Here is a 57,671-nt window from a genome sequence, read left to right on the forward strand (position 1 = left end):
AGCTATCTCGGGCGGTACGACGACGTTCCGCTCGGGGGTGGTCTATTCACCGCAGTCGGAAACACGAGTATCGGTCTCCTGGCGGTATTCGCAACGTTCCCCGTCGTCTTCGCGTTCGGACTCGAACCAAGCGCAGGGTCTAACTTGTTGTTCATCTCGCTGGCCGAGGTGTTCCCGGAACTGCCCGGTGGAGCGGCGTGGGCCATCGTGTTCTTCGTTTCGTTCTTCTTTGCAACGTTTACATCCGGTCTCGGTATCACCGAGGTCGGCGTAACGACCGTCTCCGAAGAAACGACTCTCTCGCGAACCGGCTCGGTGCTCGCGGTCTGTGGAGTCATCTGGCTGCTCGGACTCCCGAGCGCCTACTCGTCGTCGTTCCTCGATCGAATGGACTTCATGTTCGGCACCTTCGGCCTCCCGCTGGCGACGCTCTCGATCATCGTGCTCGTCGCGTGGAAAATCGGCCCTGAATGTGCCCGCGTTATCGACCTCAATCGCAATACCGGCATCTACGTCGGTCGATGGTGGAACCCGGTCGTCAAGTACGTCATCCCGGCCGTGATGATATTCATCCTTGGATACGGAGTCATCTCGAGTATCGGCACCGAGAATCAGACCTTGATGATACTGGGCGTCGCATTCATGATTGTACTCACCGTCGTGAGTACGGCTATGATGAGTATCATCGGAGAGGCGTCTACTGGATCTGTAGAACTCGCCTCGGAGGGGGGTGACTGAGATGGCGCTCTCGACTGTCGCATGGGTGACGATGCTCCTCGCAATACTCGCACTCCCCGGCGTCGCGAGCGTCGTCCTCGTCAGGTCACTCCGCACCGAAGGACGAAAACTGACGATGCTCAGAGAGCAGGGAAATCTCGATAGCTACTCGCCGCAAGCGCTGAAAGAACTCCGCGAATGGATTCAGACGAACCCGAACAACCCGTACGTGTCTGATGCTCGGCAGCGATACAACGAGTGCGTGCGAACGCTCAGGGAGATCGACGACCCGTACTACGACTGGTCCGACGAACAGATCGAGGAACTGGAGGTAATCGACGAATGACGTCCGACAACGATTTCAACGACATGCATGTGGACGCGTCGTTCACGACGATCGATACACACACAGCGGGCGAACCGACGCGCATCCTCCTCGATGGCCTCGACCGATCACCGCTTGACGGCGAGAGCGTTCGAGCGAAGCGCAAATCGTTCGCCGAGGAGTACGACTGGGTTCGCAAACTACTGATGAAAGAACCACGGGGCCACGACGATATGTTCGGTGCGGTCATCGTCAACCCGTGCGATGATACCGCGGACCTCGGCGTAATCTTCATGGACAGCGAGGGGTACCTGGACATGTGCGGCCACGGGACGATCGGCGTCGTCTCTGCGCTTATCGAACAAGGACACCTGTCCGCCGAACCAACGATCCGCGTGGAGACGCCGGCAGGCGTCGTCGAAGCGACGCCCCGGTACGCCGAGGGAGGCGTCGAACGAGTCACGATCCAGAACGTCACGTCGTTCGTCTACGATGCGACGACAGTCCCCGTCTCGTTTCTGGATTCGCCGCTCCGGGTTGACATCGTCTACGCCGGGAACTTCTTCGCGCTCGTCGACGGTGAACAACTCGGCGTCTCGGTCGATACCACCCGAACCGACGACTTCGTCGACTGGGGCCTCGAAATCCGGGCCGCCGTCAACGATGAACTCGATATCGTGCATCCGTTCTCCGGCGAACCCGATAGCGTTTCCATTACCGAGATCTACGAGTCTTCCGACGGTGCCGACCGCAGCATCGTTATCTTTGGCGGCGGCCAGGTGGATCGCTCTCCGTGCGGGACCGGGACGTGTGCGAAGATGACGCTCTTGCACGAGAGCGGACGACTCGCTGTTGACGAACCGTACATCCATGAGAGTGTCATCGGAACGCGGTTCGAGGGCCGAATCATCGAAACGAAAGAACGGGAAGGAATTACCCTGACGGTCCCGACGATAACCGGAACCGCTCGAATCACGGGCAAGCACACGTTCATAAAAGACCACAGAGACTCGATAACCAGCCTGAGTATCGATTCGGACGAGGGGTAAAGAGCAGGTACCGTTCGTCCCGCTGCTCGTTGAAGAGCACTGTTGCAGTTTGCCCGCTATTCATCAAGATCAAGATACTCCATCTCGTCGATCACCGCCCAATACGTGCCGATCCGTCGCCTCGGGGACGGTTAACAGTCTCCGATTCATCGGCGAAGCGTTCGCACCGATTACGGCCGGGTATCTCGGCCAGCAGTACGGCGCGACAGTCCCGTACCTGCTCGGAACGCTCGTCGTCGCCAACGGATTCATCGCCCTCCTGATTCGATTCGGGTTCGGAGGACTCCAGTTCACCGAATCGGCACACCAAACAAGTCACTGATTTTATTCGATCTCGAATGGATTTGGCCGCCGTCAGAAACACGTTCGCCTACGGGGGATATCTCCCTATTCGGATAGGAACTTTTGGATACCGCTACGCATAAAGCTCAAATCTGCCCCGAGCAGGAAGAACCGAAAACCCTGCTCTGTTCGTTCAGCTTGCATGGCTGGTGTTCGGCCTGCAATGCCAGGAAATACATCGTTTTCAATTGCCGCATTGAGAACACGTGTGACAGCATTCGTTACCTCTGGATGGTCAGTCTCTCCGGGGAAGCCAAGTGCCGATGAGAGATCGTTCTCACCAATAAATGCGACATCAATTCCATCCGTCGCGAGAATCTCTTCAATCGCTTCAACAGCGGGAGGTGATTCGATCTGTATCGCGACGAGTGTTTCCGTATCAGCGTCATTAACGTAGTCCTCGAAGTTTTCACCGTAGGCATTCGCCCGTGTAGTACCAGCGACTCCACGCTCTCCAATCGGCGGAAAATAGGTCGATCTTACAACTTCTTGCGCATGTGTGGGGGTTTGGACGCTTGGTACGATCACTCCCTGTGCCCCAGAATCAAGAGCATGCTTCGCCGCTCCCGAAATGGCTTCTTCAACGGATGGCAGCCGTACTATGGGTGTAGCATTGGGTTCAATCGCTCGAACCAATCTCTCTACGTGCTCTGGTGAATACGGGGCATGCTCCGTATCAATTCCAACCCAATCAATATCCGTCCGCGAAAGTACTTCTGCCGTACGAGCACTTTGAGACAAAAGCCATGCGCCAACAACACTATTGCCCCGCTCGAGTTCAGCTAAAGCGTGATTTTCGTTGACCATGCTCACCGATTTGAGGCCCCTGTAAATAGAGAGCTGTGTAGCGGCGAAACCACATTGCTCAAACTGGCACGGTCTAGTTACTCTCCCGAGTTGGTTCGACGATTACGCAATTGATTCAGTCGCTGGAACGTTTTGTATTCTCCACAAATCCACCTCCGCCTTAGATGAAGCGTGTGGTGTCAGTAATCTATGGGTTCGTGGGAATCTGAACGCGGAATCTGTGGCCTCACAATAGCGAACTCTGTATCGCCCCATGGAGTTTATCGCCGAGTTCATCAGCGGGGTTGAGATCAGCGTTCTTACTGGACACCCTCATACGGAAACCCGCAAGACATGGAGTCGGTACCGGTAGTACACCTGCAAAACCACACTAGAAACTGATGGCAATTGGGTAGCCAGATAATCGCTCGAACTCGGCTGTTTCCGGCTCAGTTTTGGGCCCATCAGAACGAATTCAAAATCGATAATTTTTGTAAATTATTATAGACTGTGAGTATTTGGCCGGAACAATCGGAGAGTAAGAGAGCTATTGCTCAGCAGGCGCGACCACGAAGAGAAATCAGTGTCAGTCGGGCGGGTCGAGACCGTAGTACTGCTTCGCTATCGTTACGAACTGGTTGGCGTTAACCCGCGGCGAGTAATCGGGATTCATCTCTAGTGAGAGCTTGACGAGCAGATCGACCAGCCGCCACACATTGTACAGGACGCACGCGAACATGAAATTGAAAAACCGATAGCGCGGGCACGTCGATGTCGTCCGCACCATGAACGTCTTGATTTTCTTGTAGCCGTTCTCGATACCCCATCGGTGGCGGTACCAGCGAATTACGCGCGCTATCATGTGGATTTGCTCGCGTTCGTCGTAGGGGCTGCCGTCTTCGTCACGGGCCGAGACGAACGGGTGGTTAGTCTGGAACACCACAAAGCCCGTGCCGTCGCCGTTGGCATCCTCCGTCTCCAGTGGTTCATCGCCACGGATTTCCCCGAGAAGGCGTCCCAGTGGAGAGGCATCCCCGTCGATGTCGTCTTCGGCCAGCCCGAGTTCACCGCGCATCTCTTGCCGGTGATTCGGCCTTTCATCGGGGTCGTCGTCTCCCTCCTCGTTTTTCGTCTCCTCGTCTTCTGGCGTCTCCCTCGTTGAGGGCAGAAACAGGTTCTTCCGGTTCGGGTGGTCCTCACGTGGCTGCTCGACGATGCGGACGGTCTCCTCGTTCCGCTTCATCTCCTCGATGGTGTCGTTCTGGTCGGTGAACTTCCGCTTCGGGTTCAGAAAGTATACGCCGTGCTCCTCGCAGGAATCCTTGACCGGATCACTATCGAATTCCCGGTCCATCATCACGAGGTCGATGTCGTCAACCATCTCGGTCGCGTGGTCAAGCAGTTCAGCAACGATCTCGTCCTTTGCCATGCCGCGCTTTCTCGGGAGCGCGTCAAGCACGAGCGGAATGTCGTGGCCGACGATCTGGATGCTCGCCCACTGGTGGTAGTAGTTCCCGTCTCGGTGACCGAGGATGTACGGCTCGATAACGTTTCCCCCGTCGTCGGTGTCCATCTCGCCAGTGAACGGCGCACCCTTCGTCACGTCGATGGCCGTCCACAGCTCCCCGACGAGTTCGCCGTCACGTCGCGCGCGTTCGATGAGGCGCTTCGTGGTTCGGCGGTGCTGGCGGCGCATTTCCTCGATGGTCAACTTGCGAATCTGCCACCGATGGGTCGATCCAGAGAGCGTTCTATCGCGGGTCGAGTCGACGTAGAAGCTGTCCGCACCGCTCTCGGCGAACATGTTCTTCCGGACGCCCATGAACGCGTGTTGCTCCCAGAAGGCATTCTCGTGGATTTGGGCGTTACTGCCGCGTTTCAGGAAAAATTCCTCGGTGACGAACGGTTTGGTCTGCTGCCACACCTCCTTGGTCGTATCGGTGATGAGACGGGTTTCCGATCTCTTCGAGGTGTTCCCTTTGCCGCCGGGCTGAAAAACATCGTCCGGAGCGGGAATACCCTCCTCACGTGCCAGTTCGACGAGTTCGGACGCAACCGTACGACAGATGGTTCGGAGGTTATCGTCGAACCCCTCGTGCCACATCTCCCAAAGCCGAGATTGTGCCGGTAGATTGGGACGCACCGTTTCCGACTGTGTTGTCGGATCATCACTGACGAACCCGTATGCCACTGCCAACTCCGGATGCTCTTTGAAGTGGTCGGCGAGTTGTGTCTCGCCGTTCCACCCCATCGCCTGTTTGAGGACGTGTGCTCTGATCCACGGCGCGAGCGGGGTGTAATTCCGGTGCCACGTGGCGCGTGCGTCGGGAATGTCCGGATCAACCGAAAGGTCGCCGATTAGGTTTTTGACGGTCGGATCGTCCGTAGCCGCCCCAACATAGCGGAGCGAAAATCGGAATCGGCCGTCAGCAGAATGATTAGAGAGGTCGTAGGACGAATCCCATCGAAGATCGAACACCGGTTCTGAGCCTCCTACTGTTGACTGTGATACCATTGCTGATGGATCGGTTGCCGACATCTAGCACATCCCTGTACTGCTCACAGCCCTTTCTCGAAGTCGACATGACTGTGGATGGTGACATCCTCGCCGGTGATCTCCACGAAGAAGACGCCGTTGCCGCTGCCGGTATCATAGTATGTCTCATAGCACTACCGGGCTGGTTGGTCGGCAGGTTTGGGTTCAACCTCGGGTTCGGACTCGGTTGATGGCGTGATATACACCGCCGCGAGCGCGAACGCAACCGCTCCCACCACCAGGACCACGCCGACGCCGAGAAACGTCGCGCCGAGACCGACGACCTCGCTTACCGGGCGCACGACAATTGGGGACAGGAACTGTCCGAGGAACAACGCGCTTGTCAGTCCACTGAGTGCCCGTCCGCGAACGGTTTCCGGAGTGACCGCCGTGATCCATGTGTTGAGGTTCGGCAGGATGAGCCCAATGCCAGCACCGACGAAAGCCAGTCCAGCGACGATGCCGAGGAACGTCCCGCTCACTCCGATGACGACGTACCCGACGCTCATGAAGGCGAACGTGAGCGCGACGATTGCGATCACGCTCATAGAGGATCGGATGCGCCCGTAGAGCAGCGACACGGCCCCACCGGTGCCTGTCGCCGCTGCCAACACACCGCCGACCAGTGTCGCGCTCGCTCCCGTCTGTGTTTCGAGATAGAACGGTATCTGAACCGGGATCATGTAGAAGATGATCTGGCTGACGAGCCCGAGCGCGGAGATGAGTGCGAGCGTTCCGAGTGGGAATCCAGCGAGCGTGCGGCGGAGGTCGTCGACGCTCGTCAGGCGGTCCTCAGACGATTTTTGTCGGTCGGATTCCGGCAACGCGAACGCCATTGCTGGCAGGAGAACCAACGCCACCGTATAGACGAGAAACGGAACCCGCCAGCCGATATCGGCGAGCACGCCCGCGAGCGGCAACAACACGACACCCCCAAACGACATGAAGGCTCCCTGTCTCCCGAGGACCGTTTCCCGGCGATTCTCCTCGTAGTAGTCGGTGATCAGTGCCGTCACCGTCACCATCACGCCCGCGACTGCCAGCCCCAGCACAGCCCGCCCGGCGAGAATCGCCACCAATGAATCGAGCACGAACCCCGAGCCACCCGCGAGCGCGTAGACCACTGTCGAGACGAGCAACAACCACCGGCGACCGTATCGGTCAGCGAGTGCGCCGATGACGGGCGAGCCGACCGCGATGAACAATCCATGTGTGGTGAGCACGAGCCCGACGAGGACCGCCGCGTTCGGTGCCGTTGCGAACTCCCGCTGGATGGCGGGCAACGCCGGGGCGATTGTCGCCCCCGCCATGATGGTCAGCATACTCGCCAGCAACAGCGTCGCCTGAGCGAGCCGCGGGCGCGGAAGCGCCGTCTCGTGGCTCACTCGACGGTCCTCCGTTCGCTGAACACGTGCTCCAACGCGTCGCTCAGATCCAGCTCGGCGAGTACCGCGTCAATATTCACTGCGTCTTCCGCAGAATGATCTTTCTCGCGCTTCCGCATTGCGATCAAGTGGTAGAGGTACGAGATGCGCAGGAGCCAGAGTGCTCCATCAATGTCTTCGTCCGAGCGGACGCAGTAAGAGACCCACCCAGAGTCGGGATAGACGTGATGCTTTTCGGCTCGCTCCTCTTCGATGAGGATGTCACGGATGCGCTTGGCGAATGGGATGTCGATGAGACGGCCGCGGTGGACGTGGCCGACCTCCCGCCCGTCGAGAGTGAATTCGCGCCCACCACGGTCGTGCGACTCGACTTCGACACCGGGCCACTCACTGGTGTCGGATTCGATTGGATTCGTGGGAGTGTCTCTGGTGCGACTCCTTTCAGTCTGTTCGTGGGATTCACCGTTTCGATGTGGCTTTGGTGGTACCATGAGATAGTTGAGGAAGGGAAGCACCGTGGAATTTCGCGTGAATATATTCACGGTCAGGGTAACAAGCCAACAGGGAGATGAAGAGTTATGCCCAGAGTATGGCTGAAGATCAAACTACCAAATGATACGTTAGTGGAATTTTCGACCGATCATCCAGACGATGAGTTTCGGATGTTCACCGCCCATCGCACGGAGGATGGTATGCGCGTGATCGTCGAAGCAGAGACGGCCGATACGGAGGCTCTGTTCAAGCAATTTGATGAAGCACCTGAGGTGAGCTCATATGAGATATTACGCGCTGATCAGAGGTCGGTGTTGTTCCAGCTTGAGGCCTTGGAACAGGCACCGCGTATCGCAGCACATACGGCGGGAATCCTGCCGCAATATCCTATGATTTTGCGCAACGGGTGGCAAACCATTGAAGCGATCACGTCGTGGGAACGATTGTCACAGCTCAAGGAGGAGTTCGAGAGAGCCGATGTCTCATTTGAGGTCCTCTCGGTCACCCAGCCAATCGAAACGACCCACCTCTTGACGGACCGTCAGTGGGAAGTCCTCACTGAAGCCACCACGCGTGGGTACTACGATAGCCCACGTGGCTGTTCACTCACCGAGCTCGCGGCCGCGCTGGATGTCAACCCGTCGGCGGTGAGTGGCGTGCTCCACCGTGCCGAAGAGCAAATCATCAAAGCGTTCGTTGCCGAGACGAAGCAGGTCGACGGCCTTGACCGACCTGGCTGACACCTGATCACACTGTGGTCGCAAGCTTGTCGTCGGAGCTGTTTTATTGTGCTCATCACAGCGTCAGTCGTGGAACATCGCCAATTCCTTATTTTACCGGAATCGCTGGAAGAACTCTCTCACGTCGGTAACGAGCACGTCGGGCACTTCCATCGCAGCAAAGTGGCCGCCACGGTCGAATTCGCTCCAGTGCACGACCGTATACTGGAGCTCAGCGAGGCGGCGCACCGGCAGGACGAGGTCGTGTGGGAAGACGGCCACCCCAAGCGGTACGGGGCACCGCTTCGGCTGGCCTCGGGACTTAGCGGACTCGTAGTAGAGTCGGGCTGACGAGCCTGCGGTGCCCGTGAGCCAGTAGAGCATCACGTTGGTGAGCAGGCGATCGACCTCAATCGGACGTGCGGGATCGGCCCATTCGGTAAACTTCTCCGCAATCCAGGCTAGCTGCCCGACCGGCGAGTCAGTGAGCCCGTATGCTAGGGTCTGAGGCCGGGTGGACTGGATCCGCATGTAGCCGGCAGGCTCGGATTTGTAGCGCTTCAGCTGTGCGAGCCTAGCCTCATCTTCTTCGGAGAGGTTGCTCAGATCGCCGGACGGGACGGTCACCAGGTAATTCAGGTGTACGCCAACGACGTGCTCGGGGTCCACCGTGCCCAACTCGCGAGAGATCGCTGACCCCCAATCACCGCCCTGCGCACCGTACCGGTTATAGTCCAACCGGCGCATCAGCTTGGCAAAGGTGCTAGCGATCCGGCGTACGTCCCAGCCAGTTTCGGAGGTGGGACCGGAGAAGCCGTAGCCGGGAATCGACGGGATCACGAGATCGAACGCATCACCGTGATCTCCACCGCGGACCCGAGGATCCGTAAGTGGGCCAATAACGTCCAGGAACTCCACCACCGATCCCGGCCAGCCGTGGGTCATGATTAGGGGAATGGAATCGGGTTCGGGTGAGCGCACGTGCAGGAAGTGGATTTCCAATCCATCGATGTCGGTGGTGTATTGAGGAAATTCGTTGAGTGTTTCCTCGTGCTCACGCCAATCGTAGTCGGTGCGCCAGTAGTTGACCAGCTCCTGGAGGTAGTCGAGGGGCACGCCGTAGTCCCAGCCGACGTCGGGCAGCTCGTCGGGCCACCGAGTGCGATCCAAGCGTTCGTGCAGGTCGTTTAGGTCGCTCTCGGGAATGTCGATGCTGAAGGGATGGATGTCGGTGTTGCTCATTTGTATCATCTCACTATTATCAGTCTTCGTCCGGTTTCAGTCCTGTTTGGATAGGTGGCACTGGGATCTTGAGATTCGAGCGCGGTTGAAGCGCGTTCGGTCTGGTCAACAAGTCTACCATGTGTGTTCGTTGGTATTACACCCACAAGGTCTACTAAGAGGAGAAATCGCATAGCGATTCGTGTGAATATATTCACGAACTCACCGTCAGGATATTATATTAAGATGTAATTCAGTTAAACCCATATACCTACATGGATAATCAATCTCCCGATTTCAGGCCCTGAGATGCGAGGATTCCTCCGATCTGAAGTTGACGAAGTAGATTTGTCATGCACGGCGTCCTGTGAAATGTGAGCCCGGATGTAGATTCAGTATATGCTATGCATGATAAAACCATTTGCTGTCTTCAGACTGAACCGCTTGTAACTGGAACAGAGCCCAAAAGCATGGCACAGCGGTAGAGGTTGACTTACTCTCCGGGAAATCTGAATGGGAGGGGACTGCCAATCCAAGCGATTATATCTGACCTAGTTGCCTACTGTCACCTAGAAGTGCCCTCATAGCGTCTCAGTCGAAAACGGAGCGGCTCAACAGCACCGACCAGAGTATCCAATCGAAGATGAGAGACAACCGAGAACGAACTCTCGACAGACGACTGTGGTTGGGAAGGATAGAACTTTTGCTACGTTCACTCCTCAAATCGACGGAAATCCGATTCGGGGATGAGCCGTCTCGAATCTCAATTCACTTGCGGAGATCCGCGGAACTGAGCGGAGCTGCGTTCTGCCAGTACTGGGCGTGCTTCTCGCGAGCCCACGAGACCACGGCCTCGTTGTCGGTATCTATCGCCCCCTGAAGAACGCCCGCCTCGTCGCGCAGCATGAAGTGAACGACATCGTCGGCGATCGTCACGGCATACGGAATTCGGTCTTCGTGAAGGCGAATCTCGGCCCCATCAGCCGCGACTAATTCCTGAAGCGGTTGTCGGAGCATGGAATCCTGCGCGATGGCATCCACTGCCGTCGGGGAGAACACGCCGGTGAAGTGCTGGTCTCCGCCAATCACGTGCTCTCGGATGATATCGAGACTCTGTTCGTTAAACGCATACGAGAAGATCGAGACCTGTTCTGATCCGGACAGTAACGAAAGAATCCGCTGAACCGGCGCGTTCGGTCGCATTTGGCTGGGTGTCGTGATAGTGGCGTCAGTAAGGCAGCGAAAATCGAACTCCATCTCCTCCGTCGGCAACCACTCGATTATCTCGCGTAGGTCGGCTTCCGCGTCGAGTGTGTCCCAGAGATTCGTGAACGCTTCGGCGACGAGTTCACCGGTGGCCGTTGCAGTGTACGTGTCCCCGTCGTACGAGACCCATCGCCGCGTTTGCAGATCGTTGAGAACGCGACTGAGCGTTGGCTGGGAGGCATCGATCTCCGCCTGGAGCTCGCGGCGAGTGTACGCGTCGTGACTGAGCACTCGAAGGGTCTCGACCCGGTTAGCAGACAGCGCGAGGAATTCGATCTCGTCGAGTGCCGAATCCATGGCGGCGTTTGGTCCCGGTCACGGTTAACTGTTTTCACGGCGTGAATAGTAATCAAAGAGCGAATACGAGGCAAACCTGTTCACTCTTTCAATAATTGCATGTAATTCTAAATAGATATAAAGTCCCGGTCGGCGTACTCTGAGATAGATGACTGACTCTATCGCATTGCAAACGGATTCCCCCGCTTCTCTAGAATCGCTGATAGTCTGGGGGGAAGCATAGGATGACGCGGTCGACGAAGCAAACGCTCGTCTTCTTCGTCATTGCAAGCCTCTGTTTCGGCGGAACATACGTCGCTGCAAAAGCAGGACTTAGCTACTTTCCACCGCTTCTCTTCGTCGCGTTCCGGTTCGACATCGGGGCGCTGCTGCTGTCCAGCTACGTGCTGTATCGCTTTCCTCGAAGCGAACTGCTACCGAGAACGCGGGCCGATATCGTATCGATCCTCGCTGCTGGCGTATTTGCGATCGGACTCGCGAACGCGTTCATCTTCATCGGACAACAGTTCACGACCAGTGCAGTGAGCTCGATTATGTACAGTCTGAACCCCATCCTGACACCGGTATTTGCAACCGTGATGTTAGCAGATGAAGACATTTCGAAATACGGGGTCGGCGGACTGCTGCTCGGTCTCGTTGGCGTTGCACTCGTTGTCAATCTCGACCCAACGAACATATTCAGTGGTGCAGTCGTCGGCAAGGCGATCGTGCTCACCGGCGCAATCAGCGGCGCACTTGGAAGTATCTTCATCCGCGGAGCGGATGCATCCCTTCCGAGCACGGTACGCACTGCATGGGCCGTCCCGGTTGGCGCAGTGCTGTGTCACAGTCTCAGCCTGGCAACGGGAGAAAAAGCTGCAATGGTCGCATGGACCCCGACAGCACTCGTCGCACTTGGATACCTTGGCGTGTTCTCCGGTGCAATCGCCTTCATCGCGTATTTCAGCCTCTTAGACGATATCGGCGCGATTCGAGGGAACCTGATCTTCTACGTCGTACCAGTCGTGGCAACACTTGGCGGCTGGATTCTCCTTGGTGAGACCATCTCCGCCTGGACGTTTGCTGGTTTCCTCGTGATCTTCGCCGGATTCGCGCTCATCGGTCGCGGTCCGTTACTGACTGAACTCGCGAAAGTTCACCAGAGCCTCACCGAAAGCACTCCGGACGACACCCAAGAGACGGGTAACCGCGGGGTGGAAGCAGCGAGCAACGACTGAGTCTTTCGTCCGTCCGAGAAGAGAACCCAATCCGTTCGACTGAAAGTTCCATTGCACTGCGAACCAGCACGGGTCGGATACCGCGTCTAACGTCGGTCGTCGCTGTGTTCGCGGAGACGTTTCCGTTATCGGACAGCATCCCTTGAGGGCCAAACGAACTGGAAGCGACGCTCGATCGAATTTACCATAACGACCCGATTTGTTGGTTATATCTAATTTTTAATCCAACCAATATGCTTGAATATAAATACAGTCGACCGGAAGTGAAGACGAGAGCATGCGCGTCTCCTATCAACACACAAATATTCGGAGCGGCAACGAATCTACCCTCCTCCGATTCACGGCTGCCGATGGGACACGCGCCTGCGTTCTCGTCGATGCTGGTGGCGCTGTCGATCTCGATTCGGCGCTCGGCGACGACGAGTATCTGAACGCGATTTTACTCACACACGCACATATCGACCACTATCGGTCGATCGCGAGAAACGTCCGACATAACGCACCGATCTACACCTCGCCGGCAACAGCGACTCTCCTCGAACGGACACTCCCGGAGGCGCAGAAAGACAACGATCTCGGTGAGATCTCGAAGGCGCTGGACGCGCTCGAACCGATCGACGACTGGACGGCGGTTCTGGCCACTCTCGAAGTTCGACCCGTTGCCGCAGGCCATACACCCGGTGCAGCCGGGTTCATCATCCGCTTTCGAGACCGGACCACCACTGATGAACTCTTGAACGGCGAACAGCACATACTCGCGACGGGAGATTTTACGATGCGACCCTGTGCCGGCTTTCCGGAACTCCAGACGGCCTATCCGTTCGATATTGATGCTGTCCTTCTGAACGCCTCGACCGAAGACTCCTATCAGACTGCGCTCAATGAGTCGTTACAGACGGTTCTCGAACGAGCGTACGCCGGTTCGCAGGTCGTCATTGCGACGAGTTCACTGACGGGACTCCACTACGCAATACTGTTGAGACACACCGCGGCGGAACTCGATCGCGAACTCCCGATCACGATGGTCGGACAGGCCGCCAAACTGTACAACGCGATCGAATTGGACGTTCCCGGGATCGAGACACGGGAAGTGTTCGAGCGGACTGCGACAGTGCTCGAACAGGGACGGGTGACGATCGCCGGACCGGAGTCACCGCAGAAAGGAAGCGCATCTCGACTCCTGAACGCGATTAAAGACGACCCAACCGGCGTCTTCGTCCAGCTCGCAACGGGCGACGCCGCGCCGGTTGCGAACGTGAGCTGTACGACACGGTATATCGAACTCCGGAACCATCCATCGATCGAGACGATCGACCATGTCGTTCGCGAGTTGGCACCCAAACAGGTCGTTGTCAAACACGCGATGGGAGACGCGCTCAAGCGGTTTCAGCGCCGCTTCGATCACTGTTTCACGTGGGGAACGAACGATCAAGAGGTCCATCGACTCTACGAAGCAGGGGAGTGGCAGGCCCCAGAATGGATCACAGAAACGGCTGCAACGCAAATTCGGACGCGACAGTGGGAAAGTGCACAGAACCAGCCGTTCGATCCCGATGGAACTCGCGCACCCGTTCGAAGGGATGCAGTCGATCTCGAGGCGGAGGGCGTTGATCTCGACGCACTCGAGACCACGTTTGGACACCCGTCGACTGATCCGTATTCGACATCGGCTTCCGACGACGGTGTGACCGCTGTCGATACCGAGGAGAATCGTCCGCAACGAGGGGGAGATGATTCGGTCGAGGCCGAGCTCCTTGCGCGTCTCGAGGCGATCGAAACCAAACTCGATCGATCCAGGGAGACGATACGGGCGCGCGTACTCTCCGATGGAAACGGTGAACAGTTCCTCTATCTTCTCGAACAAGCTGATATCGAGCCAGGAGACACCGTCGAAATCAGCGTTTCCGGGACGGATTCCGAAGAGGGATCAGGATAATAGCGCCTATAGTAGCGATGATGCTACTTCGAACGTCCCCCACTGTTTGATAAGGCCGTCACTGTCGCTGCCCCGACACGGCGGCTTCATCTTGCCAAAGAACGAACGCCGATCCTACGACTGGTTACTAGAGATGGGATACGCACACTCTCGTTCGATCGTCGTCTCCGCCTCGGCGGGATCGAATCCCGGTCCGGTCTGATCCCAGGTTGGCGAACACACGGTTTGTCCGTCGTGTTCCGGCTCCGTATCCCCAACTGTCGGAACACCGCCGCTCGAGACGACTCCCCCCGGCATCACGACGATTACCTCGGTCGTACTCTCGAACTCGATCGGCTCGTTCGTGCCGAGTTCGAGTTCAGTGCCGTCGTGGAGTTCGACCGTGATCGGTCGGTGCTCGCGAACGTAGGTCAATCGCCCCGTCTCGCCGGGATCGCTGATGGTGGCTCCGACTTCGAAGCGAGCGTATTCGCCCCGGATCGTCGTATTCCAGGTGTTGACCTGCAACAACCACATCGAGGGCGGCAGAGGCGTCACCGGAAGCCCCGGCCACGGGTTTCGATTCGTGCTTTGAATCGTCAGTGGCGCGTGTTCGGTTTCGGCATCGACATCGGTGATCGTCGCATTCGCCGGCCGAACGGCCGGGTCCTGCGTTCCGGAGATGCTCTCGTGGGTCAGATACGTCGGCGATCCGGCGACTTCGTACTGGGCCTCATCGAGCACCGGCGAGCCCTCGATCGATTCGGGATTGTACTCGACATCGGCGTTCAGTACGTCCTGTACGAACCCGAGCAGATCATCGCCAACGTCGACCGCCGGCTCACCCATCTCGTCGACTTCGTCCTCGATGTCGCCGATCCGCCCCTCGTACTGGACGGCAACTGCATCGAGATACGAGTAGAGCCTGTCGAAGTACGCCTTCCGCACCTGCGCCGTAAGGAATTCCTCCGGCGTCTCGAACGAGTCGTTTGGCCCCGACGCGGAGAGATTCCGGTAGACGAACTCGTCTTCGACCGCTTTGACGTGATCAATTGCGCCCGACACCGGATCGGCGTCCGCGTTTAACAACTCGGTTCGGTTGACGGTATACGCGTTCTTCTCATCCTCGATCCACGTACTGAACTCGGCGTGTGTGCGGTTGAGTTCGTCGTAGAGATCAGTCTCTAGCCCAGATTGGTCGGTCACAGCGACCAACTCGTCGAGTTCGTAAGTCTCGTCGAACTCGTCGTCGATAACGGCCTCCTCGAATGCGGACTCGATCGCGCTGGCCCTCGTCGTCCCGGAATTACTGCCAAAATCGGTAGTCCGAGACTGAAGTGCATCGACGTTTTGCTCGAGATCGCGCTCGACTGAGCCATAGTAGCTGACACCGTCCGTCACGTCGAGAACGGAATCGGTGAGCGCCGCGTTGAACGTCGTCTCATTGCCGAGCGAACTCGTCGACTGGACAGCGCTAGCGACACCAGCCGTGCCGGTCCCGTTTTCGGACTGAGACTGGATCGAACTCGTATTGGATTCGCGTACAGGCGGCTGAAAGTGCAGGTAATCGCTCTCGAGAGCCGGGGCTTCCTGAATAACGAACGTGTCGTCGTAGAGCCCCTCCTCTCGGAAGTCGTACTGGCCCTCGATCGAAAGCCCGAGACGGGCCGAAACGTTCGCCGTTTCGGATCTCGTTATCGTCCGTCGTTCGCCGTACTCGCTCGCGTTAGCTGGATCATCGTGCATCCACATCTCGATGGCGTCGAGTTCGAGTTCGGCGTCGACGTCGAGTTCGTGAATCGTCCGGTCACTCGAGGCCGACGTCCCATCGGGGTGTGGAAACGCCTCGTGGGTCGCATCGCTGTCGTGTACGTCGGAAATGTCGACGGAGAACGTTTCGAGCGAGTGGTTGGTCGTCGGTGGCGAACCTGCTGACGGCGTGGACCCGAAGAGCCTCGCATTGCCATCGCTCGTGTCGATATCGATCTCGTAGAGTTCTTCCATGAGCCGTCGAATGCTTCGACCATCGTTCTCGATGGCAGGTGTGCCCGCCTGATCGACGGTCTCTTCGACATCGTCTCGGTATTCGTCCGGAACCTGATCGACTACGTCCTCCGTTCGATCTTCGAAGAACTCGGAAACGTCGAGGACTTTGTCGTTTACCACCTGATACTCGTAGTACCGATAGGATGCCTCCGACAGGTCGGCAATCGGAATCTCCTCGGCCTCGTTCATCACGTCCATCTCGCCGAGTCCCTCCTGAATTAGTTCCGAGAGCGGCGGCATGTCGGGGAGTTCACCGGTTGCCTGATCCCCAAAGAGCCACTGCTGGGCCGCACCGCCATCACAGAGTTGGGTTTCGATATCGATGCTCTCGTTGTTCTGGGTCTCGTTCGTAACCTCGCCCATTCCGAACTCGTCGGTATCGATGATGCTACTGCCCCCACTCTCACCCGAATCGTCACTGCCCCCGCTCATCGACTCGCCCATCTGGTATGCCATACAGACGTATCCCGGTCGTAACGTCCGTTGTGCGTATGGGTCTCGGGTTCCGAACACATCCTCCTGAATGGCGAAAATCGCGTGATTCGTGAGAACTTCCGTATGTCCCGGCTCGAGTACCCGCCCGAAATCGTGGCTCTCCGGTGATGTCGTCTTGTGCATCCGATCCCAGCCTGACTTGAAATAGGCGAACGGGTACAGACGAGCAGCCATGTGCTGGCCGAGACTCTCGAGTTCAGTATCGATCCCGGCATCGAGAAAGCCCTCGTTGAGTCGGCTCTCGTACGTCGATGTTCGCTCGTTCAGTTGCATGACCGGTGAGCCGACGGTTACCGAAAGATCTCTGGTTTCGACTGGAAGGTTCCGTCCGCCGGTTTCGGCGTCGATCACCACATCGTGAAGCGTCACTTCAAGCAGGCCGGCCTCGAGCGCAGTAGCGTCGTCATCGCCGATCGTCAAGTCGACGGCATCGATCGCTTCGTCCGGCGAGACGCCGTCGTCGCCGTCCGCGGTGACCGGTGGAATCGACACCGTCGAGACGGTCTCGGAACCGACTCGCTGCCCCGCGGCGGGAAGTCGATCGTGCGCTTCGAGGTAGACGCGGAGTTTGAGGTAGTTCTCAAGATTGACCGGCTGGTCGTTGTTCGGGTGGATAGCCGTAATATCACCGTCCTTACTTGCGTTGATCAGCGGCGCGCTCACCACGTCGTGGCTGGCGTCGATCGCCGCCGATCGAATCTCGGACTGGGCCGCCGTCTCGCTTCGATCCATTACGACCCCGACGTCCTGCTCAATTACCGGGTCCGAACGTTGTTCGAGAGTGGCGACGATGGCGATACTCGAGACGAGCAACAGGACTGCGATCATGGCGAAGGGAATCCGTGCCCGGTCGTCGTCTGCGATCGATACGGTTCGTCGATTACGGGATCGGTTGGTCATTGATCAGTAACATAAACGGTCAGGTCGACTGTTTCGATCGAGACGTACTCCTCGAGATGCGGTACTGCTGCGGTTGTGAACGCGTCTTTGTCGGAGTGAGCCGCAAAGAGCCGATCGAGTTCATCGTGAATTGGATCGTCGCGCATGTCCTCGGTAATCTGGTCGGCCAAGCCGGCCGCAAGCTGCTCGTTTGCAGCGTTAGCGTCGGGGTTGACGCCGGTGATTTCCTCGTCGACAGCCGCCTTGAGATCGTCTCCGCCGAACGCAAGTGCCAGTTGTCGATAATCGTATACCGTCACCGCGTTCTCGGTCCGCGTCGATTCGAGTGCATACTGCGTCTCCGCAACCGGAAACATCGCCTCGACGATCAGTTCCGCGAGCGTGCCGGCCGTGCCGTCGACCCCCGCCGATCCCGCTGCTCGCGCGTCGTAAAATGAACTCGCGAGTGCCTCGTAGTCCTCTTCGTCGGCACCGGCCATCCTCGTCGACACCGTGACGGACGTACTCGAGATATCCGCCGTCCGTGGCGGGCGGTCTCCGGCAGTCGCAGTGCCGCTGATCGAACTGTTCGCGTAGGGTTCCCACGTCGCCACGGCGTAGATCGAGTCGTCGCTCCCGACCAGTTGGCCGCGGATGGCCGCATCGACCGACGATTCGACATCGTCTGCGTACGCGAGTGGCCGTTGTCCGTCGTATTCGACGCCGACGAGCGCCGACTCAGCTACCAGCGCACTGGCCGAGTCGTAGGTCGTCACCCGATACAGTTCCGGACTCTCGTCAGGGTCGAGTCCGTCTGGGACCTCGAAGTTGTCACTGTCGACCGGCGCGTGACCCGACTCGTTCTCGGCCGTCATATCGTAGGTGATCGTGATCGTCGACCCAGAGAGCGTCTGGTAGGCTCGATCGGCGCGCGTCCCGTCGACGGACTCGTCGTCACTGTGGAGATAGACCCCGATCATCACCACGCAGGCGCTGATGATCAACAGCGCCAACGCAACGTCCATGACCGTCGAAATAGCCCGGTCGCGGCTCCGGCCGCCCGCGAGTTCAGCGGGAGGATCCCGAGTTCGGCTCACCAGACGCTCACCCGAAGCGTGCCGGCTCGAACGTCGGCCTCGTTTTCGACGGCGACCGGGATCGACTGGGTCGCGACGGATGCCTCGTCGGGGACTCCGTGCGCTTCGACGGAGCGGTCGAGTGCAGCGACATCCGCACGATTGGTCTCGTCGGGAAAGCCGGTCGGAAACGCACCCGTCGCGACCGCCCGTTCACGGCCCTCATCGACCGCAGTCACCTCGACCGCAACCGTTGCGCCGGCCGGAAGCGCCGCGGACGTAACGCGATCCGAAAGCGGGGTGGCATCGTCGTGAGCGTAGAACACGCCGCCCGTTTCGATGTCGTCCCACACGCGGTCGATCGTCCGATCGGCCGTCGCCGACTGGCTGGTTCCGGGGAGCACGGTCTGCATGGAAATCGCGTAGAGGCCGATCCCGACGACGACAACCGAGACCGCAACGATCGCGGCGATCGGTTCGGTCTGGGCTCTCCCCTTAGACCGCGACGAGCGTAACATAGTAGTTCCCTCCGTCGTTGCGGCCGATCGCCGGATGCTCGTGGTCGAACTCCATGTCGCGTTCGACCTCGTTCGTCCACTCGACCGATCCGTCCGCGTACTCGAGTTCGCCGGATCCCGTCGCCGACGGCAGATCGCCGCTCGGATCGGTCGCCTCTACGGTGAACTCGAGAGGGTCACGAGCCGGTTGGGACGACCTGAGACGGCCGGAATCACCCGGGAGGGAGATATTAATCTGACCGTCCGATCGTGGCCTGATAACGGAACTAGCGCTGCCGTGGCCGGTGGCAGCTAGCTCTACCGTTTCGTCGAGCGGCTCCGGGTCGGGAACCGCCGGATTGGGAACGATATCGGGGAGGGTATCGGAAAGGCGATACTCCCCGTCCATGTGGACGGTCGCCCGTCTGTCTTCGGGTCCGGTATACGTGACCCGCATCGCGCCGATGTAGGGTTCGGGGTCCCAGATCCGATCGGGAACGGTGCTGAGTATCGGCTCCCAGTCATCCGTTACCTCGATCGTCAGTCGCTCCTCGACGGGGTCGAGTTCATCGACGGCAGCGTCGACCGTGACCTGGCGGGCGCGAAGATCGCCGTTGGCTCGGATCGGTCGCCCGGAGTTCTCGTCGAACGCCGATTCGACATCCTGCTGAAATTCGTCGAAAGCGTGTCTGTCTCCGTCTTCGAGCGCCTCAGCGTACTCGTCTTTGAACGCGGCCCCGGCGGTCAGATTCTCCAGGCGTTCGTTGCCGCGGACGGGGACGGCGACGCCGTAGTCGACGCTCGCGTGGGAAGTACCGTGGTCGTTTCCCATCGTGATCGTCCTGCGGTCGATCGTGACGGTCTCGGCGTCGTGCTCGACGGTGGCACGTGCGGGATACTCGCTGGTTGTTGCGCCCTCGATCGTGGTCGCCGCTCGCTCGGCATCGGGCGGTGGGCCGGTTGAAACGCCCAGTGCAAGCCCCGCGAGCGCGACGCTGACGATTGCGACTGCGACGTAGACGTACCACGCGTCAGCCGGCGCGTCCAGATCCATACCGCGTCTGTTTCGGCTTCGTATTTAAACTCCAGTCGCGGAGAGATGAGAGCGGAGACGCGAATTACAGGTCGAGGTCCGTCACTTGCTACATCGGGCTGACGAGGACGACATCGATCAGGGCGACAGTCAGCGCGAACAACAGCATCGACGAGAGCAGCGTTCGACCGATGTGATAGCCAAACAGCGACCGGTCCATGCCGTACCGGAGAGCGTACGAAAGCGGCGTCATGATGAACGCGAGTAAGATTAAGTAGACGGCGACGACGACGCCGAGTTGTTCGATCGGCAGCGTACTCGCATCGGCGAAGCCATCGACGGCATCGAAGTTCTGGACGGTGAGCATATCCGCCATCCCGACCGTCGCCCCGCCGACCATCGGGCCGAAGTACGCCGCGGTGTTATCGAGCGTGCTCGTTACGCGTACGAGTTCACGTTTCGTCTCGGCTTCGACCGTCTCGAGTTCTTCGAGGTGATCGGCCATCGAGACGATGGCACGGCCGGCGGGTTTGCCCTCGTCGCCGGCGATGGCGAGAAGGGCGGCCATGCTGTGAGCGCGCTGGCTCGGAATATCGCGAAGTGCGCCGTAGGGGCCGAGAAACGCCTCCTCGACGCTGGTGTGGAGGCGGCGCTGGACGCCGGCGGCGTGATCGAACACCGCGCCGGTCTCGGCGGGAACGCGGTCGGCCGCGAGGTCGATCGCGGACTCGACGGACTCGCCCTCGGCGACCTGGCGGCCGACGATGTACAGGGCGTCGGTCAGGTGTTCTTCGACCGCTCGGACGTGGTTTCGAAGCGCGAGAACGGGGCTGTATACGGCGAGCAGCGCCGTTCCAAGACCGGTCCCGAGACCGACGATTTCGGCGAGATACGCCGGGCCGAACGCTCCGACGAGCGCGTAGCTGATCCCGCCAACGGCCACCCCCCAACCGGTGCGCAACCAGAGCCGGTCCGGAAGTTCGGGATGGTCCCGGTCGATCGTCGGCGGCGGAAACGCGACCGGCCGCCGGACGAGCAGCCACAGCGACGCGCCGAGCAACCCGAGCGGCAGCACGATCGTATAGAGGAGCACGAATATCCAGATGTTGAGGTTGATGCCGGCCATCGGTGCGACCGGAACGAGGGCGATCAGCGCTAGCGGAAGCAGGATGCCGAACGCAAAGAGCATCGTCGTCGGCGCTCGAATCGCCGAGGTGAACTCGGCCATCCGGTTTCGCGTACCGTCGAGAATCGCGGATAACGCACGGTCGAGCGTGCGACCGCGTTCGCCCTCGGGGGCGTCCTGTGCCGTCGCCAGGAGCGTCGACGACCGGCGGAGCGCAGGGAAGTGCGCCGACCATTCCTCGGCAAACGAGAGCAGGCCGGCGTGGGGCGTCCCCTTCGAGCGATTGAAGTGCGCCTCGAGACTCCTGGCGAGCGGCCCGGTCCCCGTGTCGGCGGCGAATCGGATCGAGTTCTCGAGCGACGGCTGGATCTGCATGCGCAAGACGGCCCGACCGATGAGGTTCGGCGTATCGCCGAGCGCTTCCGTTCGACGGAACGCCGCCACCAGATGCGGCCAGGAGTGGACGCCGTGGATCGCCGCGAGCGCGGCGGTAATGACGAACACCGCGATGAAGGGGAGCGGAACGTCGGCGAGCACCAGCGGGAGCGGCACCATCGCCCCGAGCAGTCCCGCGCCGTAGCCGGCTCGGACGATCGTCGCGGCGTCGTAGGGGGCGTCGATGAACCGGACCGAATCGACGAGTGCGGCACTTGCGTCGACATCGTAGGGGTACAGCCGGGCGAGGCCGCGAATGGCGAGTGCCGGAAAGCGGGTCCGGTTCGAGCGTGCCACGACTGTCACCTCCGGTCGGCGTACGCCGCTGCGACTTCGGCCGGCGAGACGCGCCCGTCCGTGGCGAGCGTCGAGAGTAACTCCGTCCGGTCGGCGATAGCCCCGCGCACGTCGGCGTAGGCCTCCGTCGGGCCGGCGATCGCATTGACGAACCGGCTCTCGCCGCGATCGATGCGGCCGGTCGGTGCTGCTGTGTCCCCGTCGAGTTCGTAGAGCGGCTCGAACCAGAGGTCCTCCCCGGTACCGCAGACCTCCTCGATGCGGGCGACGCGACGACTGCGTCCGGTCGACGTGGGATAGGCGTCGACCGTAACGACCAGGTCGGTCGAGCTGAACGACGAGGGTTCGACCTTCAGGTCGGAGACGACGCGTTCGTAGACCTCGCTCGCGCCGCCGCCGTGGATCGTTCCCAGAACGGCGTTTGCGTTCGCACCGACGCGCATGGCCTCGTAGAGAACCTGCGCCTCCTCGCCGCGGATCTCGCCGACGACCAGCGCACCGTCGCCGAGCCGGAGTGCCGTGTGTAACGCGTCGGACGGCGTGATCTCTGGCCCGTCGCCGGTCCCAGTCCGAAGCGCCTGCACATCTCGGCCGACCGTCTGTAGCGGGCTAACCGGGAGTTCCGGCGTATCTTCGATAATCACCGTCCGGGTATCCGGCGTCACCTCGTAGAGCAGCGTTCCGAGCAGCGTCGTCTTGCCCGACCCGCGGGTGCCGGCGATCAGCGCCGCCGCGTTCCGCTCGATCGCGGTCGAGAGAAAGCCCGCGACCGAGGCCGGCATCGTCCCGTTAGCCACGAGACCCGGCAGCGTGAACCGATCGTCGGACCGCTCGCGAAAGGCGAAGCCGATCCCGTCCGCAACCGGCTCCGTCACTCCCGCAATTCGCAGTCCACGATCGTTCGAAAGCGACGCCGTCGCATCGATCGTCGGCTTCGCACGCGAGAACGCACGGCCGCTCGTCCGTCTGACCCGCGAGGCGAGCGCCTTCGCCCCCGTTTCGGTGAGGTGCACATTCGTCTCCATCGCAACTCCATCGAACTCGATCCGAAGCGGGTTCGCCGTGACCGGCGACGTGACGTAGACGTCCGTCACCGCCGGGTCGGCGAACAAATCCTCAAGCACGCCGTAGCCGTCGGTATGCTTCTCCAACACCGCCGTCAGCGTCGGATCGACCGGGTCGTCGGAGACGAACTCGATCGCCCGCGACGCGGCACGGTCCCCTTCGACCCACCCCTCCGCAATCGCCTCGTACCCGTTGACGACCAGCTCGCGTTCCCCCGGCGACAACGAGAGATCCAACGCGTCGAGCGAATATAGCGGCACCCGCTCCGCACGGTCGTAGACACGCGCCCTACTCCCCGTCTCGAGTTCGCGAACATCGTCGAGACGAGCGGTCCCCGGAATCGATTGATCGACGTAATAGTACGCGACCGCCAGTCCGAGACGCGGCGAGAACACGTCGGTATAGTCGGAAGCGTCGGCGACGGCACCCAGTAGACCGGATTCGATCGCCACGTCGCCGATCTCGTCGACCCGCGTCTCGAGACCCGCCGCTCCTTCGATCGGATCCCGGGCAACCGCCCGCGCGAGTTCGCCGTCGCGATCGCCGAGCAGTTCGACGAAACGGCCTGCGGCACCGAGAAACGCAGTCCCTTCCCGATCGTACCGGTGTTTCAATCCATCCGTGTGGACGACGATCGAAGACGCTTCGCGGGTCGCCAGACGCTCGACGACGGAGTGCCGGCAGGCGGGCGACGCCGCGAGATCGCCGCTGCAGTCCGAGGCCTCGACCACCAGCGTTCTGTCGTCGAACTCGAGGTCACAGCCACAGTGGCTCTCGGTCGACTCGCCGCCGTACAGTCCGTCGAGACCGAGCCCCGCGAGCAGGGTCTCGACCGAACCGCCGGACGAATCAGATGACATACCCCACGCTGGACTCGGCTTCCGATTTAAACCCGCTCCGTGACGACGAGTGGATCACCCTGCTCGTCGGAAACGAGACGGAGACGTAACCGGTGGGTTCCGGCCGCCTCGAGTGTCGTTCGCGACGCCGTCCGATTCCGAACAACGAGCCGCACGTCGAGAACCTCCCGATTTGCCGTCCCATCGTCCAGCACGTACCGGGCCATACTCGCGTCGACGTCCTCCTCGACCGGTTCGATTTCGACGTGTGAGACGCCCGTCGTCAGCAGTGACCGCTCGGGAATCAACACCTCGACGACCCGCTGCGGATCGGGATGGTCGGCAGGCGAAACCTCCTCGTTCGCAGCGAGATCGATCGCCGCAGCCTCGATATCCGAAATCGCCGTTCGTACCTCCCGTTCGGTCGCGGCAGTTGAACTCTCGGCGAGCGCCAGGCCGCCAAGCGCGAGCAGCGATACGGCGAGCAAGACGGCGAGCACGTACCGGATCATGAGAGCCGAGACCGGATCGAGTCGACCAACCCGGTAGTATCGTCTCCGTTGGGATCGTCATCGGGGGAGTCATCGGTCTCGGAATTCGCGCGAGCAGCAGTAGCAGTATCAGTAGCCGTAGCCGTAGCCGTAGCAGTACCAGACCCAGCAGTCGTCTCAACGGTCGCGGTATCGGGAGCAGTACCGGTGGCACCATCATCAGTCCCCGTAGGAGCGTCCCCGCCGTTCTCACGCCGATCGTTCTCCTCACCAACTGCCAGTTCGATCGCGGTCTGGTTTGCAGACGACGCCGGTCGATCAATACCGTCGTCGACGAGCGACCGCTTTCCGTCGCCGAGAACCGCCGCTACCGATTGTTCTGGCGACCCGGGAGGCGATTCTCCGGCAGGTCGGTTCCCACTTCCGCCATCATCGTCACCATCGCCACCATCACCACCATCGACAGCGGTACCGAACTGCCGGCCCTCGCCATCTCCCGCTCGACTCTCGGGCCCTGTCTCGCCACTGGTTTCTGTCTCACCGCCAGTCACGGACCCCGCCGTATCGACAGCCGGGTCCTCGCCCGCAAGAAGCCCGCCCTCGAGATCGTCGAGTTCAACTTCCAGCGCCTCGACGCGGCGTTCGAGCCGATCGACCGTCGCAACCGCGGTCGCCGACTGTCGCTCGACCTCGTCGTTGACCGCCTCGACGTTGCCGACGTACCCCTCGATCGACTGAACGGCCCCCTCGAGTTCTGCAAGTCGTCGTTCGTGCTCCGAAAGCCGCGTTTCTATGGTCGAGACGGCGTCGGCCACCGAAGCCAGTTCCGCCAGCTCATCGAGTGCAACGTCGCCGTCGACGACGACGCGTTCGACTGCCGCCAGTCGCTGTTCGAGTCGATCCCGGTCGGTCATCGTTGCACCTCACCGGAATTGGCCGATCGAAACCGTCTCTGAGACCCGCGCTGCCTCGCCGCCTGCAGCCACAATCGCAGCCAGAGACTCACGCCCAACCCCAACCGCGACAACGACAACGGCCACGACCTCGACGACACCCACAACTGTCCCTGCATAGCGATCACTCACGCTCACCCGCAGCAGCGACGACGTCTCGCGCCCGCGGACTCCCGCCACCGTGTGGCGTGTCCCGAAGCCGAACCTGCGCCGCATGGATCGTCTCCGTCGCATCATCGATGACGACAACCTGTCCGGGATCGGTCGGGAGCCGATTACCAAGTGATTCGTTCATATACGTCGGCTGGGCCGCGTTCAAGGCGTCCAGATCCGCCTCGGCCGTCAGCCGATGGGAGAGCAGGATGTCGGACTGGGAAATCGCAGTCTCCGTCACTGAACTCGGGCGCTGCGTTGCGAGGACGAGGCTGACACCGGGGGCGCGCCCACGGGTAAGAATCGTGTGCAACGCCGGCTCCGCGACGCCGTCGAAGAACGTGTGCGCCTCGTCGATCATGAGCCACGGCAACCGGTCGATCGTTTCGTCGATCCGAGCACGATAGAGCGCCTCGGCAACGCCGCGGCAGATCGCGTTCATCGGGGCCGAATCCAGCCCGGAAACATCGAGAACGGTAACCGCAGCGCTTGCGAGTTCAGCCGTGCCGAGCCCGTCGGGGTCGAACACGTCCCACGAGTCCGCGAGCGCGAGGTGATTCGTCGCCGCCCGTCTGTCGGTCTTCGGTGCGTCAGCCGTCTCGATGTGGTGTTGCATAGCCGCCAGTGATGCCTTCGCCTGGGCCGCCTGCCAGACGAGCCCCCCGGCTCCGCTTTCGGGGGACAGCCCGAGCAGCGAACACCACGACCGCGGATCGAGAACATCCGCTGTCACCGCCGGCTTTGCAACGGTGTCCACGGGGACTGCCTCACCAGCGGCGGATTCGGCGAGCGTCGAAAATACGCCCATCGGATCGACGATAACAGGTGCAACGCCCTGCACCCGGGCGAGTTCCTCCGCAACGACGCCTAGCGTGAACGACTTCCCGTAGCCGCGTTTCCCGACGATCAACATTGCGTGTGGCCCGTCGAGATCGACGTGCAGTGTCGCCCCCTCGCTTCCATCGAGCGCTCGATACCGCCCAAGATGGCCCGTCTGTTCGGTCTCAGCGTTTGCACCGCGACCGATAACGAAACTCATAGCGAGCGTTCGCTCGCTCTCGTACTTGAAGTTTTACCCGATCATATAAGTTGCATCATTTGCATAGTAAAACTTTAAGACAGATTACGAGCCAACAGGGGTATGGGCTCGAAACGCCGCCCACAACTGAACTCGGTCTCTCCGGGCGATCGTCGTTCATTTGCAGACGATGATCGTGCGATTGAGGGGTTACCGATTCGGCTCGTGATCGCACTCGTTATCGGTGTTGTATCATTAGGGATAATGCTACAGATATTAGGAGGTATTGATACGTTTGAAGGGGATACAGAGGTGGATGTAGAGTTTGAGGATGATGTTATAAATATTGATGATGATGAGCATTTGAGTGAGTTCACTATCTCAGTCGTTGATGAAGACGGGAATGACGTTACAGACACAACTGTAATTGCGACTGCAGGTGATGCACAAATGGATGGCACGATGGTCGGTAGTACAGGTGAAGATTCTAATAAAGTAAAATTTATATTCGATAATAAGAATCTTCGTCTTCCACCAGATCAAGATACTGGAACAGTTGAATTTAAGCTGCAGCCGCCATCTGGGACTAATTGGGCCGATGAAAATCCTAATAATGAACTCTTGGTAGTTGGATAATAGTACGGGTTGTCAAATCACATTGATTATAATATATTTTATAATTAGGCATTGTATTTTTATAATATTAGTATGAGTTAGTCCCACCACATATAGAAATATTATAGTGATAGTAGAAAAGACATTCGGTGTGAAAGATTTAACAATAAAAGTGACAAGGAGTGTCCTGATGGTCTCTCTCGCGATGTTTATCATTAGTTGTGGTATTGCTGGAATAGCAGGTGCAAATGAGGGAATGGATCTTAGAGAATTAGATGGAAGTGGAACAGAAGATGATCCATATATCATTACCACTATAGAGGAATTGCAATTAATAAACCAAAATCTCGAGGCACATTATGTACTTGGCAATAATATCGATGCTAGTAATACGAGTTCTTGGAACAGCGGGGCTGGGTTCGAGCCAATAGGCGACGGAGATATTGGCGATCGATCACAGACTCCCTTTAGTGGATCATTCAACGGACAAGGTCACACAATTTCTGGACTCATTATTGATCGGCCGGGGGAACACTTTATTGCACCATTTGGAGTTGTTACAGGAACCGTAGAAGATGTGTACTTGAAAGATATTGAAGTCTATGGTACTGAACGCCGAATTGCAGGTTTAGCAGGAGATAATCTCGGTACAATTCAAGATGTGTCTGTTACTGGAACAGTCGAAGGAGAGGATCTTTGGGTTGGTGGACTCGTTGCACGTGGCGACGAAAGAGCAACAATCAAACGTTCAATGGCAAATGTTGGCGTTAAGGGCGAAGAGTATGTCGGTGGTTTAGTAGGTGATAATAATGAGCAACAGATAGTCGAATCATATGCAACCGGTAATGTCGAAGGGGTTGACGGTGTTGGTGGTCTTGTTGGATGGAAAAAGAACGGAGAGAATATCGCTCAGTCGTATGCTACTGGGGATGTTTCTGGAGAGGAACGGACTGGTGGAGTAATTGGAGCGCTCGCCGGACCGATCAGTGATGGCTATGTGGTAAATACTATCGATGGAAATCCTAGTAAAACAGGGGCGATATATGGTCTAGAATCCGGCGGATATCAACGGTTGGATGCTGTTGTATCCGATTTCTATTACGAAAAACCTACGAATTACGACGGAACTGGTGAGGGAGATGATGTCGGAACAGGACTATCTAAAGAAGAAATGACCGGTGCAGATGCCAAGACGAATATGGATCTCGACTTCGAGAACTTCTGGGCTGCGACAGACGAGTATCCGATCCTCCAGTGGCAGGTCCAAGATGTCGATCTGAGCGTCTCACAACCCGCTATCGGCGAGGGAGAAACGACCAGCGTTACGGTTGAACTCACACTGGACGATGGCTCGACTGTCACCGCATCCGAAGTTGCTAACTACGATTCCGAAACAGCCGTCGCTTCTGTCTCTGATGGAACGCTTCAGGCGAACTCCGTCGGCCAGACAGAACTCACGGCAACTGTCGCCGGTGAGAGCGATAGCGTGACCGTAGAAGTCCTTGAGCCGCCGAACATCGAGTTCAGTGACGCTGAATTCGGCACGGAAGCGGCTGTCGACGGAACCACAGTCGAGGCGGCTGTCACCTACGAGAACACCGGCGGACCTGGTTCAGAAACGGCGGCAGTCACGGTCGACGGTGAAACGGTAGCAACAAAAACCGTACACGTCGATGCCGATAGTGAGACGACCGAATCGATCCAGTGGACTGCACAGCGAAACGGAACGGTTGCGGTGGATGGTGAACCGGTCGGAGAGCTCTCCATCGTCGCTCCCGAAGCAATAACGCTCGAGTCGATTTCCCTTCCAGATGAAGCAGCACAGGGCAGCGACTACGATATCGAACTCGAGTTCAATAACACGGCGTCGCACCCGGTTGTGGACACGGTCGAACTCCGCGTGAACGGAACTGTCGAAACGACGGAAACGGTTGAAATCGGTGCAGGTGAATCAACGGAGACGGTCACGTACGCCTACGACGAGCAGGGGATCGCGACCCACGTCGTCGACCATCACAGCAACGATGCGACGGGGACGGTACGCATCATCGCGCCCGCAGCGTTCACACTCGACGGACTCGATGCGCCCGAGACGGTGACGAACGGAGAGGACGGTTCGGTATCCGTGACGGTGACGAATACCGGTGGGGCGTCGGAGACGCAGGAACTCGACTTGCTCGTCGACGGTGAACTCGTCGATACGCAGTCGGTGACACTCGACAGCGGCGGCTCGGAGACGATCGAGTTCACGCCAGCGTTCGACCAGCAGGGGGAGATCGCGGTCACGATCGCATCGGCCGACGACGAACTCGAGACGGTGGTTGAGAGTACGGCGGCGGCAGACGACGGCTCGCCCGGCTTTGGTGGGGCTGTCGCGCTGGCTGCGATTGTCCTTGCGACGGTCGTGATGCGGCGGCACTGAGCGAAGAAATAAACAGTTTTTAGACAGTTGTGGCTCGGCCGGAGAGTCGGTCTGCAGTCCGTTCGAGTCGGTCGGCAATCGAGTGATAGGCGTCGACGGCCTGTGCGTCGGCGGCGTGATCGCGGACCGGCAGCCAGCGCGCCTGTGCGTCGGCGACGGCCTGTTGGGAGGCAATAATCGTGACCTCGACACCGAGCATTCGGCTGATTTTATCGGCGATCTCGCCGTGGGAATCCCGATCGGCCTTGTTGAGGACGAGTGCAGCAATCGGCGTCTGGAGGGCATCGGCGAGGGATGCCGTTCGAAACGCGTCGACCAGTGCTGATTTGGCCGGTGTCGTAACGAGGATCGTCAGATCGGCACTCCGAAGTTCGATCCCGACATCGCGAGCGAGGCCGGCCGGACAGTCGACGACGACCGTTCCCCACTCCCGTTCGATGCGTTGGAGGATCGCATCTAGATTGTCGAGTTCACGCGCGGCGGCGCGAGCGCCGGCGAGGGTGCGCCCACAGGGGAGGAGCGTAACGGGTCCGATCGTCTCGACCGCCGCAGTCGGGTCGACGCGACCGGCGAGAACGTCGTGGAGATCGGGGCCGGTCCCTGGCGGGAGGTCGGCAGTCGTGAGATCGGCGTCGACGGCGACGGCATCGAGTTCGCGGGCGAGGTTTAACGCGGTCGTGGATTTGCCGACGCCACCTTTGCCGCCGGCGACGGCGACGATCATGGGTCGAGAGCGGGAGTGCGTTCGAGAATCTTGCTCGGCGGACACCACGTATCGAGTCCTGCGAGGACTGTTTCGGGTGACCGGATGCGATCGTCTGTAGAGCGAGTGCTCGAGACGACGGTTACGAGTGGGTCGGTTGGAACGGCGGGACTCGCAAAGCCGAGTCCCTCGCTTCGGTCGGGTCGGATCGTCGTTTCCCAGCAGTTGCCGGTCCAGCGAGGGTCGGCGACGCCGTTGGGCCGGGCCGGCCAGATCGGCCCGTCGAGGCGGTGTTCGAGTCTGACTGTTTGTGGCGTCGAATGCGTGTTCGTGAGGACGACTCGGACTGTCGTCACCCCGTTCGTTCTGTCGGCGCTCGCTTCGACCGTAACCATGGCGATGCTATTTCGCGTTCCGATTTAAACGCTCGACCGTGGAGGGGGACCGTCATCAGTTGGTGCTGGATCGAACGCAGTCAGGTCCGTCGGTGAGGCAAGCACCCAGAGTTCATCTTCGGATTCGAGCGTCTCGTTGTCCGCCGGGAGCGGCAAGTGGTCGTTGCCGCGCTCGATGACGAGAACGCGTCCGGGAAGCCAGCCGGTGAACTCGCCGACGAGCGGGCCGTCGGAGTCGATCGAGAGCGTCGTGACGGTTTCCTCGACGGTTCGTAGCGTCGAGGCGAACTCGTAGCCGTCGGTCGGTTCGTCCGGGTAGGTAAGCAGCCGGTAGCGGTCGTCGGCTGGAAGTTCGTCGGAGAGGGTCGCGTCGACGATGACGGTCGCGATAGAGCGAGTCATCGTTCGAAGCGTGCCGGTCGCGATGAGTTCAGGTTCAGTGTGGTCGTCTGTCGACCAGATTGCGACGGGATCGCCGAGGCTGGCATCCGGAGATGGATCGGCTCGAATCGCGATGGCGACGGCTCCGCGGGGGACCGTCGATCCGAGTCCGGTGGACTGCTGGCCGACGAGAACGCGGTCGACGGTGCCATCGTCGGCGAGCGTCACGGCGGCATAGCCGACGTCGTAGTCGCGTTCGATGTGTCGTTCGAGGCGCTCACGGCGTGCTGTCGTCGTCAGTCCGTGCGGGAGCCTGATCGTCGCGCCTGAAAGTGCTCTGTGGACGGCCGGATCGACTGCCTGGTATCCGGATGCCGTTGCAATCGGTTCCGGCAGTGAGATTTCGACGGCGAGCCGAGCGGATCGGACGGCAGCCGCGGCCTCGCCGTTCGCATCGATCCGCTCGATGTCGGCGACCTGACAGGCGATCCGATCGCCGAGGCGACCGCCGGCCGTCGCAGCGATACCCCCCAGAAGCATCGTTCCGAGCAGGTAGCCGGCGCTGAGACGATGATCGAGCGGGACGGCTCCGAGAAATGCCCCGGATGCAAGAGCGCTGCTAGAGAGAACGCCAGCAACCGCCGTGAGTCCGAGGAACGCGGGAATACCGGCCGGCGGCGATCGTGTCGATAGCCGGCGGTAGCCCCCCGCCGCGAGCAGCCCCGCGGTCGCCGCGAGCAACGCCGTTCCGACGAATCCGACCGTTGCTTCCCGGGCGAGAGAGACGACGAGTTCGGGATCGATCATCGGTTCACCTCGAGTTGTGGCTGTGGTTGTGATTGTGATGTAGACTGTAGCTGTGATTGTGAGTTGGACTGCGATTGTGACCGTCTCTCCTCACAATCGGGCTGGGGCGAGCCAGCCACAAACGCCCGGTCTGCACCGTGGGGAACCGGGTCATCGGCGCTGTGTTGCCAGTGCCAGTCTTCAGCCGTTCGCACGCCGATCGTCGTTGCTGGATCGAGTTCAGCGAGCGCGGTATCACGGACGGTGATCGGACGGCCGGCGTTGTCGAGGATCGTTGCGGCCTCGAGTGCGTGGTTGTGGGTGGCGTCGTCACTCGGCTGCACCGCGATCCGGTGGTGAGTCGACTCGAGGAGCGTGTCGGCGGCGGCCGTCTCGACGGCGACGGTCAGCCGGCGGTCGCCGCCGTCGGTACCGATGGCCGCTCGCTGCGTGTCGGCGGCAGGCGCGACGAACTCGTGATCGGTCGCGTCCTGGGTTTCGTCGTCGATAGCGAGGGCCGTTCCCTCGACCGTCGTTTCGTCGCCGCTAATGAGAACGCGATCGCCGGGTTCCAGGCCGGTCGGGAGCAGCCCGGTTACCGTTACCGCCCGGAACCCGTCGGCGAGGGTCGTCGCGACGCCCTTGGACGGCGGAGCGGCAGCGATCGTCGCTCGCCCGCGGCCATCGACGGCGACGCGAACGGTGGCGAGTCCGTGGTCGGTTCGAAGGCGGCGCTCGAGACGGTCCTCGAGTTCGGCGAGCTGAAGGTCGGCGGGGAATCGCCAGGCACCGTTTTCGAGGGCGGTCCGGAGGGCGGGTGAGAGCGGTGGATAGCCGTCGAGCTCGCGGATCGCACCGGTCGGCCGAATTGTGACCTGTCCCATCGCGTCGACGGCGTCGATCGCGTCGGCGGACAGCGCCTGCCCGCGGACGATGGGAAACGTTCGGTCCTGCGGGAGTGCAGTTGCGATCCGCGCACCCTGGCTCGTGGCAAAGACGCCGAGCACGCCGGCGATGACGCCGACAAACGCGAGTCGAATCGCCTGTGCGAGGACGGGACCAGAGCCATGGACGCCACCGAAGACGACGATCGCAGCCGCGATCGCAGCCGCGAAGAGTCCGGTCGCGGCGGGTACCGATCGGTCTCGAGCGAGACCGACGCCTGCTGCAATCAGGCCGAACAGGACGGCGGGACCGGTGCCCGCCAGAAGGCCGTACGAAACGCCAAGCAGTGATTCGTATGGAAGGTCGACCATCGTGGCTCACCCCTGTTCCGTCTCCGCTTGCGGTGCATCCGGCCGTGGACGATCCGACTGCGGCGACTGCCCTGGGTCGTCCGGTGATGTCTGCTCGGCGCGCGGTGGCGACTCGATCGGTTCGACTCCAGCCCCGTCGCTGAACTCGAGTTCGATCGTCCCGACGACGGAGGCGTCGTGACGGTACTTCGGAATTCGGAGGGAGTGCGTACTGGTGGTGCCGGTCGCGGTGAGCGTATTGGACGTATCGGCGGGCTCGGAATCGGAACCGCCGAACTCGAGTTCGAACACGGCATCGGCCAGCCGAAATGTCGCGGATCGAGTTGCTCGATCGTCTGTCCCGCCGAGACAGTGAAGGATAGCGATACTGTCGGTCTCGGCCAGTCGGTCTGTGAGCGTATCGAGAAAGGCGACGTAGGCCGATCGGTCCCGGCGTTCGAGTTCGTCGATCGGATCGATAATCAGCGTGGCCGCGGTCGGAAGCTTTCCGATCAAGGACGTGGCGTCGTCGAAGGAATCCGGGCCGGTGACGCGTCTGATCGTCGGGGTGCCGGTACCGACGGCGGTCGACTCGAGTTCGTGACGGACGGTCGTTCGTGAGCGATCCGTCGAGAGGAACAACGTTCCGCGGACGGCGGTCGCCCGGTGGAGGAGCCGTTCGCCCTGGCTGGCGGGCGGACTGACGAATGCGACGAGCGAGCCGGGTTCCAGGCCGCCGCCCAAGTGCCGGTCGATCGCATCCGTACCGAGCGGGAGTCGGTCGTCGGCGTACGTCTGCAGCGCGCGGTCGGCCGGTGACTGGGACGCCAGTCGAGCGACGGCGTCGTCGAACGCCGCCGCGACCGCATCGTTGGCGAGCGGCGACGGGCGGTCGGGAACGCAGCCGAGCAACGGGACCCCCTCCCAGCGGGTCGCCGGTTCCGGCACCGCCGAACACCGGTTCAAAAGAGCGCCGTAGATGGGGACGCCGAGTCGGCGAGCCATCTCGATCGTCGTCGCTGCGGCCGTGAGACTCCGTTCGGAATCCGTGGCGACGACGATGACGCCGTCGGCCTGCCGCAACGGGTCAACGACGCTCGGGCCGGCTCCGGACGGACAGTCGAGGAACACCTGTACGCTCTCGGTGTCGAGGTGTTCCGCGAGCGAACCGAACTCGAACGCCTGGTCGGGCGTCGGGGCGGGAACGATACCGACACCGGACGCACGAGGGTGTTGCTGTGCGCCGTCGCGGATATCGGTGGTTTCGGACGCGGCAGCGCGATCGACGAGCGTGGCGAGCGTCGGCTCGCGGTCCGTCTCGGTCATCACGTGCAGATTCGGCAGTTGGCGATCCGCGTCGATGGCAAGCACCGGGGTATCGGCTCTGGCGAACGCCTCGGCGAGGCCGAGCGTTATCGTGGACTTCCCGCAGCCGCCTTTCGAGCCGGCAATGGCGATCATAGCCCGGGCTATTGCGGCATCCGTTTTGAAGGTACGGACCGGCTGCCCGGAACCGAAACTGACCGTCGTCGCCGGCCTCCGCCTCAATCCGGCGAGTTCGCCCCGCGGTTCGCCCAGTCGCCGTACAGGTACGACCGTTCGTAGCCGGCACCCGTAACGGCGTCGCCGATGACGACGAGCGCGGAGGCGCGATAGCCGGCCTCTTCGACCCGGTCCGCGATGTCGTCGATCGAACCGATAAGCACGTCCTCGTCGGGCCAGGAGGCGTGGTAGATCACCGCGACGGGCGTCTCGGGATCGTGGCCGTCCGCGAGCAGGCGATCCATCGTGTCCCGGACGGCGTGGGTGCCGAGGTAGATACAGGTCGTGACGTCGCCCATCGAGATGAACTCGGAGATGTGATCCTCGTCTTCGCTCAGGGTCTTGCCCTGCGGCCGGGTGAACGCGACGTGGTTCGAGACCTCGTTGAGCGTCAACTGCGTTCGCATCGTGGCGCTCGCGGCGAACGCCGACGTGACGCCGGGGACGATGTACGTCGGGACGCCCTCGTGCTCCAGCGCGTCCATCTGCTCGAGTGCGGCCCCGTAGATCGCGGGGTCGCCGCTGTGGAGGCGGACGACCTGCCGACCGTCCTCGTAGGCGTCCCGCATCAGCGGCACGAGTTCTTCGAGATCCTTCCCGACCGAGTTGACGAGGTCGGCGTGGCCGCAGTAGGCGTCGAGGAGGTCGCTGTTGACCAGCGAGCCGGCGTGGACGACGAGGTCGGCCGCCTCTAGCAGTTCCTTCCCGGCGACGGTCAGGAGTCGCGGGTTGCCGGGGCCAGCGCCGACGAAGGGAACCCCGTCCTGGTCGTCGCCGGCGCTGTGTGCGAAGATGCGATCGTCGAGGTCGTCGCGGCGGCGGTCGCTCTGAGAGTCGATCGCGGTCTGTGGGTCGGTTGCGGTCGGCGATGCCGTGTTATCGCTCATCGGCTACCCCCGTGGTTCCGTGGTTGGCGTCTCCGTGGTCGGCGTTACAGTCGCCGCCCGCACAGCCTTCAGCCCGTTCGAGTGCAGCGAGTTCGGCGGCCGAGAACTCGCGGCCGCCGTCGGAGCGGACGTTCGCGTCGGCGGTATCGGATCCGTCGGGAGTATCGGCGTCGGTCGTCTCGCCGGAGACGGCGCTAGTATCGAAGGCTGCCGTCGCCGATTCGACGTCGAGGGATTCCTTCTCGGCGTAGGCGAGCGTGTAGTAGTCGCGCTCGTCGAGTTCGGTGGGATCGTCCGTGGTGACGGTCTCGCCCTGCTCCATGAACAGGCGGCGGCCGTAGGTCACGTCGTAGCCGGCCGCGACGAGGCCCTCGTGGGTGGCCGGCGCGTCGGTGACTTTGAACAGGATCATGCGGTCCGGACCGGTCGGACTGTGACCGGCGGCGGCCTCGCGGAGCGAGAGTCCGGCACCGGCTTCGATTTCGACGCCGAGTGCGGTCGCGAAGGCCGTCACGGCGCTGACGCCGGGAACGATTTCGAGGTCGACGTCGGGGTGGAAGGCGTCGATCGTGCGGCGCAGATGACCGAACGTCGAGTAGACGTTCGGGTCGCCGAGCGTCACGAACGCGACGTCGCCAGCGGTCGCCTTCGGGGCGACTTCAGCGGCGGCCTCCGTCCAAGCGGTGCGGAGTTTCTCCTCGTCTTTCGTCATCGGAAAGTCCAGGTCGCCGATTCGCTCCTCGGGGACGTGCTCGAGGGCGACGGTTCGAGAGAGCCGGCCGGGGGAGTAGACGACATCGGCAGTCTCTAAGATTTCCTTCCCGCGAACCGTAACGAGATCGGCCTCGCCGGGGCCGAGTCCGACGCCGTAGAGGGTCATCGGGTCGTCCCTCCCGAGCGGGCTTCGGTTTCAGTCTCGGTCTCGTCCGAAGACGGGGTCGCACTTCCGACCAGCATGTAGACCGGGTTGTCCGAGTTGAAACTCGTCGCACCGGCGAGTTCGTAGCCGTGGCTCACCTGGAACTGGACGACTTCCTCGAGCAAGTCGCGCTCGCGGAAGGCGGCGGCCGCCCGCCCGGCGACTTCGAGTCGGGAGACGTTCATCACGATGCGGTCGACGCCCGTCTCGGCGGCGTGGTCGAGGACGGCCTCGAAGTTGCGGCTACCGCCGAGAAAGAGCGCGTCGGCGTCGGCCGGCAACCCGTCGGGCGCTTCCGCGTTCCGGAGTTCGACGTCGGCGCGTATCGACGCGTCGTTCGCTGCGAGGTTCTTCTCGGTCGTCTCGAGTCGCTCGGCTTTCCGCTCGAGCGCGGTGACGCTGCCGGCTCGTTTGGCGGCCTCGATGGTGACGGCACCCGTACAGGAGCCGACCTCGACGAAGTGGTCGTCCGGCTCGAGTTCGAGTTTCGACTGGACGACGGCGCGGACCTCGGACTTGGTCGGTCCGGCCTTCGCGTCGTGCGGGAGCGCGATGGATGGCATCACCTGTGGCAACAGTCGCCCGTACTAAAACAATTTTGTTTGGAGTAGGAAAAGTTCGTTTGATTTCACGGCCGTCCGTGTAGACACTCGATCGAGTCCCCAGCGTCGTCGGTAACGGACCCGCCGTCGCAACCGCCGTTTTCGTAGTGCGCAGCGGAAACGCGAGCACCCGCCGCGTTTCTCACGCGGACCGTTCCGCCGTCGCCAAGCACCGGTAACTCGTCGTCGAAACCGGCGTAGCGGAGGTACGCCGGAGGGCTGGACAGAAGCGTCGCGTCGGTTCCGTCTCGGCTCGCGAGCACGAACTGTGCGCCCGGTTCGAGGACGAGATCGGCGATTCGATACGTCCGATCGTCGGAGTAGGCGACAACGTATCCGGACACGTCGACTGCGTCGCTGGCGTCGTTCCTGAGGACGAGATACTCGCCGTCGATGAACTCGCGGTCTCGGTCAGCCGCGTAGACGCCGGCGAAACGCACGTCGACGGCGTCGGCTCCGGCGGTGTCGGTATCGGTATCAGTACCGGTCTCGTCCTCGGTCGGCGCTGACGCACGATCCCGACCGAGTTCAGCGAGACACCCGGCGCTGCCGATGACGCCGAGCGCACTCAGGGCGAGGAGGTCGCGTCGTTGCATACCGATTCGGAGGAAAGAAATCGGGAAAACCGTTGGGGAAGGACAAACGGTTATTTCAGCTATTACGATTCAGGTGGTAGTAGTAATGGCAGTAGCACCGACCAGCAGCAAAGCACAGTACGCACTCTCGAGACGATAGACCGACGGAGATCAGGCGGACGATCAGTTAGAATCGAAGAGCGCGATCGCTACGCCGTCCGTTTTGTCCGTTCGTAATACCAACCGCCGAACAGTCCAAGCGGGATCACCAGCCACCCGGCGGCTGCCAGCGCCATACCGAAGCCCCGGGGAACGCGCGATACCACGGCGATCGTTGCTTCCAGGAGTTCCAACTCACCCTGGGCGAGGGTCAAAAGCGGATTGAACAGCGCAGCGCCGAGTGTGCCCCCGAGGAGACCGAAGATCGACGTTATCGCGCCGAGAAATGCGCCGGAGCGAGCGGGATTCGCGTCCGAGTACGCGTACCGCCAGCAGAGCGTGCCACCGACGAACGCGGAGGGAATTGCGAACGGAACGTAAAACAGGGCCGAGATGAAGACGAATCCGACCGTGTGAGAAACGGTTCGAGTGGCAACGAGCAGAAAGGTGCCGCCAAACCACAGGAACGCAGCCAGAATCCCGGTCACTGCCATCGCGACGCCGCCGCCGATATCCCGACGAGCGGTGAACGGAACTCGGTCGGACTCGTCTCGGCGGTGCGCTGGGCGGTTCATACAGAGAGGTCCCTTCGGAAATGTATCAATACTTCGCCATCGATCACAGTCCCCCTCTAAAACGGTGCAGTGAATCGAGTTCGGTTGCGCGACGTGGATCGAACGACTCTCGCGACGACCACCGCCGCGACGAGACCCGTGCTGATGAGAGCACAGCGACAGAGCCACGGTGATGAGATACCGGTATCGGGTTCGCTGCTGGCCGCCTGTGAACTCGTTCTCGTCATACGCCATCGGTCCACGACGACGGCCTTATACTCTAGCCGGCGATTCGCCGACGAGTCGGCTCGGACCGGTCGCTACGTCTGCTCGGGTTCGTGGAGGATCACTTCGTCGTCGGTGATCTCCTTGATCGACTCCGCGTCGATATCCTCGTCGTGTTGGGTTTCACCGCCCCCCATCAAATCGACGTAGATGTGCCCCTCGTCCACCTCGGCGATAGTCCCCATTTCCTGGCCTTCGTCCGTGGTGACGGACTTGCCGACTAGGTCGTCCGTTAGTTCGCGGTCCATAACCGCATACGGGCCGGCCGGGCGAATAGAGCTACTGCCTGCGCTCTCACCCGTCAGTCGTCGTCCGAGTACGTGCCCGGCGACGTTTCGCCCGGCGTCCCGATCGGTTCGGTATCGGGATCGGGACCCATCGAACTGACCCGGACGCTCGCCATTTTGTAGTCCGGGATCCGGCTCACCGGATCGAGTTTTTCCTGCGTGAGTTCGTTGACCGCGCCCTCGGCGAAGTGCATCGGGATGAATATCTTCCCGGGGGCGGTGCGCTCGGTCACCTTCGCACGGACGACGATGGACCCGCGCTTGGATTCGACCTTGACGTACTCGTCGTCCGCGACACCGATCTGCCCGGCCGTCTGCGGGTGGATCTCCGCGTAGCTCTCGCCGACGTGGCCCATCAGCCCCTCGCTTCGCCGGGTGAGTTGGCCGGTGTGCCAGTGGTACAGCACCCGTCCCGAGGTGAGCGCGATGGGGAACTCCTCGTTGGGCAATTCCGTGGGGTCGCCCAGATCGGCGGGAACGAACCGCGCTTTTCCATCCTCGAAGTTGAACTCGTTCTCGTAGAGGTACGGCGTTCCGGGGTGGTCCTCGTCCGGACAGGGCCACTGCAACCCGTCGCCGTTCTCCTCCAGTCGGTCGTGGGTGATGCCGCCGTAGATCGGCGTCAACTCGTTGACCTCGTCCATGATGTCGGTCGGCGAGTCGTACTGCCAATCGAAGTCCATCCGTCGGGCGAGGTCCTGTAAGATCTTCCAGTCCGCACGCGCCGATCCCGGTGGCTCGACCGCCGGACGGACCAGTTGCACGCGCCGTTCGGTGTTCGTGACGGTGCCGTACTTCTCGGTGAACGTCGCCGCCGGGAGGATGACGTCGGCGTACTCCGCGGTCTCCGTCACGAAGATGTCCTGGACGACGAGAAAGTCGAGTTCTTGCAGGCTCTCTCGGGCGTTCGTCACGTCGGGCTCCGAGATTGCGGGGTTTTCCCCGATGATGTACATCCCGCGGACGTTGCCCTCGTCGACCTCGTCGAATACTTCCGTGACGCGAAGCCCAGGTTCGTCCGGCGGGCGGACGCCCCACTCCTCCTCGAACTGGTCGAGTACGTCGTCGTCGGTAACGTCCTGATATCCCGGCAGGTTGTCGGGGATCGTCCCCATGTCACCGCCGCCGCCCTGGACGTTGTTCTGTCCGCGGAACGGCGACACGCCGGCGTTCGGCTTGCCGACGTGCCCGGTCACGAGCGCGAGATCCGCGAGCGCAAGCACCGTCTGGGTGCCGTAGGTGTGCTGGGAGACGCCCATCGCCCAGCCAAACACGCACGAATCGGCTTCGGCGATCGTTTCCGCGGCGTTCGCCAACTCGTCGGGCGAGACGTTCGTGAGCTCTTCGACCTTCTCGGGGGTGAACGATTGGACCTTCTCCTCGACGTCCTCGAACCCTTTCGTGCGCTCCTCGATGAACGCCTCGTCGTGCAGATCGTTCTCGATAATGTGGCGAATCATCCCGTTGATCCACGCGATGTCGTGGCCGCCCGCCGTGCGCGTGAACTGGTCGGCGTGCTCGGCGAGTTCGATCCGCCGCGGCTCGAAGACGAACAGGTCCGCCCCGTCCCGCACGTTCTGCTTGAGCTTCGTCGCCAGCACGGGGTGGCTCTCGGTCGTGTTCGATCCGGTGATGAGATAGCAGTCGGCGTTGCCCACGTCCTTGATCCGGTTCGACATCGCGCCGTAGCCCATCGTCTGTTTCAACGCCGCGACGGTCGAGGAGTGACAGAGCCGCGTGCAGTTGTCGATGTTCTTCGTTCCGAGCACCTGGCGGGCGAACTTCTGCATCAGGAAGTTCTCCTCGTTGGTCGCCTTCGACGAGGAAAACACCGCGAGCGAGTCCTGGCCGTAGGTCTCGCGCGTCTCGCTCAACTCCTCGACGACCCGCGAAAGCGCCTCGTCCCACGACGCCTCCCTGAACTCGCCGTCCTCCTTGATCAGCGGCGTCTCGAGGCGCTCGTCGCTGTTGGCGAAGTCGTAGCCGAACTTGCCCTTAACGCAGGTCGAATAGCCGTTCGCCGGCGTGGCGTCCGGATCGGCCGGCCGCGTTCCGAGAACCTCGTCGTCCTTGCCGTACAGATCGAATCGACAGCCGACCGCACAGAAACCGCAGGTAGTCTCGGCTTTGTTCACCCGCTTGAGCCGCTGGTCGCCCACCGCGTGGCCGATGTCGAACAGCATGCCCTCGGGGAGCGAGTTCGCCGCGACGAACTCGGCCGTGTGTTCGGTCCCCTCGAGTACCATCTCGGCCGTTTCGCGGGCCTTCTCGCTGGCCAGTTTGCGCGTCCGGCCGGCCTGTTGTTTCGCTCGGGACATCATCTTCGCGACGCCGGACTTTCTGGCGACGTTTACGTCCGTCGGCGATCGGCCGGAAACCGCACGGTTCGGCGCTGAACTCGTCTCGCTCGTCTCGGCCCGCTCGCCATGGATCACCCGGCCGACCGAGTTCTCCTGATCGAAACCGGGCAGCGGCAGCGTCGTCATATCGGTGAGTCCTTCTTCGACGATCGACCCGGTCGGACAGACCGTCGCGCAGTGGCCACAGGAGATGCAGTTCGAGTCGGACATCGTCTCGGCCTCGCTCTGGAAGCCGATGCGGGTATCGGGTCCGTTGCCCTCCATGCGGAGCACGCCCGCGACCTGCACGTCGCTGCAGGCCTCAACGCACCGGTTACAGAGAATGCACTTGTTACGGTCGATCTGGATGAACGACGACGTCGAGTCGATCGGTTCGTACTCGTCGCGGTCGTCGAAGACGCCGTAGCGCGGGTGCTCGACGCCCTGCTGAATCGACGCATCCTGCAGTTCGCACCAGCCGTTTTTCGAACACGTGGTACATCGGAGATTGTGATTCGAAAGGAGGAGGTCCAGGTTGACGTCGCGGGCCTCCATCGCGTCGGCCGTGTCCGTCGCGACCGTCAGGCCGTCTTCGGCCGGGAAACTACACGACGGAACCAGGCCGTACGCGTCCGTCTCGACCATGCACGTCCGGCACTCGCTCCTCGGTCCGATCTCGTACCGGCCGTGATCGCCCGAGTCACCCTCGTCACCGCGCTCGTAGTGACAGAGCGCGGGTACGTCACGGTGGGCGTCGGTTCCCTCGATGGCGTCGAGGACGGTCGATCCCGGGCGCATCGTGAGTCGCTCGCCGTCGACGGTAATCTCGGTCGCGGTCGTCGTCACGTCGACGTTCGGATCGTTCGCCGTCCCCTTGTTGAAATCCTCCGTCAACGGCGTCTCGGGCTGGGGATCGTCGATATTCGGTACGTGCGGATGCGGGTCGTTGTAGCTACTCATGAGCGGTAGAGCCGGGTCGTCGCGGTTCGGTTCGAGATTCGGTCGCCGCCCGTTCCTCGCAGAAGCCGGCCGGGCAGTAGCCCTCCGTGTGGGCGGTGAACTCGCTGTCGAAGTTCGACATGGCTGTCGTCGTCGGACGCGAGGCGGTCCGTCCGAAGTCACAGATCGACGAGCGACGCATCACGCGGGCGAGTTCCTCGATCATGCCGCGGTTGTAGTCGCCGTCGTAGATTTCGCGGAGGAGTTCGAGGAGCTGTTTGGTTCCCTCGCGGCCGGGAACGCAGCGCCCGCAGTTACCCTCGCGGGCGAACTTCGCGCGTTTCCCGGCGAACGCGACCATACACCGATCGTCGTTGAGTCGTTCGACGATGCCGTTGGTACCCAGGTTCGATGAGCGAAGCGCCCCCGCACTCGGCGAGACGCGAATATCGCGGGTGATGCCGCCGAAGACGCCGCCGACGCAGGCGGCTTTGAACTGGCCGTCGCCGACGACGGCGTCGAACGCCGTTTTCAGCGAACCGTCGGTGGGAAGTTCGACCGTCGCCGGTGATTCCACGTCGCCGTCGACGGAAAGAAGCCGCGTCCCGGGATCCGCCTCGTCAGTCTCCATTGCCCCGGGTGACGCGAGGGCTGCCCGGACCTGAGCGAGCGTGCGAGGCGTGTGAATCGCCGTCGGACGGCCGAAGAGGCCGTATTCCGCAGGACCCGGTGGGCGACGACGCGCTTCGAGCCGGTCGTTTCCTTCGAGCGATTCGAGCGCCATCGTCATCTCTCCCGCTCGGTACGTGTCGGGGCCGCTTGCGACCTGTACGTTCAGATCGACACCGTCGACATGCCGATCGATCGCCCCTGCAGCCCGCTCGACTCGCTCGCGCGCTAGCGTGTCCGATTCATCGAGGTAGACGACGATATCGGGCGTCTCGAGGAGCGACGCGACGACACTCGCTCCGTCCAGTACATCGATCGGGACGCTCTCGAGCAACAGCGAATCCATCCGCGCGTTCTCATCCGCCTCGTTCCCGTTGACGACGACCACCGGATCGCCGGGTGCCTCCCGAACCGTCGTCCACGTCTCCGAAACCGGATCGTCCGTGCTTCCATCGCCGCGCCCACGGCCGCGAAGTCCGAGCTCGGCGAGTCGGTCGAACGCCTCGTCCGACTCCGTGGTAGTGGTAACGAGTTCGGCGCTGAACTCGTAATCGGTGACGCTTGCCGGAGCGACCCACCCACACCGGGCGAGTGCGACGTGCTCGCCGACCGCGAGCGGCCCGGAGTCGGGACGTGGAAGCGTCGCCGGTTCGGGATCATGCGAAACGACGGCATGAGCGCCGTCGGTTGGTGACTCTCCCTCCTCGAGCGTATCGACGAGCAGCCGGACGTCGCTTGGCGAGACGGCGGTGTGAAACGCGGTCGTCCCGTCGGCGGTCGTCACCGCGAGCGGTTCGAACCGCGGGACGCCGACGGGGCCGACTTCGACGACGTGCGTCTCCGTCGCCGTCTCGCGCGCAACGTCGAGCACCGCCTCCGGAGCGGGCGTTGCAGAGCTACTGACTCGAACGGTTGGAGACTGGCCGATCGCGCCCTGCTGTTTACGCATAGCTATTCGGTTCACAGAGATGTCTAAAAGCATAGTGCAGACGCTTGCCAGCAAGCAGTGATGCCGAGCGAAAAGCGGGAGGAGAGTTGCGAGTTCAGTGACGGACGACCGACGCTGGACTCAGACGAGCGAGAGGAACAGCGACGTGATCGTCTCGATGATCGTTTCCCAGATGGAGACGGACGTAACGAGTTCGAGAATCGTATCGAGGCCGAAAAAGAGGAAGAGTGCCGCACCGGCGAAGTGGGCTCGCCGCGCGTCGAACCGGTGGGAGAAGCGATGGAAGAGAATCGCGTTCACGGCGCTCACGGGGATAATTGCGAGCATCTCTCCGGCCCAGATTGCGGGGTGGGCCCCGTACTGTACCGCGAGCCCGATCGTGACGAGTTGCGTCTTGTCGCCGAACTCGCCCGCGGTCATCAGGACGAAAATAGGGGCGAACCCGCGGAAGTATGGCGGAATCTCGTGACCAAAAACGGAGACGTCGATGTCATCGGTCTCGGTCGTTCCACCGTCGGGCGTGATGGCGGTCGCGTCCCGTTCTGGTGCCGACCGAACGAGCAGGACGGCAAAGAATAGGAACAACGCCGCCGTAATGGCGTTGAGATAGACGGGCGCGAGGATCCCCTGTAGCGTCGCACCGAGAAGGATTTCGAGCACCGTCCATCCGGCGAAGGCGCTCCCGGCGGCGGCGACGACGACCCAGGGGCTATAGCGGGTTGCCAGGCCCGCAATGATGAATTGCCCCTTCTCGCCGGGGAGCACCGACAGCTGGAGGACGAACGCGCTGATAAATATTTCGAGCCAGCCGGTCATCCGTGGAACTGCCCGGAAGGGAGAACTCGGTCATCGACGGTACCACGCATACGCTGATTTAGACGGCTCTAATTTGTATCCTTTGTGGAGCAAAGCATTGGCGACAGGATAGCAGTTCCAGACCCTAAATCCGTCCTGAGCCGATGATAGAACGATTTCGTATCGACCGACTGTGACGCGACGGCGTCAAGGCCCGCATAATCGTTTCAGATGGTATCACTCGCCACGCGGATCTATTCGTAAGTCAACGGTCGATCGCACCGTGATCCGAACGCTATCGACAGGACTCACCTGTACGCTGTTTGCAAGCAGCAAGGCTTCAATCGTCCCGGGTGTCAGCTATCGTGTATGCAAACCGTCGTGCACCTCCTTTCCGGAGACGAGTCAGAGCAAGAGACGTCACTCGCGATCGCACAGAACCTGCTAGACGACGAGACGGGCAGTATCGACGACGTTGCGATCGTCGTCCAGGCGGCGGGGATAAACGCGGTCAAAGCGGGCGAGGATAACGAAGAGCAAGTACGCGAACTGCTCGATAGCGGGATTTCGGTCAAGGCGTGTAGCAACACGCTCGACATGATGGACCTCGACGAAGCCGACCTCGTCGAGGGAATCGAAACCGTTCCGGAAGGCGCCGTCGAAGTGACGCGGTTGCAATCGGAAGGCTACGCGTACGTCCGTCCGTAAGGAGCGCGGAGTTCTTTTGCAGACCGACCCGCGTGACTCGTGGCAAGTACGGGCCGAATAGGTAACAGGGATAGTGCTGAACTCGATTCCGCGAATACCGTTCGAGATGACGATATTGATCAACACGGCGTACGAGTACTACGGAAGAGCCTGCGGCGTCTAGACGGACGCTGTAAGCCCCCCATCGACGCGGATGTTCTGGCCGGTGACGTAGCTCGAAGTGGGTGAGAGCAGGTACGCGACCGCGTCTGCAATCTCTGCGGTTTGTGCCGGTCGTCCCATCGGGATTCGCCCTCTCGTTTCCTCGTCGACGTCGTAACTATCGACGAATCCGGGCTGGACCGTATTCATCCGGATTCCACTCGCTGCGTATTGATCGGCGTAGAGCTTCGTGAAACTCCCGAGTCCAGCCCGAAGCACCGATGACACGGGGAACTCACTCGACGGTTCGAACGCCGAGAACGTGGAGATGTTCACGATCGAGCCGTGACCTTGCTCTTCCATGATCGGTGTGACGAGTCGCGCCATCCGGACGGTATTCAAGAGAACGAGATCTAGCCCCTCGTGCCACTCCTCGTCGGAGATTCCGAGGAGGTCGCCGGACGCCGGGTGACCCGTATTGTTCACGACCGCGTCGATACGACCGTACCGCTCGGAGGTCGTCTCGACGAGGGCTGCCAAGTCATCGGGATTCGTCACCGATCCCTCAAACCCGTCTCCGCCGAGGTCGTTCGCAACGTCAACGGCGCTACCCGACCGCGACAACAGAACCGGCGCGTATCCCTCCTCGTTGAGTCGCCGAGCACAGGCTTCTCCGATACCGCTTCCCGCCGCTGTCACTACCGCGACTTTCGTATCATCCATACAACTACTACCGGAACCACACTCATAAAAATACTCTCAGCACGACCCGCTGCAAGCGCTTCTCTCATCGTTTCGCGTTCGATCTGCACGCGTACCGAACCGGGACCCAATTCCGTTCCGCATCCTGAATACCGGAACTTCATTTCAACGATTGTAGTAGCAGAAATCCGGAATCCGCCGACGAAACACCGAACCGCAACCGGATTGCGGCCGGCAGGCTTACACCGGCCGTCGAACCGCAAGCACGACGAGGTCGGAAAACGGCGTATCGTCTCTCCCCGATCCACCCGCGAGTTCAGCGAGTTCGGCGAGCGTGAATCGACGAATCTGCTCGTTTTCGTGGGTGAGTCGTTCGAGTACCAGCGTTTGAAGATCCGGCTCGGCACCGTTTTCGAGCAGGAATCGGGCGATATCGCCGGGCATCCGGTCGAACGGGCGCGGCAGCACGAGCAGGTGTCGCTCGCCGACGCTCGCGGCGAGGCGGTCCATGTCGGCGGTCAGGTCGCCGCTTTTGTGCAGCGTGACGAACTCGGTGTCCTCCATCGGCGTCCGGGCGCGACTCGCGGCCACCTGTAGCGAGGAGATGCCCGGAACGACCCGGACCGGTCGGGCGGGATCGTCGCGGTGGACGGCGTCCTGTACCTTTCCGACGAACTGATAGCCCGAGTGGTTGGGATCGCCCATCGCGACGGCGACGCCCGTCTCGCCGGCCGCGACGCGCTCGGCGAACGACGACAGCGCGGCCGCCTCATCCTCGTACCCGCAGGTCAGGAGATCCGTCTCGTCGTCCGCCAGCTCCGCGACGAACTCGACGACCGTCGTGAACCCGACGACGACATCGGCTTCCCGAACGGCCCGCTCGCCGCGAGGCGTGATGAACTCGGGGTTCCCGGGTCCGACGCCGATGACGCGGACCGGGTCGGCGGCCGATGCGTCGCGGTCGGTCTCCGGGTCGGCAGCGGCGAACGTCGCCGGATCGGGACCGGCGTCGAGATTGTAGTCACTCATTCACCGGCTCCCGAGCTATCGAACTCGAGTTCACCCGCGCGAACGTCGGCCGCGACGTGGATCAGTTCGTTGGTCAGCGCAGCGGCGAGACCGCTGCCGCCGCGGCGGCCGACGTTCGTGATCGCCGGAACGCCGACGGCGTCGCTGACCTCGCGTACGCGTTGGCGGCTCTCCTCGGCTTTGACGAAGCCGACCGGCGTCGCGACGACGGCGGCGGGACGGGTACCGTTCTCGATGCAGTCCGCGAGCGCGAACGCGGCCGTCGGGGCGTTGCCGACGACGGCGATCGAGTCGTCGTAGACGCCCTGGGTGTCGAGTTCGAGCACCGAGGCGGCGGTGCGGGTCATGCCGGTTCGCTCCGCTAACTCGGCCCCGTGGCCGATCGCCTTTCGCTTCTCGCAGTCGTGGCCGCGGCCCGTGATGCCCGCCATCGACATGGTGATGTCCGTGACGATGTCGGCCTCCGCGAGGACGGCCCGCGCACCGGCGCGAACGGGGGCGTCCTCGTCGTCTCCCCGGTCGTCCTCGCCGGTAAACCGAAGCAGGTGCTGGAACTCGATGTCGCCCATCGAGTGGACCGACTTCTGTCTGATGCGATCCGCGAGCGTCTCGTCGGGGACGAACTGCCGGACGATGTCCATGCTCGTCTCGGCGATGTCCATCGCGTTCTGGGTCGTCGCGCCGAGGTCGGCGTACTCCTCCCGGCTCTCCGTCGTAGCGGCGGGTTGCCCTGTCCCGTCAGTCATCAGTCGACACCTCCGCACCGACGGCCTCGTTCGTCGTCCGCTCCTCTAAGTCGCCCTCGACCGAGAGGTTGAGATCGCGCACGCGGTCTGCGGTCTCCGCGTCGGCGTCCCAGAGGTCGCGATCGATCGCCTCGAGGAGCGTCTCGGTGATGGATTCGAGCGCCCACGGGTTGACCTCGCGCATCCACGCCTGCCTGTCGGCGTCGAAGGCGAACTTCTCGGCGACCTCCGCCCAGAGCGTATCGCTCACGACGCCGGCCGTCGCGTCCCAGCCGAGGGTCACGTCGACCGTCGTCGAGAGGTCGCCGGCACCCTTGTAGCCGTGTTCTTCCATGGACTCGAGCCAATCCGGGTTCAGGACGCGAGCGCGCATCGCCTTGCGGACCTTCTCCTCGTTCGTGTAGACGTCCACGTTGTCGGGATCCGAGGAGTCGCCGACGTACGAGGCCGGCTCTGCGCCGGAAATTTCGGTGACCGCGGAGATGAACCCGCCGTGGAAGGCGTACCAGTCCGAGGAGTCGAACTCGTCTTGCTCCATCGTGTCCTCGAGTTTGACGGTCGCGTCCACGTTCGACAGTCGCCGTTCGAAGGCGTCGTGTGCCTCCGAGACGCGGCCGCGAGAGCCCATCGCGTAGCCGCCCCACTGGACGTAAACGTCCGCGAGGTCGGCGCGGTCGTCCCAGTTGCCCTCGTCGACGGCCTTGTTCGTCCCGGCGCCGTAGCCGCCGGGCGTCGTGGTGAAGACGCGGTGTTTGGCCGCGTTTCGGGCGTCGGATTCGTCGAGTCCGTCGGCCTCGAGTTCAGCTTGCTCCTCCTCGACGTGCTTTTTCACGTAGTTCATGTCGTGGGGTTCGTCGAGGTCGACGACCGCGTCCACGGCGTCGTGGATGACGCCCGCTGCGGCCGGGAAGGCGTCGCGGAACAGCCCGGAGACGCGCGTCGTCACGTCGATCCGGGGCCGATCGAGTTCGTCCAGCGCAATCGGTTCCACGTCGTCTATCCGACCGGCGTCGGTCCACTGCGGTTCGACGCCCATCAGTGCGAGCACCTGGGCGATCGTCTCGCCGCGGGTGCGCACGGTTGGGGTTCCCCAGGCGACGACGCCGATCTCCTCGGGGTACTCGCCCTCTCGCGGCTCCGTTTCGTCGCCGTCGTCTCGCGGCTCTGCCGCTCGACTGTCTGCGGAACTTCGTTCCGCGCTACTCGCCTCTTCCGCGGCGCGTTGCGCTGCGCTCTCATCGCGGTGGCGCTCGAGCACGCCCTCCGCGACTTCCTTCCCCACTTGCCAGGCCGGCTTCGCCGGGACCTTGCGCGGATCGAGCGTGTAGAAGTTCCGCGCCGTCGGGAGCAGATCGACGCCGCCCCGCGTGGGCGCTCCGGATCCCCCGGGCGGGACGTACTCGCCCGAGAGCGCGTCGGCCGTCCGCGGAATCTCGTCTTCGGCCCCCTGTACACGCGGCTCGGCTTCGTCGCAGATGTACGCGAGAACCTCGCGCAGGTCGTCGTGCGCACCCGAGTTCGCCCGCGCGTCGCCGAGAGTGTCGATATCGACGACCAGCAGATTCATGTTCACCTCGTCTTCCGCGCCCGCGGTACGCTCCGATTCGGGAACGTCGAACTCGTGTGCGGCGAGCGTTTCGACGAGGTCGACGCTCGTCTCGTGGACCGCGTCGGCGGCCTCGGCGTAGGTCATGCCGAGCGCGTCGTCGTACTCGCCAGGGGAATCGAGCATGGTCTCGTAATCGACGCCGAGCACGCCGGCGACGCTCTCGCGCAGGCTCGGCGCGCCGGGATTCTCGAGTCGGGTCAACGCGACCAAGTATTCGACGAGGCGCTCGCCCGCGGGTGGTTCGGACATCGTGTGCAGTCCCAGTCGGATCTGGGTCGTCTTCACGTCGGTGAGGTACTCGTGGATGCGCTCGACGAGGGCGTCGATATCGAGGGCGTCGCCGTCGACGGTACCTTCGGCGAGCGTCGAGCCGGCTTCGTCCGGGCCGCGCACGTCGGCGCGCTCGTCGATCGTGCCGGAAACGCCGAGTTCGACCGCGAGGTCGAGTTCGTCGACCGTCTCGCGAATCAGCGTCTCGAGGTGCTCGCCGTCGTCGGTGCGCGCATCCTTCATACCGGCCTCGCGGTACTGATTCGCGAGTTCTTCGAGTTCGGAAAGCTCGTCGTACGTGCCCGCAGTTCGCATCACGGGCGTCAGGTAGTCGACGATGGCGGCGTAGGAGCGGCGCTTGGCCTGCGTTCCCTCGCCGGGGTTGTTGATGATGTAGGGGTAGACGTTCGGAATATCGTCGACGAGCTGATCGGGCGCGCTCGCGCCGTCGAGACCGACGGTCTTGCCGGGCAGCCACTCGAGGCTGCCGTGCGTGCCGAGGTGGACGACCGCGTCGGCTTCGAAGGCGTTCCGGAGCCAGCCGTAGAAGGCGTAGTAGTCGTGGGGCGGCTGGAGGTTCGAATCGTGGTAGACCTTCGAGGGGTCCATGCCGAACCCGCGCGGGGGCTGGACGGTGACGAGGACGTTTCCGAACTCGACGCCGGGAATCGCGAACGGGCGGTCGGGGACATCGCCCCACTCTTCGAGCACGTTCTCCTGAAAGCCCTCGTCCGCCGACTCGAACCACGCCGCGTAGGTCTCCGGCGAGACGACGTCGACCGACAGGTCGCGAACGTCCTCGGGTGCGACCCAGCGGTCGTCGAGGGTGAGCTGTGCGGTCAGCTTTTCGACGAGCGACTGCCCGCTGTCGGGCAGTTCTCCACCGAGGTCGTAATCCCGGGCACCGAGTTCGGCGAGGAGGTTGACGGTCGATTCGGGCGAGTCGAGGCCGAATGCGGTGCCGATTCCGTCGTCGCTCGGCGGGTAGTTGTGTAGGACGACGGCGACTTGCTTGTCTTCGTTCGGCGTATGCTGGAGTGCGGCCCAGTTGACGGCCAGTCGAGTCGCGTGATCGATCCGGTCCTCGATCGGGAAGTGGTGTTTCGGCGCGGAGCCGATGCCGGCCTCGTCGTCGGTGCGTTCTTTCCCCGAGATGGGGTGGGTGATGACGTTGCCGTCGAACTCGGGAAGCGCGACCGAAAGCGCGAGTTCGAAGCCCATCACGCCCGTATCGCTCGACGAGTAGCGCGAGCGCGAGCGCATCGTGGTGACAGTCTGGAGGACGGGGACGCCCAGGCGGTCGAGGAAAACGTCTTCGGCGCTCGATCCTTCGTCGCTGGCGCTGCGGCCGCGCTCGTCCATCGAGAGGGAGAACATGAACGACGAAAGTACGGCGTCGACGACTGACTCGCCCGAATCATCGAGAAGCCAGTTGTCCGTCACCCACTCGGCGTCTTCCTGCGCTTCCGTATCCGTGGCTGGGTTACAGAAAATGGGAAGGGCGTTCGCGCCCTGCGCCTCGAGCGCCCGAACCTGGGCGTCAACGTACCTGGTGTTCTCGTGGGTCCAGTGGGATTCGTAGAACCAGACCGCGACCGTCGGCCGCTCGGGATCGTGCGTCTCGAGTAGCTCTTCGTATTCGATCCCCGGGTGATCGGGATGGTAGACCCCCTCCGTGGGAAGCGCGGTGGGCTCGTCGAACTCGCGCTCGCGGTCGCCCGCGTCGGCGAACTCGGCGGCGAGGAACCGACACACGTTTGCCGCGTTGACCGTTCCGCCCCGCTCGAGGTACTCGTAGACCCGGTCGCGGCGGTCAGCGTCAACCGTCGTGTCCTCGAACGCGAACGCGTCGCCGGTCGATTTGACGATCAGCGGGACGTTCGCCGACTCGAGTTCAGCCGTCGCGTACTCGTAGCCGGGCATGCTGTCTGCAGCGCCGTGCAGCCAGAAGATCGCCGCCGCGGCGTCGCTCAGTTCCTCGACGAACTCCTCGATCGCGGCCTCGTCGTCCAGGTCGCTCTCCGAGCGAACGACCAACTCGATGTCGTCGAGGCGCTTGGCCGCCCGCCCGATCGATCCGAGCTCGTTCTCCGTCGCAGTGTAGATGCCGATCCGTGTCATCGTGTTTTTAAATCTCTATTGTATTAGCGCAAGTATGGTTGCAAATTCCGTGGGTAAAAAACTATCGTCGCTCGCCGTTCCGGGGATCGTCGGGCAGGAGACGCTCAAACGCGTGTTACTCGCCGTCGCGGTCAACGACGACCTCGACGGGGCGCTAATCGCCGGCGAGAAGGGAACCGCGAAGTCGACCGCCGTGCGGACGCTCGCGGAGCACCTCCCGGAACAGCGGGTCGTAGTCGACTGCCGGTTTCGCTGTTCGCCCGACGGATCCGGACCCCAGTGTGCTGACTGCCGGGAGCGCGATCCCGACGATATGCCCGTCGAAACCCGTCCGACCCCGGTCGTCACGCTTCCGCTGGGCGCGACCCGCGACCGCGTCGTCGGTACCCTCTCGGTCGAGGACGCACTCGCCGGCGAGGCGTCGTTCGAGCCCGGACTGTTAGCCCGTGCGAACCGCGGCATCCTCTACGTCGACGAAATCAACCTGCTCGACGATCACCTGGTCGACGTCCTCCTCGACGCGGCGGCAAGCGCCACGAACACCGTCGAACGCGACGGCGTCAGCGTCTCCCACCCCGCCGCGTTCACCCTGGTCGGCACCATGAATCCCGAAGAGGGCGACCTCCGCCCCCAGCTTCGGGATCGGTTCGCCCTACAGACGACCGTCGAGGGCTGTCGAGATATCGATGATCGCGTCAAAATCATCGACCGGGCGCTCGGCGATGGTGCCGACGCGGCTCCGACAGGCGGCGACGAACCCACCGACGCGCAACCGGCGGAGTTCAGCGTCGGCCAACGCCGCGAGGCGGTCGCCGCCGCCCGTGATCGCGTCGCACAGGTCGACCTCCCCGCCGAGTTCAGGGCGACGATCGCCGAACTCTGTCTCAATGCCGGCGTCGACGGCCACCGCGGCGATATTGCAACCGCCAGAACCGCGGTTACGCTGGCCGCGCTCGAGGAACGGACGACCGTAATCGAGTCGGACGTTCGCGAGGCCGCGACCTACACGTTGCCCCACCGACTCCGGAGTACGCCGTTCGCCGACGACGTTCCGGACGTAGACGACCTGCTTGCGGATCATCTCGAGGACTCGGCCGACGGCCGCGACGATGACGGCGAGTCGAACGCGGACGCCGCGGATGTCGGCGAGAGTGAACCCGGACCGGACGAGGACGGCGCGGCGGAGGGCGGAGACGGCGACGGTGACAATTGCGACCCCGAAACGAGCGGGGAGGCCGCCGATGCACCGCAGGACGACGAGCGCTCCGGAGATCGGTCGCCGACGGACGACCGCGATGAGTCGTATTCGGACCGCTCCGACGGCGACGACACGTCGGGAACCGGTAACGGGACCGCAGCGAACACAGCAGAGCAAGCGGGCGCTTCGGCGGCCGAAAGCGAGGGGGGCGAAGAGGGAAACGAGAGCGGTTCTGACGAGGGAGGATCTAATGCTGACACTGACACCGGTACCGACACCGCCCAGCCGCTCGTCCCCGGACAGCGACGGGCCGCCATCGGGGACGCCGCCGCACCCGAACTCGAAACGCCGACCGCGGAGACCGACGCGACCTCACGATCGGATGGAAAGCACACGACCGTCGACCCGAATTCGACGAACCGCGGCGCTCGCGTCAGAACGGAATCGGCGTCCGGCTCCACGGGCGAAGCCGGCTCGATCGACGCCGCAGCGTCCGTGCGGGCCGCCGCCGCCCGCGGCGAGACGACGGTCGGATCGGACGACCTCCGGCGCGCCGTCCGCGAGGGAACCGCCGCGGCGACGATCGTCTTCGCCGTCGACGCGAGCGCGTCGATGCAACCCGCGATGCGGACGGCCAAGGGCGTCGTCCTCGAACTCCTGCGCGAGAGCTACCAGCGCCGCGACGACATCGCGTTCGTCGCGTTCGCCGGCGACGACGCGGATGTTCTCCTCCCACCGACCCACAGCGTGAGCCTCGCTGCTCGCCACCTGAAGTCCCTCCCCACCGGCGACCGCACGCCGCTCCCCGCCGGCCTCGAAACCGCCAGTGCCGTCGTCGAACGGGCGGACACTGAAACCGCCGTCGTCGTCCTCGTTACCGACGGGAAAGCGACCGCCGCCGACAGCAGTCCGACCGAGCACACGCGAGCAGCCGCGCGCCGACTCACCCAGACTGGCGCTGAACTCGTGCTCGTCGACGCCGGGACCGATAGCCGCGCCGGCCTCTCCTCGCTCATCGTCGCGGAAACCGACGGCGAACGCGTTCCCCTCTCGGCGCTCTCGGCAGAAACCGTCCGCTCGGCCGTCGACGCGGCCACCGTCGACTAGTTCGAGAGGACGTTCCAAGAGGGGCCCACAGGAAGACATAACTAGATGGCCTAACCAAATAGACTAACCTATAGGGCCACGCGGGAAACCCGTACAACTCAGGAGGCGGCGACCGAACCACCACTCGAATCCAAATGAGNATCAGCGGGCGAGACGCCCACCGCGATCGAACGGCGACTCGCACGGGCACACGATCGTATTCAGGACGCACCGGCGGATGCCCTCGTCCTCTTCCCGAGCACGAACCTCGCGTATCTCAGCGGCTTCGACGAGGAGCCGATGGAACGCCATCTCTTCCTGTTCGTCACGGCAGACGAGGCGGTCTTTCTCGCCCCCACGATGTACGATACCCAGCTCGCGGCCGAAACGCCCGTGTCGTCCATCCGCACCTGGGACGACGGCGACGATCCGACCACCCTCCTCGCCACCCTCGGCGACGAACTCGGGATCGAATCCGGGCACCTGCTGGTCGACGACCGCATGTGGGCCCGCTTCACGCAGGACCTCCGAGAGACGTTTCCCGAAGCCACCTTCGGTCTGGCGAGTCAACTCCTCAACGACCTTCGAATCCGAAAGGACGAACGTGAACTCGACCACCTCCGCGCCGCGGCGACCGTCGCCGACGACGTCAGCACCGCCATTCGCAGCCTCGGTGCCGACGCGATCGGCCTCACCGAAACTGAACTCGCCGACGAGATCGAAAACCGACTGTCTGCGGCCGGCGGCAGCAGCGTCTCCTTCGAAACCGTCGTCGGGTCCGGACCGAACGGCGCTCGCCCCCACCATCGCCACACCGACCGGACGATTCAGCGCGGCGACCCCGTCGTCCTCGACTTCGGCACCGTCGTCGAGAGCTATCCCAGCGACCAGACGCGAACCGTGGTCTTCGCCGGCGATCCCCCCGCCGGCTTCGAAGACGCCCACGACGCCGTCCTGGCCGCCCAAAAGGCCGCTATTCGCGCCGTCGAGCCCGGGATCGAGGCCCAAGCGGTCGATCACGCCGCACGAAACGTCCTCGACGAGCGCGGCTACGGCGACCGATTCATCCACCGCACCGGCCACGGCGTCGGCCTCGAAGTCCACGAACCGCCATACATCACGGACGGCAACGACCGTGAACTCGAGCCGGGAATGGTATTCAGCATCGAACCCGGCGTCTACCTCGATGACGAGTTCGGTATCCGAATCGAGGATCTGGTCGTCGTTACCGACGAGGGCTGCGAGCGATTGAACCGGTCGCCGCGGACGTGGGAGCCGGTAACCGGCGCGGACGACTGAGTCGGTCGAGTGCAGCGCGTGACCTTGGCTCCGTGTCACGACAGGGAAACGAACACTCAATGGGGCATCGAACCGATGGCTGAGGGTAACGCGGGAGAACGGTACAGGGGCTGTTTTCTAGGATCGCAACGGCCACGAACCAATAAACCGGCTGAGACGGGGTGTGAATCGGATGTATATTCACCCCCAGACAACTATCGTGGCTGAAAGGAATCAACAACTGATGGCAAGCCGATGGACGCTACTCGCGACGGGGTGTCTACTGAGCGGCGGGCTCGTTGCGATCTTCATCGCGCTCTCGTTCCCGGAATTGCCGCTGTCTTCGTGTACCGATGTCGGATACAGCGGCGCTGAACCGCCCGGCGGATTCGAGTATTACGAGTTCTACGTGGGAGTGCTCGGCTACTCGCCCGACGGAGGCGTGAATCGATGCGATACGCCGATCGTGACGGTCGCCGTCGGGCTACTCGGAATCGGAAGTGTCGTACTCGGGATCGAACGCTGGAATCGGTGACACGCTCACCGGCAGGCAATCGCCGACTCGACGACTCGACGGCGAAACGGCAAGAATGGCGTGCCGCCGTGCCACGGACGTACGCGACACGGTTCTCAATCCGTCCACTCGCTCGCCGCCCGTTCCTGAAGCAGTTCGCGGAACTCCGCCGTCGTCCGCTCGAGTAACTCGCCGGACGACCAGTCGAGGATCACGCCGTAGCGGCGAATGAGATCTAGTTTGTCGAGTTCGCCCTCGCGGTAGCGCTCGGTGATCGCGTCGGGGTCCTCCCGGAGCCAGTCCTCGCGGTTGGCGCGGATGAACGCGCGTCGTTCGCCGGTCGCCTCGAGAGCGATCTCGTACGCACAAACGTCCGGATCGATCTCCTCGATGACGACGCCGTAATCCCGCTCGGCGCGTTCGACGGACACGTAGTCGTCTTTGACGTCCTCGAGAACCGCCTCGGGATCGCGTTCCAGCGGGTCGCCGAATCCGCCGCCGCCGGAGGACGGACGGACGAACTCGTCGCCCTCGGCGATCGGGACGTTCGAGAACACGGTCCCCATGTCCTCGGACTCGCCGTCTCGAGTAAGGGTGACGCCGTGGGGAACGCCCGGAAGCCCGCCGTTGATCCCCCAGGTGATCGACCGGGCGCGGTCCGAACAGTACGACATGACGCTGTTCTCGCAGGCGAGCATCCGGCCGCCCTTGCGGAGTCCGCAGCCGCCGCGGAACTCGCCGGGGCCCGCGGAGTCGGTGACGATCGAGTGCTCGCTGGTCACGAGCGGCGTGTCTCGCTCCTGGCCCTCGAGCGACTGGACGGCGAGTCCGGCTCCGAATACCGGCGCGGTCGCGTTCGAGCCGTCCTTGCCGTCGCGGCCGCCCCAGCCCCCGGCCATCCAGTCGTACCAGGCGAACTCCTGGTCGTCGCGGCCGGGTCGCTGGTCCTGCCCGCCCGCGAGCAGGTACTCGAGGTTGAACGCACAGGCCATCGCCCGCTCGGGCAGCACCTCCGACCAGAGTTCGAAGATGGCGTTCATCACCTTCTCGTACGCGCCGGCGACCGAGCCCGTCACGGGAACGGGTTCGGGTGCGTTGACGACGGTTCCCTCGGGGAGGTCGGCGCTGACGACGCGGTAGAGCCCCGAGTTCAGCGGCACGTCGGGGAAGAACATCTTCGTCCCGGAGACGACCGCCGAAAAGGAGGTCCCGAACGTCGAGTTCAGGAAGTTGCCGACGTACTCGTCCGATCCGGAGAGGTCGTAGTGGACCTCGTCGCCGTCGATGGTCATCTCGACGTCGATCGTGACGAACCCCTCCTCTTTGTTCGGGTCGGCGTCGATGTAGTCCCGGGTGTGCCAGGTGCCGTCGGGCAGGTCGCTGAGTTGCTCGCGCATGATGCGCTCGACGTAGTCCTTCGACTCGTCGAAGGCGGTCGTGACCGTGTCGACGCCGTACTTCTCGACGAGTTCGAGCAGTCGTTCCTCCGCGATCCGCGTCGCCTCGGTCTGGGCGCGAAGGTCACCCATGCGGTCCTCCGAGAGGCGCATGTTGGTCGTCA

General features: G+C 62.3%; 46 protein-coding genes (2 of these 46 cut by a window edge). 12 read left to right on the plus strand and 34 right to left on the minus strand.

Annotation, left to right across the window (positions count from 1 at the left end; genetic code table 11):
* The 3 genes in view from C481_RS01210 to C481_RS01220 are tightly spaced (at most 1 nt apart) and all read left to right on the plus strand, a layout consistent with a single transcriptional unit that may run on beyond the window.
* Positions 1 to 738: the 3' portion of a sodium-dependent transporter gene (locus tag C481_RS01210; protein WP_083860865.1), read on the plus strand. It extends 729 nt beyond the left edge of the window; the window shows 738 of its 1,467 coding nt (coding positions 730-1,467); the start codon falls outside the window, past its left edge; it ends in the stop codon at positions 736 to 738.
* Between the two features lies 1 nt (position 739).
* Positions 740 to 1,063, plus strand: coding sequence for a hypothetical protein (locus tag C481_RS01215; protein ID WP_049904294.1), 324 nt, complete (start codon positions 740 to 742; stop codon positions 1,061 to 1,063).
* Positions 1,060 to 2,091 (plus strand): proline racemase family protein, encoded by a 1,032-nt coding sequence (locus C481_RS01220; protein ID WP_006106937.1) that lies wholly within the window; start codon positions 1,060 to 1,062, stop codon positions 2,089 to 2,091. The genes C481_RS01215 and C481_RS01220 overlap by 4 nt, the downstream gene beginning before the upstream one ends.
* Before the next feature lie 387 nt (positions 2,092 to 2,478).
* Here the strand turns inward: C481_RS01220 and C481_RS01230 are convergent, their stop codons facing one another.
* The 4 genes from C481_RS01230 to C481_RS01245 all read right to left on the minus strand — a co-directional run bounded on the left by C481_RS01230 (position 2,479) and on the right by C481_RS01245 (position 7,682).
* Entirely contained in the window at positions 2,479 to 3,240 is a 762-nt protein-coding gene (locus C481_RS01230) for an HpcH/HpaI aldolase family protein (protein WP_006106939.1), read from the minus strand.
* Positions 3,241 to 3,805: 565 nt separating this feature from the next.
* Entirely contained in the window at positions 3,806 to 5,698 is a 1,893-nt protein-coding gene (locus tag C481_RS01235) for a transposase (RefSeq protein ID WP_006106941.1), read from the minus strand.
* Positions 5,699 to 5,889: 191 nt separating this feature from the next.
* Entirely contained in the window at positions 5,890 to 7,140 is a 1,251-nt protein-coding gene (locus tag C481_RS01240) for an MFS transporter (RefSeq protein WP_006106943.1), read from the minus strand.
* Positions 7,137 to 7,682 carry a luciferase domain-containing protein gene (locus tag C481_RS01245; protein ID WP_241434614.1) on the minus strand — a complete coding sequence of 182 codons (546 nt, stop codon included), beginning with the start codon at positions 7,680 to 7,682 and terminating at the stop codon, positions 7,137 to 7,139. Before C481_RS01245 ends, C481_RS01240 begins: the two co-directional genes overlap by 4 nt.
* Before the next feature lie 36 nt (positions 7,683 to 7,718).
* On the opposite strand from C481_RS01245, the gene C481_RS01250 reads away from it, so the two are divergent.
* Positions 7,719 to 8,372, plus strand: a complete 654-nt coding sequence (locus C481_RS01250) for a helix-turn-helix domain-containing protein (protein WP_083860866.1) — start codon at positions 7,719 to 7,721, stop codon at positions 8,370 to 8,372.
* 93 nt (positions 8,373 to 8,465) lie between these two features.
* On the opposite strand, the gene C481_RS01255 is transcribed toward C481_RS01250, so the two are convergent.
* Together C481_RS01255 and C481_RS01260 are read right to left on the minus strand one after the other, a co-directional pair.
* On the minus strand, positions 8,466 to 9,593 hold the full coding sequence (locus tag C481_RS01255) for an epoxide hydrolase family protein (RefSeq protein WP_152422121.1): 1,128 nt from the start codon (positions 9,591 to 9,593) through the stop codon (positions 8,466 to 8,468).
* 747 nt (positions 9,594 to 10,340) lie between these two features.
* Positions 10,341 to 11,135 (minus strand): helix-turn-helix transcriptional regulator, encoded by a 795-nt coding sequence (locus C481_RS01260; RefSeq protein WP_006106948.1) that lies wholly within the window; start codon positions 11,133 to 11,135, stop codon positions 10,341 to 10,343.
* A 224-nt stretch (positions 11,136 to 11,359) separates the two neighbouring features.
* On the opposite strand from C481_RS01260, the gene C481_RS01265 reads away from it, so the two are divergent.
* Together C481_RS01265 and C481_RS01270 are read left to right on the plus strand one after the other, a co-directional pair.
* Positions 11,360 to 12,352: a DMT family transporter gene (locus tag C481_RS01265; RefSeq protein WP_006106949.1), complete on the plus strand. Its 993-nt coding sequence runs from the start codon at positions 11,360 to 11,362 to the stop codon at positions 12,350 to 12,352.
* Positions 12,353 to 12,629: 277 nt separating this feature from the next.
* On the plus strand, positions 12,630 to 14,288 hold the full coding sequence (locus C481_RS01270) for an MBL fold metallo-hydrolase (RefSeq protein WP_006106951.1): 1,659 nt from the start codon (positions 12,630 to 12,632) through the stop codon (positions 14,286 to 14,288).
* Positions 14,289 to 14,402: 114 nt separating this feature from the next.
* Here C481_RS01270 and C481_RS01275 read toward each other — a convergent pair whose 3' ends face one another.
* The 9 genes from C481_RS01275 to C481_RS01315 form a co-directional block, all read right to left on the minus strand.
* Positions 14,403 to 17,708 carry a DUF7286 family protein gene (locus C481_RS01275; protein WP_006106953.1) on the minus strand — a complete coding sequence of 1,102 codons (3,306 nt, stop codon included), beginning with the start codon at positions 17,706 to 17,708 and terminating at the stop codon, positions 14,403 to 14,405.
* On the minus strand, positions 17,705 to 18,784 hold the full coding sequence (locus tag C481_RS01280; protein ID WP_152422122.1) for a DUF7284 family protein: 1,080 nt from the start codon (positions 18,782 to 18,784) through the stop codon (positions 17,705 to 17,707). Before C481_RS01280 ends, C481_RS01275 begins: the two co-directional genes overlap by 4 nt.
* Positions 18,781 to 19,281, minus strand: coding sequence for a DUF7285 family protein (locus C481_RS01285; RefSeq protein WP_006106957.1), 501 nt, complete (start codon positions 19,279 to 19,281; stop codon positions 18,781 to 18,783). The genes C481_RS01280 and C481_RS01285 overlap by 4 nt, the downstream gene beginning before the upstream one ends.
* Positions 19,259 to 20,314: a DUF7283 family protein gene (locus tag C481_RS01290; RefSeq protein ID WP_006106958.1), complete on the minus strand. Its 1,056-nt coding sequence runs from the start codon at positions 20,312 to 20,314 to the stop codon at positions 19,259 to 19,261. The genes C481_RS01285 and C481_RS01290 overlap by 23 nt, the downstream gene beginning before the upstream one ends.
* Positions 20,315 to 20,402: 88 nt before the next feature.
* Positions 20,403 to 22,160, minus strand: coding sequence for a hypothetical protein (locus C481_RS01295; protein WP_006106960.1), 1,758 nt, complete (start codon positions 22,158 to 22,160; stop codon positions 20,403 to 20,405).
* The gene (locus C481_RS01300) at positions 22,157 to 24,076 is read right to left on the minus strand and encodes an ATPase, T2SS/T4P/T4SS family (protein WP_006106961.1); all 1,920 of its coding nucleotides are present in this window, start codon (positions 24,074 to 24,076) and stop codon (positions 22,157 to 22,159) included. Before C481_RS01300 ends, C481_RS01295 begins: the two co-directional genes overlap by 4 nt.
* A 26-nt stretch (positions 24,077 to 24,102) precedes the next feature.
* Positions 24,103 to 24,567 carry a DUF7311 family protein gene (locus C481_RS01305; protein WP_006106963.1) on the minus strand — a complete coding sequence of 155 codons (465 nt, stop codon included), beginning with the start codon at positions 24,565 to 24,567 and terminating at the stop codon, positions 24,103 to 24,105.
* Complete coding sequence (locus C481_RS01310) at positions 24,564 to 25,460, minus strand: DUF7310 family coiled-coil domain-containing protein (RefSeq protein WP_006106965.1); 897 nt, start codon at positions 25,458 to 25,460, stop codon at positions 24,564 to 24,566. The genes C481_RS01305 and C481_RS01310 overlap by 4 nt, the downstream gene beginning before the upstream one ends.
* A gap of 163 nt (positions 25,461 to 25,623) precedes the next feature.
* The gene (locus C481_RS01315) at positions 25,624 to 26,691 is read right to left on the minus strand and encodes an ATP-binding protein (protein WP_006106966.1); all 1,068 of its coding nucleotides are present in this window, start codon (positions 26,689 to 26,691) and stop codon (positions 25,624 to 25,626) included.
* Between the two features lie 102 nt (positions 26,692 to 26,793).
* Between C481_RS01315 and C481_RS20945 the strand changes: the two genes are divergently transcribed.
* A complete protein-coding gene (locus C481_RS20945; RefSeq protein WP_083860867.1) occupies positions 26,794 to 27,306 on the plus strand; it encodes a DUF7382 domain-containing protein in 513 nt (170 codons plus the stop codon).
* Positions 27,307 to 27,475: 169 nt separating this feature from the next.
* Entirely contained in the window at positions 27,476 to 29,707 is a 2,232-nt protein-coding gene (locus C481_RS22520) for a CARDB domain-containing protein (RefSeq protein ID WP_241434615.1), read from the plus strand.
* Between the two features lie 19 nt (positions 29,708 to 29,726).
* Here the strand turns inward: C481_RS22520 and C481_RS01325 are convergent, their stop codons facing one another.
* The 14 genes from C481_RS01325 to C481_RS01390 all read right to left on the minus strand — a co-directional run bounded on the left by C481_RS01325 (position 29,727) and on the right by C481_RS01390 (position 44,729).
* Positions 29,727 to 30,431, minus strand: a complete 705-nt coding sequence (locus C481_RS01325; protein WP_006106969.1) for a MinD/ParA family ATP-binding protein — start codon at positions 30,429 to 30,431, stop codon at positions 29,727 to 29,729.
* The gene (locus C481_RS01330; protein WP_006106970.1) at positions 30,428 to 30,805 is read right to left on the minus strand and encodes a DUF7857 domain-containing protein; all 378 of its coding nucleotides are present in this window, start codon (positions 30,803 to 30,805) and stop codon (positions 30,428 to 30,430) included. Before C481_RS01330 ends, C481_RS01325 begins: the two co-directional genes overlap by 4 nt.
* Before the next feature lie 24 nt (positions 30,806 to 30,829).
* Positions 30,830 to 31,993 (minus strand): hypothetical protein, encoded by a 1,164-nt coding sequence (locus tag C481_RS01335; protein ID WP_006106971.1) that lies wholly within the window; start codon positions 31,991 to 31,993, stop codon positions 30,830 to 30,832.
* Positions 31,990 to 33,228, minus strand: a complete 1,239-nt coding sequence (locus C481_RS01340) for a hypothetical protein (RefSeq protein WP_049904296.1) — start codon at positions 33,226 to 33,228, stop codon at positions 31,990 to 31,992. The genes C481_RS01335 and C481_RS01340 overlap by 4 nt, the downstream gene beginning before the upstream one ends.
* Positions 33,229 to 33,234: 6 nt before the next feature.
* Positions 33,235 to 34,668, minus strand: a complete 1,434-nt coding sequence (locus tag C481_RS01345) for a DUF7125 family protein (protein WP_006106972.1) — start codon at positions 34,666 to 34,668, stop codon at positions 33,235 to 33,237.
* 83 nt (positions 34,669 to 34,751) lie between these two features.
* A complete protein-coding gene (locus C481_RS01350; protein WP_006106974.1) occupies positions 34,752 to 35,636 on the minus strand; it encodes a cobalt-precorrin-4/precorrin-4 C(11)-methyltransferase in 885 nt (294 codons plus the stop codon).
* Positions 35,626 to 36,516, minus strand: coding sequence for a cobalt-factor II C(20)-methyltransferase (locus tag C481_RS01355; RefSeq protein ID WP_006106976.1), 891 nt, complete (start codon positions 36,514 to 36,516; stop codon positions 35,626 to 35,628). Before C481_RS01355 ends, C481_RS01350 begins: the two co-directional genes overlap by 11 nt.
* A complete protein-coding gene (gene cbiT / locus C481_RS01360) occupies positions 36,513 to 37,118 on the minus strand; it encodes a precorrin-6Y C5,15-methyltransferase (decarboxylating) subunit CbiT (RefSeq protein WP_006106977.1) in 606 nt (201 codons plus the stop codon). The genes C481_RS01355 and cbiT overlap by 4 nt, the downstream gene beginning before the upstream one ends.
* Positions 37,119 to 37,183: 65 nt before the next feature.
* Complete coding sequence (locus C481_RS01365) at positions 37,184 to 37,753, minus strand: lamin tail domain-containing protein (RefSeq protein ID WP_006106979.1); 570 nt, start codon at positions 37,751 to 37,753, stop codon at positions 37,184 to 37,186.
* 188 nt (positions 37,754 to 37,941) lie between these two features.
* A complete protein-coding gene (locus C481_RS01370) occupies positions 37,942 to 38,466 on the minus strand; it encodes a hypothetical protein (protein WP_006106980.1) in 525 nt (174 codons plus the stop codon).
* 299 nt (positions 38,467 to 38,765) lie between these two features.
* Positions 38,766 to 38,978, minus strand: a complete 213-nt coding sequence (locus tag C481_RS01375; protein WP_006106982.1) for a hypothetical protein — start codon at positions 38,976 to 38,978, stop codon at positions 38,766 to 38,768.
* A 53-nt stretch (positions 38,979 to 39,031) separates the two neighbouring features.
* Positions 39,032 to 42,316: a formate dehydrogenase subunit alpha gene (gene fdhF / locus C481_RS01380; protein WP_006106984.1), complete on the minus strand. Its 3,285-nt coding sequence runs from the start codon at positions 42,314 to 42,316 to the stop codon at positions 39,032 to 39,034.
* On the minus strand, positions 42,309 to 43,913 hold the full coding sequence (locus C481_RS01385; protein WP_006106985.1) for an NADH-ubiquinone oxidoreductase-F iron-sulfur binding region domain-containing protein: 1,605 nt from the start codon (positions 43,911 to 43,913) through the stop codon (positions 42,309 to 42,311). The genes fdhF and C481_RS01385 overlap by 8 nt, the downstream gene beginning before the upstream one ends.
* Before the next feature lie 120 nt (positions 43,914 to 44,033).
* A complete protein-coding gene (locus C481_RS01390; RefSeq protein WP_006106986.1) occupies positions 44,034 to 44,729 on the minus strand; it encodes a TMEM165/GDT1 family protein in 696 nt (231 codons plus the stop codon).
* Positions 44,730 to 45,077: 348 nt separating this feature from the next.
* Between C481_RS01390 and C481_RS01395 the strand changes: the two genes are divergently transcribed.
* Positions 45,078 to 45,416, plus strand: a complete 339-nt coding sequence (locus C481_RS01395; protein WP_006106988.1) for a DsrE family protein — start codon at positions 45,078 to 45,080, stop codon at positions 45,414 to 45,416.
* A 159-nt stretch (positions 45,417 to 45,575) separates the two neighbouring features.
* On the opposite strand, the gene C481_RS01400 is transcribed toward C481_RS01395, so the two are convergent.
* The 4 genes from C481_RS01400 to C481_RS01415 form a co-directional block, all read right to left on the minus strand.
* Positions 45,576 to 46,280, minus strand: coding sequence for an SDR family oxidoreductase (locus tag C481_RS01400; RefSeq protein WP_049904297.1), 705 nt, complete (start codon positions 46,278 to 46,280; stop codon positions 45,576 to 45,578).
* 219 nt (positions 46,281 to 46,499) lie between these two features.
* A complete protein-coding gene (locus C481_RS01405; RefSeq protein WP_006106992.1) occupies positions 46,500 to 47,288 on the minus strand; it encodes a cobalt-precorrin-7 (C(5))-methyltransferase in 789 nt (262 codons plus the stop codon).
* A complete protein-coding gene (locus tag C481_RS01410) occupies positions 47,285 to 48,034 on the minus strand; it encodes a precorrin-8X methylmutase (protein WP_006106994.1) in 750 nt (249 codons plus the stop codon). Before C481_RS01410 ends, C481_RS01405 begins: the two co-directional genes overlap by 4 nt.
* Complete coding sequence (locus C481_RS01415) at positions 48,027 to 52,034, minus strand: cobaltochelatase subunit CobN (protein ID WP_006106995.1); 4,008 nt, start codon at positions 52,032 to 52,034, stop codon at positions 48,027 to 48,029. The genes C481_RS01410 and C481_RS01415 overlap by 8 nt, the downstream gene beginning before the upstream one ends.
* 34 nt (positions 52,035 to 52,068) lie before the next feature.
* Here C481_RS01415 and C481_RS01420 point away from each other — a divergent pair, with 34 nt between their 5' ends.
* From C481_RS01420 to C481_RS01430, 3 genes are all read left to right on the plus strand, one after another.
* Entirely contained in the window at positions 52,069 to 54,339 is a 2,271-nt protein-coding gene (locus C481_RS01420) for a VWA domain-containing protein (protein WP_006106997.1), read from the plus strand.
* 165 nt (positions 54,340 to 54,504) lie between these two features.
* Positions 54,505 to 55,617, plus strand: coding sequence for a M24 family metallopeptidase (locus C481_RS01425; RefSeq protein ID WP_049904298.1), 1,113 nt, complete (start codon positions 54,505 to 54,507; stop codon positions 55,615 to 55,617).
* Between the two features lie 223 nt (positions 55,618 to 55,840).
* Positions 55,841 to 56,131: a hypothetical protein gene (locus C481_RS01430; RefSeq protein WP_006107000.1), complete on the plus strand. Its 291-nt coding sequence runs from the start codon at positions 55,841 to 55,843 to the stop codon at positions 56,129 to 56,131.
* Between the two features lie 95 nt (positions 56,132 to 56,226).
* On the opposite strand, the gene C481_RS01435 is transcribed toward C481_RS01430, so the two are convergent.
* On the minus strand, positions 56,227 to 57,671 hold the 3' portion of the coding sequence (locus tag C481_RS01435; protein ID WP_006107002.1) for a hydantoinase B/oxoprolinase family protein. 529 nt of this gene lie beyond the right edge of the window; the window shows 1,445 of its 1,974 coding nt (coding positions 530-1,974); its start codon lies off the right edge, out of view; its stop codon occupies positions 56,227 to 56,229.

It is taken from the genome of Natrialba asiatica DSM 12278 (assembly GCF_000337555.1).
GTDB lineage: Archaea > Halobacteriota > Halobacteria > Halobacteriales > Natrialbaceae > Natrialba > Natrialba asiatica.

Coding starts and splice junctions, on each gene's coding strand:
- C481_RS01340 (WP_049904296.1), bottom strand. CDS start 33,228: ATGGTCGACCTTCCATACGAATCACTGCTTGGCGTTTCGTACGGCCTT.
- C481_RS01270 (WP_006106951.1), top strand. CDS start 12,630: ATGCGCGTCTCCTATCAACACACAAATATTCGGAGCGGCAACGAATCT.
- C481_RS01370 (WP_006106980.1), bottom strand. CDS start 38,466: ATGAACCGCCCAGCGCACCGCCGAGACGAGTCCGACCGAGTTCCGTTC.
- C481_RS01285 (WP_006106957.1), bottom strand. CDS start 19,281: ATGTTACGCTCGTCGCGGTCTAAGGGGAGAGCCCAGACCGAACCGATC.
- C481_RS01315 (WP_006106966.1), bottom strand. CDS start 26,691: ATGAGTTTCGTTATCGGTCGCGGTGCAAACGCTGAGACCGAACAGACG.
- C481_RS01365 (WP_006106979.1), bottom strand. CDS start 37,753: ATGCAACGACGCGACCTCCTCGCCCTGAGTGCGCTCGGCGTCATCGGC.
- C481_RS01350 (WP_006106974.1), bottom strand. CDS start 35,636: ATGAGCGATAACACGGCATCGCCGACCGCAACCGACCCACAGACCGCG.
- C481_RS01430 (WP_006107000.1), top strand. CDS start 55,841: ATGGCAAGCCGATGGACGCTACTCGCGACGGGGTGTCTACTGAGCGGC.
- C481_RS01415 (WP_006106995.1), bottom strand. CDS start 52,034: ATGACACGGATCGGCATCTACACTGCGACGGAGAACGAGCTCGGATCG.
- C481_RS01275 (WP_006106953.1), bottom strand. CDS start 17,708: ATGACCAACCGATCCCGTAATCGACGAACCGTATCGATCGCAGACGAC.
- C481_RS01395 (WP_006106988.1), top strand. CDS start 45,078: ATGCAAACCGTCGTGCACCTCCTTTCCGGAGACGAGTCAGAGCAAGAG.
- C481_RS01420 (WP_006106997.1), top strand. CDS start 52,069: ATGGTTGCAAATTCCGTGGGTAAAAAACTATCGTCGCTCGCCGTTCCG.
- C481_RS01390 (WP_006106986.1), bottom strand. CDS start 44,729: ATGACCGGCTGGCTCGAAATATTTATCAGCGCGTTCGTCCTCCAGCTG.
- C481_RS01230 (WP_006106939.1), bottom strand. CDS start 3,240: ATGGTCAACGAAAATCACGCTTTAGCTGAACTCGAGCGGGGCAATAGT.
- C481_RS01345 (WP_006106972.1), bottom strand. CDS start 34,668: ATGATCGCCATTGCCGGCTCGAAAGGCGGCTGCGGGAAGTCCACGATA.
- C481_RS01265 (WP_006106949.1), top strand. CDS start 11,360: ATGACGCGGTCGACGAAGCAAACGCTCGTCTTCTTCGTCATTGCAAGC.
- C481_RS01385 (WP_006106985.1), bottom strand. CDS start 43,913: ATGCGTAAACAGCAGGGCGCGATCGGCCAGTCTCCAACCGTTCGAGTC.
- fdhF (WP_006106984.1), bottom strand. CDS start 42,316: ATGAGTAGCTACAACGACCCGCATCCGCACGTACCGAATATCGACGAT.
- C481_RS01260 (WP_006106948.1), bottom strand. CDS start 11,135: ATGGATTCGGCACTCGACGAGATCGAATTCCTCGCGCTGTCTGCTAAC.
- C481_RS20945 (WP_083860867.1), top strand. CDS start 26,794: ATGGGCTCGAAACGCCGCCCACAACTGAACTCGGTCTCTCCGGGCGAT.
- C481_RS01335 (WP_006106971.1), bottom strand. CDS start 31,993: ATGATCGATCCCGAACTCGTCGTCTCTCTCGCCCGGGAAGCAACGGTC.
- C481_RS01400 (WP_049904297.1), bottom strand. CDS start 46,280: ATGGATGATACGAAAGTCGCGGTAGTGACAGCGGCGGGAAGCGGTATC.
- C481_RS01325 (WP_006106969.1), bottom strand. CDS start 30,431: ATGATCGTCGCCGTCGCCGGCGGCAAAGGTGGCGTCGGCAAATCCACG.
- C481_RS01310 (WP_006106965.1), bottom strand. CDS start 25,460: ATGACCGACCGGGATCGACTCGAACAGCGACTGGCGGCAGTCGAACGC.
- C481_RS01305 (WP_006106963.1), bottom strand. CDS start 24,567: ATGATCCGGTACGTGCTCGCCGTCTTGCTCGCCGTATCGCTGCTCGCG.
- C481_RS01300 (WP_006106961.1), bottom strand. CDS start 24,076: ATGTCATCTGATTCGTCCGGCGGTTCGGTCGAGACCCTGCTCGCGGGG.
- C481_RS01330 (WP_006106970.1), bottom strand. CDS start 30,805: ATGGTTACGGTCGAAGCGAGCGCCGACAGAACGAACGGGGTGACGACA.
- C481_RS01405 (WP_006106992.1), bottom strand. CDS start 47,288: ATGAGTGACTACAATCTCGACGCCGGTCCCGATCCGGCGACGTTCGCC.
- C481_RS22520 (WP_241434615.1), top strand. CDS start 27,476: ATGGTCTCTCTCGCGATGTTTATCATTAGTTGTGGTATTGCTGGAATA.
- cbiT (WP_006106977.1), bottom strand. CDS start 37,118: ATGCCATCCATCGCGCTCCCGCACGACGCGAAGGCCGGACCGACCAAG.
- C481_RS01290 (WP_006106958.1), bottom strand. CDS start 20,314: ATGGATCTGGACGCGCCGGCTGACGCGTGGTACGTCTACGTCGCAGTC.
- C481_RS01410 (WP_006106994.1), bottom strand. CDS start 48,034: ATGACTGACGGGACAGGGCAACCCGCCGCTACGACGGAGAGCCGGGAG.
- C481_RS01220 (WP_006106937.1), top strand. CDS start 1,060: ATGACGTCCGACAACGATTTCAACGACATGCATGTGGACGCGTCGTTC.
- C481_RS01355 (WP_006106976.1), bottom strand. CDS start 36,516: ATGACCCTCTACGGCGTCGGACTCGGCCCCGGCGAGGCCGATCTCGTT.
- C481_RS01255 (WP_152422121.1), bottom strand. CDS start 9,593: ATGAGCAACACCGACATCCATCCCTTCAGCATCGACATTCCCGAGAGC.
- C481_RS01250 (WP_083860866.1), top strand. CDS start 7,719: ATGCCCAGAGTATGGCTGAAGATCAAACTACCAAATGATACGTTAGTG.
- C481_RS01375 (WP_006106982.1), bottom strand. CDS start 38,978: ATGGACCGCGAACTAACGGACGACCTAGTCGGCAAGTCCGTCACCACG.
- C481_RS01215 (WP_049904294.1), top strand. CDS start 740: ATGGCGCTCTCGACTGTCGCATGGGTGACGATGCTCCTCGCAATACTC.